A 57671-nucleotide genomic window follows, 5' to 3' on the forward strand; every position below is an offset into this window, starting at 1 on the left:
CAGGGTTGTGGCCGTGATGCATATCCTGGATGGAAGGGTTGGCAACCGCCAGTCTGGTGAAGGTTGCAACCCATTCTTCGCGATCCGAAAAAGGCGGAAAGCCGTCGGCTTCGATGACTGCACCATGCTTCACAAAGCACTCACGCATGGCGTTCGGCTGCTTTTGATCGCAGGCCCGCAGGTATCGAGCCTTCAACGTTGTTATCGAATGGATATCTTCAAGATGCCGCAAACGTTGCTGAAGTTGGGCCAGAATCGCATCGCTCATTGCCTGTCTCCGGATTTGTGTTTGAGCACGGAGTCTTGAATAGCGGCCAATGACTGAAAACCCCTGTTTGGACGATAGATAGCCCGCTCAGGCGTGAAAAAAGCGGCAACCAGGTGCCGCTCGTTCCAGGAATCCGGAGAAGAAAAATCAACGCAGACCGGTGCCGGTGCCCAGATCGTCCTTGCGTTGGATTAGCTCAATCTTGTAGCCATCGGGATCCGTCACAAAAGCTATCACCGTGCTGCCACCTTTGACAGGGCCTGCTTCACGGGTCACATTGCCGCCAGCAGCCTTGATCTTCTCGCAGGCTGCATAGGCATCGGGCACGCCCAAAGCAATATGACCGTAAGCCGTACCCATGTCGTAGCTCTCGGTGCCCCAGTTGTAGGTCAACTCAATCTCCGCCTGACCCGGGTTTCCGCCTTCGAAGCCGAGAAAGGCCAACGAGTACTTGTACTCGGTGTTCTCGGACGTGCGCAGCAGTTGCATGCCGATGACGTTGGTATAGAAATCAATAGAGCGCTGGAGATTGCCAACGCGCAGCATCGTGTGGAGGAATCGCATGGTCGCCATTTTGCCAGCAGGTTAGGAGCTGTATATGAATAGGGGCAGATGCAGCGCTCTGATCCTCGCGTGGTTAGACAGGAGCCTGCTTCCACCACGGGCGGATTACGGAGACTGCCGGGTATTCAACCAGGCCGCGCGCCTTCATGGCCTTGGTGATGAAGCTGCGGATCTCGCGCCCCAGGCGCATCGTGGGGTGCGATGTGTTCCAGACCGGCCGGCCGAAAGGCAGCACCGGCTGCAGCGCCATTGCCTCTGCATACTTTTGGGGCGTTGGTACCTGTTTGAAGCAATGTGTTTCGTGCGGCAAGCCGATTAAGATGTCACCCGTAGTAGCACCAAAGCAGCTTGGTTATGGGAATTACTAACTACCAAGCTACGGCACGTAAACGTACGAGAACCGATCAGGTGAGGTAACAATGGATTTGGGACCGAGGGACTTCGATGAATACAACGAAACCGATGTTAGGGAGGAAATTATTGCTCCGTTCTTGCGGCATTTGGGCTACCGTACAGGGGGAGAGCACAATATTCGACGTGAGCTGACACTCACCTACGACAGAATAAGTTTAGGGCGTCGAAAAACTAAGGACCCTCTCTTAACGGGTAAGGCTGATTACATCTGCACGGCTGGTAGGAGAGTCCAGTGGGTTATTGAGGCAAAACCTCCGAGAGAGAAGCTAACTACGCAGTCCGAGGAGCAGGCTTGGACTTATGCGAATCACCCCAACGTTAAGGCTGTTTACCATTGCCTTACGAATGGTCGAGAGTTCAAAGTTTTCCAAACAAGTAATGGACCTGAGCATCCGCCAATTTTTGCTTGCAGCTACGAAGAACTTAAAGAGCGAATTGTGGCCTTGGAGAGCCTTCTTCGTCCCGAAAGCGTATTGGCTGCTTTCCCGCTGCAAACAGCTGATCTGGGTGAACCGTTAGGGCCGGGACTGCGGTCCATCGTCCGAATAGCTGGAGGTTTGCAACGTACGACTAGGACTTTTCCCGCACTACCACTACTCAACGAACTTGTCACCACGATTAAGGATGGGCAGGTGGAGCGTGTTGATGACCGACTTAAGGCAGTCATTAATACTCAATCTGCAATTCAGGCCCTGCAAGAACTTAATGAGCAGCTTGGCCTAGATCAGCAAGTTCTTTTTTCTGACGCACAGACCATATCGGTAAATCCTGAACAGCCAACAGAATTTTCTAGTTCGTATGAGGTGGTTCTACCTGCTGGCACTAACCTTTTGGATATCCAGAATTGGAAGCGTGTCACTTTGCCTTCCAACATAACATCGTCCGTAACCGTATCTGCGTTTGTCTATTTGAGTGGCAAGACCAGCCTAGGGCGATTCGATGCATTTATCTCAATGAATTTTCAAGGTAAAGTCGCCCGGTTTCAGCAGTCTGGCGTAGTGGAACTCTATTTAAGCTAACTATTGTTCCGTGGATAGGAGATAGTCTTCCCAGGCACCTATTAACGGCCTGGCAATGGGAGCGCGTGTATTTGTGACCAGTCTCTTATGAGCAACTGGCGCTGTATCTTCTGATATCACCATAAAAGAATAGGGGGAGGGGATGGGCCATTACGATCCTGGGAAATGGCAACGTGAGAATCCGTTCACTGGCGCACGGAACGAAATGAGCTTTTTGTCAAAGCTCATTCTCACAATTGCGTTGCTCTTGGTGGGCGCACTCGCATATAGATATCAGGCCGAGATACTGCGTTTTTTTCAAAGGCCTCCTGCTGCGGCTTCTCAACGATCTGCAGTTCGGCAACCTGAGCCGACAGTTGTTGCACCGAGAGTCTTGGCGCCTGAGACGCCACGCTTGGAATCTACAGGTCAGATTTATCGCTGCGGGAATACCTACAGCAACTCGCCATGCGACGGTGGCAAGCAGCTAGCGCAGCAAAGCAGTCGGCCAGTGGACAGGTCGGAGACAAAGGAAATCTACCTCTGTAAAGACTTTCAAGATCGGCTCACATGGGAGAGCGTGCCGTGCTCAGCAAACGGTCGTTTTATGGATCGTATCGCACGTGTTCCCGCCCACGTATCTTGGGAAGAGCAGATGGCAATCGCCAGACAGCAGAGAGATAAAGCCTACGCCATAGCTGCTGAGCAAGTCGTTCCTGTGACTTCACGTTCGATTTCTTCGACTCCGAACGAATGCCAAATGCTTGAGCAGCACATTCGAGCGTTAGATGCTGAATGTCGCGTCAATGCATGCGGCATGAAGAGGCTCGATGACATTAGGGCAACTCGAAAAGAAGCCCGAGACCGCCAGTTTCGTATCGGTTGCTAGCCGATTTGGAAAATTGGAGCGTTTGCGGACGCGGTTTTATGCCTCGCAAGCTCCTTTTCCATGGTCAAGATTTTCTTGACAAGCCTAGCGTTTTTGCGTTTCAGAGATTCTGCTAGTGCGTAGTTGCCCGCTGCATGATTGAAGGCGAATGCGTCGCAAGCTTCGCATCGCTGTAGCGCAGATCATCAAGGATGTATTGCAGATGCGGCAGCAGGTGGGTGAAGTAATTTCTTGTACGGTTTTTACAGTCTGCCTGCAAGAGCAGCTAGCTAGTACAAAAAATTACTTGGAAATTTCGTCAAGTAAATTTTTGTACTAGCTAGCAATGCTCCGAAAATTTTCTTGATTTTTAGCTCGGTAGGCGTAGGAATGCATGTGCGGACACTTTGAGGAGGCCCACATGTACTCTCCTGGCGTTAGCGACTTGAAGCATTCCGCTGCCCTCAAGCCCAGCGCAGCACTTCGATCGGCCATACGCGCTCGCGGAAGGCGTACAGGCTCTATTACCTATTTCTATAGTCCAAAAAATAATCGAGATCTAATTTTTAGTACAGAACTGGAGTTTTGCTGTGGACTGCTTTTGGAGGCTGATGAGCAGGTTAAGAATTATGAAGTTGATTCGGAGTTAATTAATTATCATTTGAATAGTATAGCTTATTTGGGTGATAAACCAAACTTCATTATATATTTTCATGATGGAAGTACTATTTATAGAAAGACAGAATATCTTGTCGAGAGTAAAAATAATATCAAAGAAGAGAAAAATAAATTCTTCGCAGATGCTGCTGGAATATCCTGGGATTATTTTACAGAACATCAGGCACGTAGCAATCTACGCATAATACATGACTGGATTTTGATATCCGCTGTTCTTTCTCAAACCAGGTTGTCTGTAAAATCTAAGTGGAACAATTTGAGTAGAGAGGTTGTCTCAAATATCGGGGATGGCATTACACTTGGGGGTTTGTGAGAGATATGTAATGAGCCATGGGATGAGATTTTTAGCACTGCGTTTAGGCTAATACAGCTTGGGGTAGTTGAATCGGATTTGAATAATATTCCACTGAGCCCAAAAACTTTTCTAAAGCAGCGACGGTGATTTTATGTCCGTTAAACAACTACTGACGAGAAATTCCGACTACAAAACTTGGCCATCGGTCGATACTTCAGCCTTATCTGAAACTGATAAGTGTCGCTATATTAAATTGCATGATGCCATTGTAGATGTTTGCCAGGGTTCTCTGCCAAGAACTATCTGTAATAGATATGGCATTTCTAAAAGCTTAATGGCTTATTACCTTGATAGGTGCTTGAAAACTCATCCTGATGGGAAGATTTTTGGATTTAGGGCATTGATATCATACTCTCGTTCAGAAGATTATCGTCGGCACGCTGATATCGATCATAAATATAGTAGATATGGTTTCTCTGGAGCATTCTCAAAAATTATGATTGACAATCCTGGGATTGAAGAATGGCTGATATCTCAGTTGGAAGGAAAAAGAGTAGCTGGCATTGGGGTAAAAATTTCTTCTTTACATCAAGAATTTCTGAACGAGCTAAGAAATTCAGGATTTAAAACTAATCAGTATCCTTTTACAACTTCCAGGCATGCTTATGAAGCATTTAGCGTACATGTAAAAAAGCTGCTTAGTTCTGATAATTCGGCAATGCATTCGACGTTCTGGGGGGAAGGGGCATCTCAGGGGGGAGGTCGCAATGAAAAATCTGCCATATTAAAACCAGTTGTTTCGTTGGAGCGATGCGCTTATGACGAATATTCCTTGCCAAGCATTACAACGATACAGGTTTCTCTTGATTATGAAAGCGCTGAAATACCATTAAGTCGTTTGTATTTTTGTCCTGTAGTTGATTATTTTAGCGCTGCTATCCTCGGATTTTCATTATCAATAGGAAGAGGGTTTAATTCATCGGATATATCTAAAGCATTTGAGTTCTTTATTTCACCAATAGAGTATAAAGAAGACATAATTTTTAGTGGCTCCGAGAAACTTTCAGGCGAGGGGTTTCCTGCAGAGGCGATCCCATTTTTTAAAGGAAGGCGAATATCAAACCTTTGCCTTGATAATCACTTGAGCCATCTGGCAAATTCGGTTGTTGTAGAGCTTAGAAGTAGGACGGGGATCTCCGTGACATTTGGGCCAGTTAATAGCTGGATCAATAGATATGTTGTTGAAGGAATATTTTCAGAACTACAAGAGGATTTGCGAGTGTTGCCATCTTCAACAGGAAGTGGCCCAAGAGATCCGCTTGTTGCAGACCCCGTAAGCAAGGCATTAAAATATAAAATACATATTAATTATATTATTGCATTGGTTAATAAACTATGTAGAAGACATAATGCTCAAAGGAGGAGAGCACTGATGTCGTTAACTCCAAATGAAAGAATATCTATAGATTGGGACGATGAATCCCGTTTCAGTATAGTTCCAAAGTATTCTGGAGATTTTCTAATGGAACCAGAAATTTCCGTTGAGAAAATTTGGGTTACCGTTCGTGGCAATCAGTCGAAAAGTAGATCGCCATATATTCAGCTGGATGAGGTTCAATATACAAATGATATATTGCGGCAAAGTTGGTGCTTGATAGGGAAAAAGTTATGCGTACATATTAAGGGTGATTATCGTACTGTTAAGGCATTTAAGGAGGATGGTGGGTATTTTGGAGTATTGAGTGTTAGCGGGGTGTGGGCTTTAACACCGCACGGCAGAGAGGACCGGAAAGAGATTAATCGACTCTATCGGGAAGGAGTTTTTACAGATAGAACAACTGATCCAGTTCGAATGTTTCAGAATTTTCTGATAACTAATGTTCTTCATAAGACATCTATAAAATCATCAAAGAAAATAATACTTAATGATGCAAACAAGCTCGTAAGAACGTTAAGTGCTAATGAAGCTTCAAATATCCCCGGGGAATTTCACAGTTTGACAGAATCAAAAAATGACGAGAAGCTAGCGAAAAACTTAGGTAGGAGAGAGTTTTTTTCTAATGAACCGGAGTAGATTTTTATATGCCGATAAAATCTAAGTCTAAGTCTGCACAATCCTCTGAAGAGAGTCAAAATTTCACATCTACATCCATGAAGGAAGATGGTATTGAGGAAAAAGAGAATGTGAATAATAGAAGATCTAATAGGCGAAGAGCCGGAAAAGTAGAAAATAGCTCCCTGCGCGGGTTGGATGCAGCCACAGACGAACTAGATCATATTAAGAAAAGTAAATTTTCTGGTTCTGATTTGTGCTCTAAAAAGGTACGAATTCAACTAGCCTCAATGCATCCAATGCTGGAGGGTGAATACTTTATCGATACTAGTGATACAGAGGATTTTTATAATGTTGTATTTGATCATGTTTTTGCAAGAAAAAGTGGTTTATATATTACTGGAGAATTTCGCGTCGGTAAGACAAAGAATATATTAAATAGTATATTGAGACTAAAAATTGATCTGCCGATAATTTATGCTGACTTTTTCTCTGGAAAAAGAAATCATAATCAAAGCAAGTTATCATTTTGTCATGATATTTTAAACTCCTTTAAATACTACCCATCACCGCACCAGAACCCAATTGAGGCTTTGCCGCGTTATTTGATTACAAAATCCGTCATGACTGGAAGTAGGACGTGTGTACTTTTCGTTGATGAAGCTCAAATGCTTACGGTTATACAGCTTCGTTATTTATTGGAGATATGGAATGAATTGAGACGAGAAGGATTTTTGTTGGTAACAATTTTGGTTGGACAAAATAATCTAGATTTTTTGATGCAACTTACGGAACAGCAGGATCACGGCGCAGTTATTTCACGATTTTTTGTTAATAAGTTTAATCTTGGTGGAATTCATTCTGAAATGGGATTGAAAAGGTACCTTTCAGCATATGACAACAAGCTTTTTTATCCTATTGAATCTAAATGGTCTTACTCGATGTTCTTTAGAGCTAACGCCTTTGACGGTGGTTGGCGGTTGGAAAGTGAGTGCGGAAGGCTTTGGCAAGCATTGCTGGAGAGGTCGAGAACTAACATTGCTTCACTTCGTAAAAATGGTTTTCGTCTTGCATTTATAAATGATGCTATTCATTCATTTCTTATAGATTCAATGAAGGAAGACATTCTGAGTGAAAAGGAGTCTTTCGAGTTATGGCGCCAATCCGTTTCGTCCGCAGCCTCTAATGACTTGTTAATTGCTTATGTTCCAAATTGAGCTTTCTTCTCCCATGCTATGGTCCGTTTCAGGAGTAGCTAGGTATGAGAGTAGTTGGATGGCATTTCACCGATTCTTATGGATGAATGCCATTAACGGACCTGGCTTGTGGAGAAAAATGATAGGGAGCGATCGTTTAAAGCTACCGATGCCAAGTAGCAGATATTTTCCTGAACAATATATAGATATCATGAGTAAGTATCTTTTTATAAAAGATTTCTTCTCACACTTCGAAAATAGGAGCTTCGCTGCCTGCTTTGGAGCGAAGAATGCAGAATTAATTTGTAGCACACATTCACTGAGATATTGCCCGTTGTGTTTGAATAATTGCTTTCATTCTCCATATTTCCAATTTGCACTAATTGAAGAGTGCCCCTATCATCATGTTCCATTAATTATGGAATGCCTGCACTGTGGTAGAGCATTAGGAGTTCCGCAATTTTTTCCTGGTAATTTTTCTCACCCCATGTGTTGTCAAAGTTGCCAACGAAATTTGATTGATGGTCATTTTTCCTGGCAACTAGTTGCTGGTTCGAGCAAAGGGATTGAGGAATTTTCTCAAATAGAAAATAGTATGGAAAAATTGCGAAATATTCAGTTTGCAGAAGAATATAAAATTCCTGGAGATCCCTGGTCTCCAAAGGCATACAAAAAGATCTGTCAATCAATCGCGGGACTTGCAATTGATAGGAAATATCTAGTATCGGGTGGATTGCGTATATCGGAAGAATGGGATAATTCTAAGGTTGCATTTTCTTCTGATTATTTGATTGAAAGAGGTAAATCTACACTTTTTGATGAAGTTGAAGTATTAATACCAATCGCGAAATCGATTAATAGGCATATTACAAAAAGGATTCGTTCTATCTGTGGGCATAAAAAAACGAGTAAATTGCCTTGGACTACTCATGATCGCCCATTTTCACCTGCCGAGCCTGTGCTTTCTGCAAGATTAGATGACTGTCCATGTTGTGCGTTGCTTGACCAATGGCGAGCATATGCAGGAAAATTAATAGCACTTAGAAATATTATACGAGAAAGAAGACCAGTATATGATGATAGTAACGGATATATTAGAACACGGTACTGTCTATTGGCAAATATTTTAGCGGAGTCATTGATTTCATCATTTTCTTGGTTTGTTTGTAGCTTCTGTGATCATATGGATTGCTTACTTGAAGAATTCTCACCGTACTGGTTTTTTAATGACAGAATATATCTTGATATGCGTGTTCCAACTAATATTATACGTTTTGACACCTTTCGCTTTAATATGCAAATGTTTGGCTATATTATGCAAGACGCGAATGATAAAGAGATATTTGTAGCATTGAGTTTACGTGGGGCTTTTGAGCGTATTAAAAAATATCATGATGACGTTTACTCATTGAAGTTTAAATCAGATAGTTTGAAGGACTGTATTGATATGGATGATTGGTATACTGGTATGTCTGAAAATTTCATTTCGAAAGAATCGCGTAGTTGGAGGCATGTTCCACCCTAGGAGGCAGTCTTATATTCCGGTTGGTGCTGGCACCATTTGGCTGTGGATTGAATCGGTCAATACAACACAATGATCGCCACTGACGCAAGGAGTGTTGGCACGAAGCATAGGCCTCGGATTTACTACACCGAAGCTCAGAAAGCACTGATGTTGGAGCGCTTGAAAGCTGGTGATACCTTTGAGATAGGCAAGCTGTTTGACTGCGCACACACATCGATTCACACCATCCTGAGTGCGACAGAAGGTATCCGGCCACCAGCAAGGCATCGGCCGCGTTCGGCTATACCTCTGGCTGAGTTCGAGGAGATAGCGCGCAGCTTGGCCGCTGGTGAGTCCATCCGCTGAGTTGTCAGTCGCTTGAAGCGAACTAAATCCACCATTAGCCGGGAGCTCATGCGCGATGGCGGCAAGGTTGCTACAGAGCGTCGAAGTGTGACGAGATAGCTTGGCCGCGAGCGCAGCTCCCAAAGACTGCAAGTTGGCCTGTAATCCTGCGTTGGCGCAGATCGTGGCGCGTAAATTGCAGAGTCAATGACATCTCAGGCTACTCGCAGGATGAGCTGGAGGCGATTGCGAGAAAATTAACCGAGCGGCCCAGAAAAACTTTGAGATACAGAACCCCGGCTGAGATGTTTAACGAATGCGTTGCATCGATCGGTTGAATCCACAGTCTGAAGCAGTCGCCGGAGGGGACACTTTTAAGGGCTGCTTCTGGCCGTTCTGAGACGGTCGCCTACCGGTCGACGAGCTGGATTCGTAAGCCGCCGGATAATCATTCAGGACGCACGGATTCCTATTTACCACCAGCTTCACAGACACAAGCAATTGAGAAGCTCCTCATGCCTCTCGATGATCAGCAGCCCCCGACTTCCAGTATCCCTTCGCGCTAACTGCGTGCAGAGGTAGCTCTCGCTCTTGAGAGTAATGATGCTTCAGCCTGCGGATAGCCGCAGACTCTCCCGCAATCCAGATGTAGCCAGGCCCTATCGGCAAGGGACGGTGCAGCAACGACTGGCACAGGCTCAGGCCAGGCTCTGGCTGCGCCATGATCCATTGGACGCGCAGATTGGCCGGGCTGTCGATGGGCTGCAGGTCCTCTGGCGAAGGCACTTCGGCATACACCTTGGCATTGATGCCAGCCGGCAGGCGGTTGGCAATACTCTGAATGCCGGGCAGGGCGGTTGCATCGCCTGCCAGCATGACCCACTGTGCATTGCCGGGGAGCAGGAACCCGCCGTTGCGGGGGCCGGCGATTCCCACGTGTTCGCCAATCGAAGCCTGAGATGCCCAAGCAGAGGCAGGGCCGGAGTTGGGTCCTGTTCCGTGCAGAACAAAGTCCAGGTCCAGTGTTCCGGCCTTGAAGTCGATACTTTGGATGGTGTAGGCCCGTCCCTCGCCGGAGGGGAGAAAGACTTTGACCCAGGCAGCTGGCTCATCGATCCCCTCCACCTGAAGAAATTGAGCTATCTCGTCACCACCTACCGTGATTCGCCGCATGTGAGGCGTGATGAAACGAACGGCCTGCACGATTCCCATAGCTCTTGCTGTTCGGGGCTTCAAGTCAATTTCATGCATGACGAACTCCTTGGGATGAGGAGGCCAGCAGCCGCACGGCAACTAGCAGGGAGGCGGAGACCACCACGGCCCCCACGAGATAGACGCTCTCGACGCCCCATGTGCCAGCTACTGCGCCGAGCACCGGGCCTGTGATGCCTAGCGAGATATCGAGAAAGGCCACATAGGCCCCCATCGCCACGCCCCGGCTTTGCGCAGGGGCGCGCCGCACAGCCTCCACGCCAAAACCGGGAAATGCCAACGAATAGCCGAAGCCGGTCAGGGCTGCACCGACATAGGCGACGGCTGGAGCCTGAGCTCCCCAGATCAGCAACTGGCCCAGCGCTTCGATCAACACACAGACCAGAGCCACACGGGCACCACCCAGCTTGTCGGGGAGGTGACCGAAGAAAATACGGGCACCAATGAACGCCAGACCGAAAGCGGTGAATGCCAGGGACGCATTCCCCCAGTCGCGGGCGGCAAACAGCAAGGCAATGAAGGCGGTGATGACTCCGAAGCCTACGCTGCAAAGAGCCAGCCCAGTCCCTGCACCCCAGACAACGCCAAGCACCTTGTAAAACGGCGTACGCCGGGCGGCGGTGGGGGCGACCGATCTCACGTTCGCGACCATGCCCAGTGCAATCAGGGGCAGGAGCACAGCGGCCGCGGAGATGCCAGCAAACCCATGAACGGCATTGACGGCCACCCCGGCAGGAGCGCCGACTGCGTAAGCGCCATACATGGACGTGCCCACCCAGGCCATGACCTTGCCAGCGTTCTGCGGGCCAACGAGCCCGATACCCCAGCTCAAGGCGCCGGTCACGACCAAGCTTTCTCCGCAGCCCAGCAGCACGCGCCCTAGCAGCAGTACCCAGATCGAAGTGACGGGCGAGGCAGGAAATGCCAGAGAGACCAGGTAGGCCACGCCGGAGCACGAGGCGATCAAAAAGCCCGTGAGCACTGCGCGCTTGGCTCCTCGAGTATCGGCAAGGTTGCCGGCCCATGCGCGAGACAGTAACGCCGCCACAAACTGAGCCCCAATAGTTACGCCGACCACCAGCGTGCTCATCCCCAATCCGTCATGCACATGCAGTGGCAGGACCGGCAGCGGCAAGCCAATGGTCAGAAATCCAATAAACACCGCCAGTGTGACTGGTAGCAGCTTGATAAAGACGTTGACTGTGGGTGGCGGAGGGGCCGCCGCCGTCGCCGCCCCATGAGAACGAATGGACATCAATCACTCCAAATATGAGCATTTGCTCGATATATGGAAGAATATGAGCCATTGCTCGCATTGAAAACTCGCATTCGAAACGACTAATGCCGACCTTGCCTCAACCACGAAGAATCCCGCGCCAAAGCCGATCACGAGCTTTGGTTGATGCCATTCTGGAAGCGACGGCTCGCGTTTTGAGCGAACGTGGCTATGCCGGTACCAACACCAATCTGGTTGCCGAGCGCGCCGGGGTCAGCGTTGGCTCCGTGTATCAATACTTCCCCAACAAGGACTCTCTGATCACGGCGCTGCATGAACGGCATGCGGTGGAAATGCATGCCGCCATGGAAACCGTCCTCGCGGGTCCCCAGTCACCGGGCTTACTGGACCAACTGGCCGCTATCGTGCATGCATGGCTGGCCGCACATCTGGTGGCTCCCGAGCTGCACCAGGTGCTGGAGAAGGAGTTTCCGTTCTTTGATGCCCCGTCGGACCAGAGTGCCGCCGATCAAAGCATTCATTGTCGTATTCGGCAGTTGCTGGAAGAGCACCAGGATGAAATCGTCCAAGAAGACCTGGATCTGGCCACCTGGATTGTGCTGCGAACCATGGAATCATTGATCCATGCCGCTGTCATTCCCCCCGGAACGCCTCACCCGATTGAGAAGACCGAGCAAGCCATTGTGGAGATACTGACTTGCTATCTCTGTGGCAGCTCGTGACCAACCACATAAATAGGCTGCCGGGATGCAGCGCAGTCAGTTTTTTGAGCATGTATTGCCCATAGGTAAATAGAGCTGAACCGGGCCACAGTCCACGTGCTTGTGCAAATCTGCGCAATTATTTAAAATGAGATTTATTCTCATTTGATATTTGGTTTCGCGCTGATGTCTGCCCCGGATCTCCCCCTCACCGACGATGTCGCCGTTCTGTATGTCGAGCACAACCGTTGGCTTCAGGGATGGTTGCGCAAGCGGATTGGAGACACATTTACGGCAGCTGATGTTGCGCAGGACACATTTCTAAGCCTACTAGACCGCAAAACAGCAGCAGAGGAGATACGCGAGCCTCGCCCCTTCCTCGCTACTATCGCCAGTCGGCTGCTGACGCACCGGCATCGTCGACAGTTGCTCGAAACCGCTTATCTGGAGGCTCTGGCTTGCCTGCCCGAACAAGTGGCCCCATCCCCAGAGGTGCAACTCATCGCGGTTCAAAGCCTGCAGGAGATCGACCGCGTGCTTGATGGGCTTCCTCCCAAGGTGCGGGAAGCATTCTTGTTGGCGCACCTGGCCGAGCTGAGCTACGCCGATATTGCTGAGAGACTGGGTGTTTCAGCCAGCTCGGTCAAACAATATCTTTCCAGAGCCAACCGCGAATGCCTTTTCGCAATGACATTCTGACGCCATGGCCCCGAGCAGCAACACATTGACTCTGCCCAGTGGCAGGGTGATCAGCCGGGCCACTGCTGATGCGGCTGCCGACTGGCTCACCGTACTGATGTCCGGCGAAGCCGGCGAGGAGCTGCAAAGACAGTGGAGCCAATGGCGTCAGGCGAGTTCCGAGCATGAAGCCGCCTGGCAGCATGTCGAATCCGTCACGGGACGCATGAAATCGCTGGGGCCGAGTCCTGCATATACGGCGCTGTCATCCTATGGCGTGGCTTCATCTGGCCGTCGACGGGCCATACGCATGCTGTTGTGGGGTGGCCTGGTGACGGGCACCGGGCTTCTTGCTTCGCGTACCGACACCTGGCAAGCCAGCCTGGCCGACTACCAAAGCGCTACCGGCGAGCAACGCAACTTTGCCTTGGAGGATGGCACTCAGCTCCTGCTAAACACCGGCAGTGCAGTGAATCTCAGATTCGATGCCAGGGCGCGCCGCATCCTGCTGGTAGCGGGCGAAATCATGGTGGCGACCCGCCATGGACAGGGACTGCCATCAGATCCAAGGCCTTTGCAGGTGGAAACCGCCGAAGGAAGCATCCGCTCGCTGGGCACCCGCTTCACTGTACGGCAGCGCTCCGCAAGCACCGATGTGGCGGTGCAGGAAAGTGCTGTCGAAATAAAGTCCCTGAACGCGTCAGGCGGCACGCGCCTGTTGCGCGCCGGTGAGCAGACGCAATTCAGTCGCGAGGCGATTGAGCCACCCCGTTCTGCCGATGAGCAGGCGCTTGCGTGGACCCGGGGCCAGTTGCTGGCCGACGAGCAGCGCCTCGATGAGTTTCTGGCCGAGCTCGGTCGCTACAGGCAAGGTCTGCTACGGGTGGATCCGCAGGTCGCGGGTCTGCGCCTATCGGGCGTCTTTCCGCTCGCAGACACAGACCGCATCCTTGCCACACTTCCAAGCGTGCTGCCGGTACGCGTGCAATGGCGCACCCGCTATTGGGCAACCGTCGTAGCGGCGGATTGACGCCTCCTGAAATTTTTTTGCGTCTGGACTGCCCGTTTGGCACTGTCGCGGCACTTACCTCATGAGGGACCGGAATTTCCGGAAATCCAATCAAGAGGAACAATATGCCGAATTTGCAACGCCAGCGCCATGCCGAGGGCCTACATCCGTCTCCGATCGCACTAGCCATCCTGACACTGGCCCTGGGCCTTGGTGTCGGGGCGCCGTCTCCAGCGAAAGCACAGGCCGGCTCGCAGGCAGCCAGTGCGGCCAGCGCAGACTTCCAGATACCGGCGGGGCCTCTGGCCCCGGCGCTGCGCCAACTTGCAAGCACGGCCAACATCCTGCTGAGCTTTACCGCCGAGCAAAGCGAAGGCCGGCACACGGCCGGCGTGAACGGCCGCTACACCGTAGCTAGTGCCTTGGACCGGTTGCTGGCAGGGACCGGCCTCCAGGCCGTGCAGCTGAACAACGGCGCCTTTGTGCTTCGACCTGGCAGCACTGCCACCGCGCCCGCATCGGCTGCAGAATCGCCAACAGCCAACACCTTGCCCCAGGTCACGGTGACCGGCTCTGCGGTCGCCGACGCCACCACTGAGGGCTCTCACTCCTACACCACGGGCAGCATGAGCACGGCCACCCGGCTCAACCTGTCCATACGGGATACGCCACAGGCCGTCACCGTCATCACGCATGAGCGCATACAGGACCAAGGCCTGGCGACGGTCAATGATGTGGTGCAGACTGCGCCCGGCCTGACTTTCCGGCGCTTCGGGCCGGAACGAGCCTCCTTCTTTTCGCGCGGCATGTACGTGGACAACATCATGTACGATGGCCTGCCGGTGAGCCTGGACAGCTCCAACCTCTCGCAGGACCTGCTGGCTAGCGATATGGCCATCTACGACCGGGTGGAGATCGTGCGCGGATCCACGGGTCTGACGCAAGGTGCAGGCAATCCCTCAGCCGCCATCAACTTGGTTCGCAAGCGCCCGACCAAAGTGCCGCAAATCTCTGCTGGCTTGAGTGCTGGCAGCTGGAATCGCTACCGGGCGGAGCTCGACGCCTCCGGGCCGCTGTCCGAGGATGGCAGCTTGCGCGGACGCACGGTAATCGCCACGCAGGACCATGGAAGCTACAAGCGCGGCGAAAGCAGCAAAGGCCAGACGCTCTACGGAATCCTGGAGAAGGATCTGGGCGCCGCCACCACTCTGACACTCAGCGCGTTGCATCAGAGGAATCGACTGCAAGGCAATGGTTTCACCGGTCTTCCCGTGGCCCGTGATGGCAGTGACCTGGGGCTGCCGCGGTCCACGTCTTACGCCAATGACTGGGAGCACTGGAGCAAGACCACCAACTCCGCTTTTCTGGGACTGGACCGTCGTTTCGGCAATGACTGGCGCATGCATCTTTCGGCCTATTACGCTCAGGCCGATGTCGACATGCAGGGGCACTACATCAGCCAGAACCTTGCCACTGGCAATTACAGCCAACTGGGGGCCCGCAACGCACACCAGGAAAAGCAAAGCAGCGTCAACCTCTATGCCAACGGGCCCTTCACGCTACTGGGCCGAAAGCACGAGTTGGTACTGGGAGCCAGCTACCGCAACATTGACTTCGACGGAAACAGTCGCCAGGGCCTGGTACTCAACGGCAGCCTTGATCTCTACAACTTCAACCCTGGTGCAGTAGCCAACCCCAACATCGCCTTGCGAGATTGGATGGACGCAAAGATCACTCAGCAAAGCGTGTATGCAACCACCCGTCTGAATCTTGCCGACCGACTGAAGCTCATACTGGGCGGGCGTATGGACTGGTTTGACTACAGCGACACCGTCAACACCTATCCCGGCTTCAGCGCCAACACCGCTTCCGTCAGTGCCCATAACCACTACAGCGTCAGCCATCATTTGACCAAGTACGCTGGCGTGGTCTACGACCTGAGCGAACAGCACGCCCTTTACGCGAGCTATACCGACATCTTCAAGCCTCAGAACTACCGTGATGCAAGCAACAGGCTGCTGGATCCGGTGGTAGGCCGGAACTTCGAAATCGGCATCAAGGGTGAATACTTCGACGGAGCATTGAACGCGTCGGCTGCCGTGTTCCGCATGGACCAGAAAAACCGGGCATTCCGCAGCACCGATCAGACCCAGTGCGCGGACTACCCCACGGTGACCTGCTATTCGGCCGCAGGCGAGGTCCGCAGTCAGGGCGTGGAATTCGAAGTGCAAGGAGCGATCACGCCGAACTGGCAGTTGGGAGCCGGCTACACCGTGGCCATTGCGCGCTATCGCAAGGACGCCACGGCCAGCAATGTGGGCGCATTATTCGATACTGACACGCCACGACACTTGTTCAAGCTGTCCACCATGTACCGTCTGCCCGGCGACTTGCAGGGCTGGCGCATCGGTGGATCCGTCTACCGCCAGGGCCCTATCTACAACAAGGGCACGACCAGCGGCGTGCCCTTCAACATCAGCCAGAACGCCTACGCCGTTGCCGATCTGGTGATCGGCTGGCAGGCCACGCCAAAGCTGGACCTGCGACTGAATATTAATAACATCTTCGACAAGCGGTACTACAACGCGCTGTCCGGCACTGCGAGCTTCCCCAGCAACGTCTATGGCGAGCCGCGCAATGCAATGCTGGCGGCGCGGTACCAATTTTGAGGCGCGAGAGCATGCGTGGAGCGCTAGTCGTGATGCACCGATGGTGCGGCCTGTTTATCGCCGTTTTTCTGTTCATCGCAGGTCTGACTGGCGCAGTGATCGCCTGGGACCATGAACTTGACGAGTGGGCCAATCCCCAGCTGTTTCTGGCTGCGTCCGGGGTCACGGATTCCGCGCTTGAGCCGCTGGAGCTGGCTCGCCTAGCCGAGGCTGAGGATCAGCGTCTGCGTGTCAGTTTTGTGCCGCTGACGCTTGAGCCAGGTCATACCGCGGTGCTGGGGGTGGCGGCGCGCATCGACCCAGCCACCGGAACACCATACAGCCTGGGCTTCAACCAGTTGGCAATGGATCCGGCGACTGGCCGGGCCCAGGGACAACGCCAGTGGGGGCGCATATCGCTGTCGCGCGAGAACCTCTTGCCCTTTCTATACAAGCTGCACTACACCATGCACATTCCCAAAGGCTGGGGCATCGACTTCGGGGTATGGCTCATGGGAGTCGTGTCGGCAGTGTGGATCCTCGACTGTTTTCTGGCTTTGTGGATCTCATTTCCCACTGCGCGGACTTGGCGCAAGTCGCTTAGCTTCCGGTTGCGTCAGGGCGGCGCCAAGCTCAACTTCGATCTTCACCGTTCCGGCGGCGTTTGGGTTTGGGGGCTGCTCTTGATGCTGGCCGTGACATCGGTGTCGCTGAATCTCGGGACTCAGGTGATGCGGCCCCTGGTCTCGATGTTTTCGCCACTCACGCCCTCGCCATTCGAGTCCCGCCATGGCAGCCGTGAGCGGGAGGCTGCAGAGCCGCTGCTGAGCCGAGAGCAGGCCATCGCGCTTGCTGAGGCCGAAGGCCGCCGCCGTGGCTGGGACCTGCCTGCCGGATCCATCTTCTATGCCCAGCGCTTTGGAATTTATGGCGTTGCGTTCTTCACACCGCAGGATGACCGGGATGATGATGGCATGGGCAATGCGATTCTCTACCTGGATGGAAATACGGGTGCAGTCATAGGAGACAAAGTGCCGGGACAAGGTTCTGCGGGCGATGTTTTCATGCAGGCTCAGCTGCCACTGCACTCCGGACGAATTCTGGGAATGCCCGGGCGCGTGCTGATGTCGTTCATGGGCGTATTCGTCGCCGTGCTGAGCGTCACGGGACTGGTGATCTGGGCTCGCAAGCGTCGCGCCCGTGCCACGAGCAAACTGCGTTAGTGAGAATTGTCGATGAAAGAATAGGCATGACATTTGCAGCCCAGACCTACCATGCGCGGCCACGCGCCGGACGGCAGCTTTTGGCCGATACCAGCCAACGAAGAGGTCTAATCACTGTCCAAAGCAAACACCCGCAAGCGTCGCCTGACTGTACAAGTGCGAATGTGTTTGTATCGAGTGCCTGACGGTCTCAGTGAGCTGAACGGAGAATGCCGGTGGGAGTGTGTAAATGGTTGGTCTAGCCTGATATGAACCGTACCTTGAAACTCAGTGGGATGGCACTTGCTGCCCTGGCAGCGTTCCTCCTTGCGACGCGAGGCTGTGCGCGCTGTAGCAGCTACTGGTACGAAGGCTATCTGCCCGAAGCGATCGAGGTGGAAGGGTCAGTGTTTGTGGAGGACAGTGGTGGTGTGAGAGAAGCGTGTGGCGCCGCGATCTACAAGATCGATGCCTCATCACTGCAGCGAATTCGCACGGAAGGGCTCGATGCCATAAGGACGGCCAGACAGGCGAAGCGGCATCAAGCCCGTGAATACGGTGACTGGAAGGAAACACCGTACGTTGAGCCTCAGGCCGAAATCGTTCGCAACGGCTGGCTCACCGGCATGAACGAAGGGTGTTCGGATATCCCTTCCCACATTCAGCGCGACATTGCTGAGGCTATGAGAGAGCCAGGCTCTTTTTATGCAACGGGACATGAATCTGGCTTGCTCCTGATCCCTAAACGTGGGTGGATCATCTTCTCCCACTTTGGATAACGGTGGCCGGCAGCCGCGCTGGGCTGCATGGCAACCGAGTATTGTGCCGCTCATCCGCTACTCCCGACTTTCGTAAGAGGTTCGGCTTTTGGCGTGGATCGTTGAGCGCTGCAGCGCATTCGCCGCAGGTGTGCCTGCGGCGGGCCGAAGGCATCCTGGGCGCCGGCCATGGACGACCGGCACGAGCGTTCAACACGCCCGCGATGCGAAGCAAGAGCCCCTCTACCTGGTCGCCTGCACCTTCGCACCTCGTCGAAGATAGTGGCGCTTGGTCGTCTGCACGGACATGTGTCCCAACTGCTGGGACGCGGCTAGTTCACCACGCATGTCGGCCACATCGTCTGCGGTCTTGGCGCGCAGGTCGTTGAACGAGAAGGCGCGGCTCTGCGCGGCCAGCGCTGCATTGCTTGACCGGTCTGCCTCTTCTGCAGCTGCCGATCGCGCGGTATCAAAAGCCTTGCGCAGCATCTCTTTGGACATGACCCTGCCGTATTGGCTGACCAGCAGATTTGCGCACCAGGTTGTGTGCGACTTCTTGCGTGCCTCGATGCGGTCGAGCAGGGTCTTGAGCTCGCCTTCGAGGTTTAATCGAAGTGGTGCGGCGGTCTTGCTCTGCTTGATTACGAGGTACCCATCAATGATGTCGTGCTCGGTCAGGGAGCGAGTATCGCCAGGGCGCTGGCCAGTCAGATAGGCCAAGTCCATGGCATCCTTCAGGGCTACGTTGCCATGCTCGTAGACTAGGCGATAGACCTGATCGGAGATGTAGACCTCGCGTTTGCCGAGAGAGTGGCCTTCGATGCCGGTGCAAGGGTTCTCTTTTTCCGTCCAGCCCCATGCCCTGGCCATATTGAACATGTGTGAGAACACGCGCTTAAGCCGGTTGGCAGTGGTAGGGGTGTCTTTCGCCCATTGCAGCAGCAGATAGATGTGCTTGGGCTTGATGGCATTCAATGGCGCAGGTGTTGGGTTGCAGAAGAAGGTGCGCAGCTTCTTCAGATCACCCGATTGGGTGGCCTGCGTGGACTTGACTTTGAGTGGGATGACCTCTGCCTCATATTTGTCCGCCAGCTCTGCGAAATTTTCAGAAACGGGGCGGGCTGACATGGCCGAAAGCTCAAGCCATTTCTGCACGGCGCCCCTGTAATCGTTGCCAAGCGGGATCTCCTTGCGAGGCTTGGCGCCGGTGTCGAAGTAGTAGTAGGTTTTGCCGGACTTCTGTTTGCGAGCTCGAAAGTTGGGCATTGCTTTAACCAGGGCTAAACGCAGGCTCCCAAGTGGGGGCGCTGTCCTCTTGAATGGCTTGGCCTTCAATGGAATGACGGGTCACGATAGGCCGGCCCACAGCGTTGAGGTAAAACGGAATCTTCATGGCGCGCAGGGCTGCTGCCTGAAGCATTTCACGGGTCTTGCCCACCTTGCCGCGTGCAATTCCAGTTAGTTCCCTGACTTCATCTGGAGTTAAGAACGTGCTCATGAACATTAAGTCCATAAAAAAGCCCCGCACTAGGCGGGGCTTGGGGTGGTTGATAGGTTCGCGCCATCTGTCGAGGGCTCGCTTGCTCATCCCTGCTGCGCTCCTTCCATGGGGGCTGCCATCATGCACAGTAGGCGCTGACGTTGAACGTCCCAGACCCGATACCGTCACCGTCCCTCCGTCCATGAGGGGGTGTGTTATCGCAGTGGTGAAGCTGGTAAGCGTTCCTCGTTCTTGACCATTTGCCAATTCTGCTTCGCTGCATTTTTGGATGTAGCTCACTTGGGACAGGCTTGCAGGGGCCTATCTTACTGTTCGATTGGGAAGTTTAGAGTAACTTGACCCCATGAATGATCAAGAAAGCTCTAAGAAGCACACACCATTGCCTGGCAAGCCATCGCTCTTTCCTCGGAAGGGCATATTGATTGTGCTGGCCTTGCTGCTTTGTGTAGCTGTTTTCGCAATGTTCGCCCCTTGGTGAGCTGCTGCTCACTAGAGGAGCGGCTAAGCAGCGAGCCAGTCTACAGACTGGGGATCCTTCTATTCAGCAGGACGATCTGGGGTATAGCAATAGCTCCATCAGGTCTGCCTTGCCTGCCACAGTGATAAGTCCAGCTGCCGCGAGTGCGCGAACAAAGCCGAACCCGTGCTGACGAGCGTTTTCCAGCTGTATGGCCGATTCCGGTTTCTTGTCATAGGCTGCGCGAACCCTGTCAACGATGATTTTCCAATCAGCGTGAAGGTTGGTTGGCAGCCGCTCGCAGCGATATGTCTGCGCGGATTGTGAAGCGTTGCTCGCCATGTCTGCTCATTCATGAAGATGTCACAGCTTACGAACATCCATATCTGGCGCACTCTCCACCTAATGAGAAATCCCCGATGCTGGCGGTTTACCTCGTTACAGGATGTGAACGCCAGGAATGCTTGATAGGACTCAGCTTATGTCGCTCATGAGCACTAACTTAACCTATCAAATTCACTTATTGACACTTTTTAACTGTCGGGATGGGAACTATTTCGGTCTAAGCTGTTCTTTCGTCAACTTTTACAGGAGGACAGCAATGGGGTACCGAGCGGACTCCCTTTCCGCTGCTGAATGGGAAGGGATAACTGAAGAGCAGAGGCGCAGTCTCAAGATCGCGTATCTGATGGGGGCAAACGACGCGCTAAAGATCTGCGAAGGAAATATTGGCGAGGACATCCGGACTGCCGAGCTCACCGAGGACCTTATCGGCTCGATGGATCGGCGACTGGGATTCATGCTAAGTGAAGCTCCTGTCAAAAAGCTTAAGCTTGTCAGTAAGGCTAAGTGAACAAGCGCGCGAGACATCACCCACCAATCTCGCCTTGAATTGACCGTGCATACGCCACCTTGCAGGGTGGCGTTCTTGCAGCTCGATCGCGTCGGGTCTGACCGCTAGAGCCGACTCATCATTCGATGTCACAAGTGCGCAGCAGCTTTAGTTTGGTGTTGGCAGTGCAGGTATCGATATGCGAGTTCTACTGGCAGCCGATACTATTCGCTGGGTATAGACAACGCCCGCAACGTGCACCTTATCATGCCCGGCTTTCTTGGCTTGGTACAGAAGCCGATCTGCGGCTTGTTCAAGCTGAGATGGATTGTTAACTGGCGCAATCCCAAAGCTAATGGTCAATGTTGCTCCGTCAGGAAGCACGGTATTTTTCTTGGCAAGATCTCGCTGTATTCGCTGGGCAATTCGCTCCGCTGTCTCTAAAGAAATATCGGACAAGAGCATTAAAAACTCTTCGCCACCGAAACGGGCTACCAGATCGCCTCCACGAACATTGTTTTTCATCGTTGTGGCCGCCTCGTTCGTGCCCCCATGTATCGTTGACTCGTTTGAAATGGTCTATGTCCCCGACGATCACTGCCATTGGGTAGAGCCTCTTGTCGGCAAAAGCTTTTGCGCATAATCCTGAAAAGATCGCCCGCCGGGTATTGGGCAGAAGCGCAAACCCATATTAAAGCCTCGGCGATCCCCAGCATGCTGGAGGAGTGCGAGATACGTGCGGTTCACGAAATGAAGGATCTCGTTGCGATGGGCGCCGCTCAAATTGAGCTGACGCCTCTTCGCTAAGCTTTGAGACCCCCAACTATGTCCGCTTTGGAGCCGCGACCAGTCCTGGGTCATTGGCGGCTAACGGCCAGAAGCTGTCGACCGGTAGGAAACCCTGAACGGCAGGTCTAAGCTGTTAGCGGTCTGTCGCCGAACAGCCGACTTGATGGGCAGCGCCACAAACCTGAGGTATCCGTTAGCGGCCGTTCGCGTCAGCCAGCACTCGACCCGTTGTTGTCGTTCGCGCCTCTAGGCCCAATGTCTGCTGCCGACGTAAGCGGTCGTTCCCTGACACCAGATTCTGTGCGTCAACGCTAAAGGGCTGAGTTTCCCGCCAGCGGTAGTTCGCGTCGACGAGCAAACGCCCCATAGCTTCCAGTAATGGCCGTATTTGAGGCTTCGACCAGAACTAGGCCGCGATCCACGACGCGATGATCATGATTGCCCCAAGCCAGGCTCACGACCCGACACATACGGCGGTCGCGAGCTGGGTGGCCCAGGTACTGACCTGATGTGTAGGGCGAAAGGAAGCATTCGGGGTGTTTTATATCTAGGGTGATCAGGCAATCATCAAGGGAGGCCACTTGTGCGTCTCTGCCTGGCAAGAGCGGCACCATGCATAGAGCGCGTCGTACATCACGAGCCCATGCTTGAGCATCTCGTGGTCGTCGCCAAAGTTGTGCGACAAGCCCAGCGACAGCGCGTAGAGCCCTGCGGATTGCTGCGTCAGATCCAGCCTCGATGTATCGGCCCCGCGCACGATGGCGGCCAACTGGCGTAGCGCTGGGTCATCCAGACCGTACTTCGCCAGAAAGGCATCGAAGCTACACAGCTCGCCCACATGGCTCAGTTCGACATTTGGGATATCGTAGGGTATGGCGCCGATAGCATTGGCTGTGCTCAACACCTCACTGGCTGGCACATATAGGAACTCGGGTTCTTTGTCGATGAAGCGCGCAATCAGCCAGGGACAGGCGATGCGATCGATCTTCGGGCGTTCTCGGGTGATCCATTGCATGGTGCTACTCCTTTGCTTTTGGCGTAATGCTTGATAGGCTCTTAACCGTGTGCGACGAATGGATGCACAACTAGGCCAATGAGCGCTGCCGCAAACACAATCACAGGCTCAGGGAGCTTCTTGAAGCGCCACAAGATGGCTGCGGTTGCGATGGCCAGCGCAGCAGTGATCCAGTCGGAAATGGAGCGCTGTCCAATGACGACCACCGCACCTGCGATGGAGCCGATGGCTGCGGCCGTAACACCATCGACGAAGGCGATGACATCTGGGCGCTTGCCGTATTTTTTGAAGTACGGGGCAGGGATCACCGTGAACAGGTAGCAGGGGACAAAGGTCGCTGCGGCAGCCGCTACGGCCCCCCAGAAGCCCGTGACCAGGTAGCCGATGAAACCGGTAGTGATCACCACCGGACCCGGCGTGATCATGGCCACCGCCACTGCATCCACGAACTGCTGATCGCTCAGCCAGCCGTATTCCTTGACGACGCCACCGTAGAGGAAGGGAACAATGGCCAAGCCACTTCCGAAAACGAAGCTACCAGCATAGGCAAAGTACAGGCCGATCTGCTTAAGCTTGGTCCAGTCGATAGTGCTGGTTGCGAACATCCCGAGCAAAGGTGCGGCAACGCTGTTGAGGCCGCTTCTACGCGTCAGCCATGCAGGTGGTGCACGCAAGAACCAGACTAATACACCCGCACCGAGGAACAGCCAGACCTCTTCGGACTTGGTGATCACGGTGACAGCTGCACTCACCAGAAAGATAGGCCACAGCAGCTTGTCCTTACCGATGCTCTTGCTCGTGAGCTTGTAGGCGCTCATGGCGATGATGCCGATCACCGCAGCGCCCACGCCGTAGAACACCGATTGCATCCAGCCGATGCCGCCGTAAGCCACATAGGCAGCGCCAAGCGCCACGACCATGAAGAAGGACGGCAGCACAAAGGCAATCCCCACTAGAGAGGCCCCAAGGAAGCGGTAGTGGACATAGCCCAGATAGATCGCCAACTGTGCGGCCAGCGGTCCTGGCATCAACTGAGCGAGGGCCAAGCCTTCCTTGTAATCGGCATCGGTAATCCAATGCCGCTTTTCCACCAGGTCGCGGTACATATAGCCAGCCAGGGCCACGGGGCCTCCAAAGCCCCAGGTGCCCAGGGCCAGCATGTAGCGCACGAGCTGCCAGAGTGTGTAGCCAGGGGTACCTGCAGGGCTGGAGTCGCTCACTGCCGGTGTATTCAGGTCGTTCATATTCGTCTCTGAAATGCTGAAGGATTACGGCTTGCGTGGACTGGAGAAATGCGCGTGCAGCGAGTCCAGCACACCGCCAATGTCTGCAAAGAGTGAGTCGTCGTCGGGCCAGCGCCTACGGGCACCGGCCAGCACGGCCTCGAAGCCCGCTGCCTCAGCCGTTGATGTACCTCCCACATCGAGCGCGTGCACCATTGAGCCAAGCTGCGCCAGGCCCCGGTCGCCGTCCAGACCAAAGCTCGCCAACAGGACCTCGAAGGTCACCCGGTCGCCAACGTGGGAAAAGGTCGCGCCGTCGAAGTCGAAGCCCAGGGCGTCGGGTGGGCAGTTGGCGGGGGTATCCAGCCATTGGAAGCGCGCATGCGGATCGATGAAGCGTTGGATCAGCCAGGCGCTGGCGACGCGGTCTACCCAGAGATGACGGCGCGTGGCCCAGAGACGTCCCTGGTACTGCATGCGGTCGCGCCGGGGAATGCGGCCGGTCGTCGCCTGCGGCTCGCCAGGTGAGCGTATGGCATAGATAGCATTGCTGAAGTCCCGCCATTGGGCTTCAGCGCGTATCGAGGTCTCACCGGGAAAGAAATCGATCTTGCGAATGGCGTCATAGGCGCGTGCTTGCCGACGCTGCACACGGTTGAGTTCAGCCGATCCGAGGCTGGACAGCGTCTTGCGCACTTCGGCCAGGTCTTGCAACCATTGGCTGTAGTCTTCTGTGCGGTCAAACAGCCCCTGGTAGATGGCTTTCTCGGCCATATCTTGGGCTCGAACATGGAGCAGCCAGGCCTGTCCCCCTTCCTGCAAGGCCTCGTCTGCCAAGGCTTGCAGTTGCGAGGCTTGCTCCGCCTTTGAGGGCAACAGGTAGGCGCCATCGCGCAGGGCTGCACAGCCCAACGCTTTGACGGCACGCCAGATCCGCATGCGTGGCGTCGCGCTAGAGGCTGGGAGGCTGACGATCAAAGCCAGCCAGGAGTCCGAAGTGAGAGTCATGGCGGAAGCATAGGATCCTGTCATGACTACTGCAATGCTGTAGTGATCTCTACAGATAAGATGCTACAGGCTTCAAGAAATGAACCGCTGTACAAGCAAACTTTGACAGCGGCGAGGTCCTCCGTGCAATCTTAGAGATGCTGATATGCACTTACTTGGAGCCCGATGCAAACGAGTCCAGCGGCAGGTCTGTGGTGTGGAGCGAAAATGAAGTTTGAACTGCCCCAGGATTCAGGAAAACCTCAAGGGTGAGTTCAAACCCCGGGGCGACTCAGTCCTTGGTCAGCAGGGCGTGAGCGCCACTTTTATGCCGCCTGCTGTGTGGCAGTCCAACGGCTCCCTATGCGGTAGGTGATCACGGCGGCCGTAGCGACGATACCAAGCGAGACAAAAGCAGTGCTGTAGCCGAAATACTGAGCGATAACACCAGCGAAGGCGGGACTTAGGGCGGCACCAACCCCTTGGATTGTCATCACCGCGCCAAGGCCTGCATTAATGTGTCCCGTACCTCGCAAGATACTTGAGACCAGGCCGGGCAAGGCGACACCGAGTAGGCCTGCTCCAATGCCATCGAGAAACTGCACAGGGATCACTGCCCACGGAGATTCCCAGAAACCGGCCACAATTCCTCGTACAGGGAGCACCACCAGCGCCGCCATAATCAGGGGGCGATATCCATGGTGGTTTGCAAATTTTCCTGCCCATAGAGCCATGGGGATCATGACCAGTTGTGCAACGATTACGGTCGAGGCTGTAAATGCGCTGGGCTCTACTGCTGCGCGTGTGACCATAGACTGCGCAAACAACGGCAGCATGGCTGCATTGCCTAGGTGAAACAGCAGCATGGTTGCAGCAAGCAGGCCGAGTTCACGAGAATGTGCCAAGGCCTGAAGCGTGGAAGTCGGGGCGCATTGGGTTCCACCTAAAGCAGATTTCGGATCAAGGCCTCGTGCTCGCTCGTTATCAATATCTTGAGGACGAATGTTGCGCAGGCATAGCAGGGATGCACAGGCCATCAGCGTCATCAGAACCAGCACCGCCGAAATGCCCCAGCGATAGCCGGCAATGCCGGCCAGGGTCGCTGCCACCATATTGCCGGCGTGGTTCCAGGCTTCGTTGCTACCCAGCTGTTTAGACAAATGCCTTGGATCTACGAGGCCCAAGGTGATGCCCATGACACAGGCTCCCAGCAAGGCTCCGACCACCCCGGTCACCAACTGGGAAACAAGCACGACGCTAAATGACGGCGAGTTCCATAGCGCCAAGCTGGCCAGAGTGAGCGCCAGTATGCCCAGGGTGAGCAACAGGCGCTTGTGGCGCGAGGCATCCACCCATGCTCCCATGGGTGCGGTCGCCAACATGCCAGCGATGCCGCCGGCCGTCATGACATAGCCGATGTCGTCGGCACGCCATCCTTGCCCAAGCAGAAGTACACCCAGAAACGGGCCCAGGCCATCGCGCACATCAGCGAGGAAAAAGTTAAGACCGGACAGCGGGCGGCGCGAGGCAGCAGGGACTGGTGTTAGGTGAGGCTTTTCCATCTGCCTTCTCTTAGTGCAAAGGGCCTTTGAAGACGAAGAAAGCACCCAGGCAGATGAAGCCGAAACCCAGCAGGTGGTTGAGCGTCAGCTTCTCCCCCAGATAGACGACGGAGAAAACTGCGAAGACCACCAGGGTGATGACCTCCTGCATCGTCTTGAGTTCGGCAGCGCTGTACAGGGTGTGGCCAATGCGGTTTGCTGGCACGGCAAAGCAATATTCAGCCAAGGCGATCATCCAGCTCACGAGAATCACCAGATACAAAGGGCGATCTCCAAATTTGAGATGGCCGTACCAAGCCACGGTCATGAACGCGTTGGAAATAAAGAGCAGGATGACGGGCAGTATTTTTGGAGACATGGGAGTGTTCCGTGGGAGCAAACAGTGCAGTCAAGGCTGGTGCAACAGGGTGTCGCACCAGCCCGCCAGATTTCGCAGCCGCTGTTTACTGGGCGCGGTCGTAAAGCGGTTGCAGGGCTGCCAATGTGGTGCCCATGCTTATGGCTTCCAGCGAGGTTCCGAACTCATTGCGAGTACCCATCCCCGACGCAGCGAAAGCGGCCCCAGGTTGAACGGAAATACGCAGGCTCTCGGGAGGGAAGCGAACAATGCTGCCGTCGCTGAGGATGACGCCATTTGCCTCACCGCGCGGACCCGTGAGCACGGCGTCTACGCGACCCTCGACCTGTTGAGTCTGCAGACGTTGAGCGCGCAGATGTGGGGGTAAGGCCCGTCCTTCGCCTACAGCAGGGGGCTGCTCATAGACTGTCCGTCCACTGGCTGTCTGTATGATGGCTTCGGCTTGCGCCGTGCCTCGGGTTTGCGCCTTACCAATGACGCGCACAGCATCCCCGACCTTGACGGCAGCCAGCAGCGCCTCGGCCATGTGCGGCGGGAACTTGACGATGCTGCCGTCCTTCAGGCGCAGCCCGTCGACTTCGCCATAGGGATTGATGAGCATCCTCTGCACCTGGCCTTCCACGACGTACTGCCCTGCAGGAGCCGGGCGGGTAGGCATGGGAGGGTGTTGCGGAGCAGGGTCATGGGGCTGGGCTTGCACGCTGAGGTTGCACAGGCCGAAAGCCAGCACGGCAGACAGGGCGGTAAAGGACTTGGACATCAATAGTCTCCTGGGTTGAGTGAAAAACACTTCCAAGAAGACGCAATGACCGTGCCTGCGAAGATCCCCAATCGAATCAAGGGCTTGTGATTTGCGACAGACCCGAGTTGTCCGCTGCGGTGACGCGTGGTGTCACAAAAACGGACACTGCTTGCCTTGTCGTGGACTAGTCCAGACCGTGTTCGGTCAACTTGCGATACAGCTGCTGGCGCGACAGTCCCAGTCGTCTGGCGGCTTCTGCACGGTTGCCCGTAGTCGCAGCGAGGGATCGGCTGATCATTTCTCGTTCGACGCGCGCCACCGCCTGGTCCAGAGGGCCGTTCCAGTCTATGTCCAGCCCAGGAGTGACGGGCGCGGCGGGTATTTGCAAGCCGATATGCTCGACCTCAATCACGGGGCCATGGCTAAGCAGCCCCGCTCTCTCCATGGCGTTGCGCAATTCGCGCACATTGCCCGGCCATGGATGGGCCAGCAACAATCTTGCCGCTGCAGCGCTCAGGCGCTTGGGCGAGTCGCCGCCCTGCAGTCGTAAGAAGTGCTCGGCAAGCAGCACCACGTCGCCGAGCCGCTCGCGCAGCGGAGGAAGCCACAGAGGTACCACCTGCAGGCGATACCAGAGGTCTTCACGAAACCGCCCTTGCTTGACGGCCGTGGGCAGATCCTGGTGGGTGGCCGCAACTACACGCACGTTCACGGAGTGCACCCGGTTGCTGCCGACCGGCGTCACCTCGCGCTCTTGCAGTACCCGCAGGATCTTGGCCTGGGTGGACAGCGGCATGTCACCGATCTCGTCGAGAAACAAGGTGCCGCCATCCGCTTCGCGAAAGCGTCCCATGCGTTCATTGACGGCGCCCGTGAATGCGCCTTTGACATGGCCAAACAGCTCGCTTTCCATCAGCTCAGCCGGAATTGCCGCGCAGTTCACGGCCACAAAAGGTCTACTGGCTCTGGCACTATTGCGATGCAGGGCTCGAGCCACCAGCTCCTTGCCGGTTCCTGTTTCGCCAAGAATCAGGACAGTGGCATCGCTGTCGGCGGCAAGCCCTATGCGTTTGAAGACCTGACGCATTGCCTCACTGCTGCTGATAAGCTCACTGCCGTCGGCGTGCACATCGGCATCGGCGGATTCTGCCGTCCCCTGGGCCTGTGGGGAGACGGGCGCCCTGTCTCGCAAGGCACGCTCCAGCGTTTCAACCAGGCTGGCACGTCCAACAGGCTTGGTCAGGTGATCGAATGCGCCCAGACGCATGGCCTCTATGGTGTTGCCACCACTGGCATAGGCGGTGAGCATGATGCAGGGCACGCGCGAGATACCGGCTGCTCTGCGCAGAAACGACAGGCCGTCCTCACCGGGCATGCGTAGGTCAACGATCACTGCATCTGCCGCTTCTGTGCGCAGCCTATGCAGACCGCCATCGGTGGTTTCGGCCTCCAGCACGCAATGGCCCAGATCCTCGAGCATTTCAGCAAGACTGCCACGAAACGCGACATCATCATCAACAATCAGGATGCGGGCCATGGCAGCTCCATCTCTATACGAGTTCCTTTGAGTGCGGCCGCCAATGCGACCTGCCCACCGTGTCCCTGCACGATCTCGCGCACCAGCGCCAGTCCAAGGCCCGTGCCGCCGGCGCGAGTCGTGGCAAACGGTTCAAACAGCGTGTCGCGCAGGGAGGGCGGGATGCCGCTGCCGTCGTCGGCCACCCAGAGCAGCAAATCGCCTGCAGGCGTGCGGCTCGCTCCAAGCTCGATCGAGCCATGAGGCCCGGTATGTGCCAGCGCGTTGAGCAGCAAGTTGTCATAGACCCGTGACATCTGTGAGGGATCAAAAAAAGCAAGTCCCTGTGCACTGGCAAGCAGCTCGGGCGACAGCGCCACGACAAGCTGTTTGCCTTGCTGTAAGGCGGCATCGGCGTGGGCATTGCATCGCTGCTGAAGCCATTCACGCAGATCAACCTCCTGGCGCTCCACGCGAAGTGGCTGGGTCAAGGCCAGCAGGCTGGAGACCAAGGCTTCGAGGCGTTCCGTTTGTGATAGCACGACTTGCAGTGCACTCTCGGCGCGCATACTGCGCAGTTCTGTGGGAGCAGCCAATGCGTTCTCCGCCTTCATGCGCATGGTGCCCAGAGGATTGCGGATCTCATGGGCCAGTCCTGCCGAAACCCGGCCCAGAGTGGCCAGACGTTCGGACTGAGCCAGTTGCTTTCTAAGGTCTGCAGACTGGCGCTGCCATCGCGAAATCATCCAGCCCAACCAAGCCCCCGATACCACGACCAGTGCCAGCAGCAGGCTGACCGCAAGAATCAGCGTATTGACGGTCTCTGCAGCCATGATCGGCACGCGCATCAACGTCCACGCGACCAGGCGCTTGTCGTCCAGAGCTACTGGGCAGGCGGCGAATGCGACGGCTTCGCGCAGGCCGGGGCGTACATCGGTCACCAGGCCGCCAGCGTCCTGGGCACGCTGTGCCGTGGATGCAATACGCTCGAGCTCGGCACTGGGCGGATCGCGCTTGATTCCTGTGCCGTCATAGGTTGGAAAGGCGTATGCGACGACTCCGGCATCGGCTCGCCAGAATCCCCCCTCCATACCTGGCTGATCCCGCAGTGCGAGATCGAGTACCGCCTGGGCGATTGCCGGAGCAAGGGTGTGCGAGTGCTCGGCAGGCAGGCGCTGCGTGCCTGTCTGTAGAGCCCTGCAACTCGTCGAGGTCAGGCGCTGTGCATGCGCGATCTGAGGGCCTGCACTTTGTCTGCTTAATATGAGCAGTAGCCAACCGAGCAAGAGGGCGACTACTGCAATGCACAGCCAGAGGATCAGCAAGTCACGTCGGACGGGGGCGGGGAGCGACAGGGCGGACTCCATGGGTGTGAGGCTTGAGAAGGGCATGAAGTATGGGCTTGAAGCCGCCTTCAGCATGTCTCCGAATCATATCTGGGCGCATCCAGCTGATCTTGAGACGCTTGTGTGTGAGGTTGCAGTCACCAAGAAAACGCTCACCCAAACAAAGACAGAACGGGCATGTGACTGTCTAAGGAGAGTCCAAGACAGATGGGCTTTTTCCACCTACTTAAGGGGCATTCCAACTGCAACGGTCGACGAGCAGTCTTCTGTCTTCGGCTGTGGTCGGCCTGCAGTAATCCTTCTGTTTTTTCCGCAGCTGACAGCTACACCTAGCGTTTTACCGGAAGGGAAAGCACCGACCCCAATGCTGATTTTTCTCTTGAATTGCTTATAAAAAATAAACAAAATTCACCGGCAATTGATTATAAAAAATATCCAACTAGAGGCCAAAGGGCTGAGCCTTAAGCAGGCTTGTCCTGATAGCGAGGTTCTTGCAGCTGCGCAGTGGGATACCTATGGCTGGTTCTAGTCCAACTGTTCATGTGTATCCGACGCGCTAACGAAGGGGAGGGCGGCAGCAAAAACTGAAAAAACAGAGACTTTTGGAAATTCAAATATTCAAACAAGGGAGACAAAGTTGATTAAAAAAATAGCTAGTGCCATTGTGTTGATGAGCCTGGGAGGGCTCGCGCACGCTCAATCATCTGTCCAGATATACGGGATCATGGACACAGCCGTCGAAACCATGAACAACGTGGGAGCGAATAGGTCCAACCTCACACGCATGCCTAATCTCACCGGAAGCGTTCCCTCCCGCCTGGGCTTTCGCGGCCGCGAGGATCTGGGGGGCGGCTTGAGCGCATCCTTCACGCTGGAGATGGGTGTCGGTACTGACAGCGGCGCACTCAATCAGGGCGGACGCGGCTTTGGGCGCCAATCGTTCGTCAGCCTTAACGGGCCCTGGGGCTCGCTGGGATTGGGCCGCCAGTACACCATGCTGTTCTGGTCCGTGCTTGATGCCGATGTAATCGGGCCTAGCCTTCACAGTATGGGAAACCTGGATAGCTATTTTCCCAATGCGCGTGCTGACAATGCGATCTCCTACAAAGGCACGTTTTCCGGCCTGACCGTTGGCGCGACCTATAGCTTTGGGCGCGATGCCGTCAATGCAGGCCCCAGCCCGGGCGGCACCAACTGCGCAGGTGAAAGCAGCACAGACTCCAAGACCTGCCGCGAGTGGTCAGCCATGCTCAAGTACGACACAGCGGCATGGGGGGCAGCATTCGCCCATGACGAACTGCGCGGCGGCCCCGGTGCTTTCGCTGGGTTGACGAGCAGCGACAAGGTTGACAAACGCACCATGCTCAATGGCTACGTGAAACTTGGCGGCGCCAAGATCGGTGCAGGCTATATGCGTCGCAAAAACGACGGATATGTCGCCTCGCCACGCAATGACTTGTGGTTTGTCGGAGTGACCTACCCCATGGGTCCATGGACGGTAGACGCTCAGTACAACCAGCTCAAGTACAAGGACAACGCGGACAAGGGACAACTGATGGTGCTGCGTGGCACTTACAACCTGTCTAAGCGCACTGCAGTTTATGCCTCGCTGGGCTATATGAAGAACAGCGGCAACGCAGCTTTTGGGGCCAGTGGCGCTCAGGCTGGAGGAACACCTATGCCTGGCGTCAACCAGACGGGCTTTGGAGCAGGCGTGCGACATACATTCTGAAATCAGCGCACCAATAGAGCGGGTGAGGGCTGCGTGCGGGCTCCACTCGCTTTTCTACGATTGAGAGCTAGGTCGTAATGCTGCTGAGAACGACAGCAACTGCTCGGACGGCGACAGTCACAATTCACACCTGAGAGGGTAGTGCATGCCCAACCTAAGATAGATGAGCCATCGGATTCGTTTTTTGGGAGACTTCACAACATGAAGGTTGTGCAACTCATTGTGTTAGTGATTGTCGTGGGCGCGCTTTTTCTTGCAGTGAACGGATTATTTTCTGCCTGGACTTTGCTTGAGCTGGCCTGGTCGACGATTCTCAGCTTTGTAAATCTCTTTTGATGTCGGCATGCGTGACTGACTCAGATCGGCTCTGACTCTACGTTGATCACTCAGTACCCAATGAGCAGATCCGCCGCGCATTCACCACCACAATTAAAGCGCTGTGACTGCACAGAACTGTGGCGACAGCTGCAACCCCTAAGCCCAGCCTTCACGCCTTCCGTCAAAGGTGGCGCACGCAAGCTCACCGTGAGCGATGAAGCAGCGCTCAATGGCATTCTGTTTGTGCTGCAAACAGGCATCCCATGGGAAGATTTGCCTCAGTCCTTGGGTTACGGCCAGCGGTATGACCTGCTGGCGGCGCCTGCGTGACTGGAATGCCAATGGCCTCTGGCAGCGTTTGCACCAAGCCATGCTGGTGCGTCTGCGCGAGCATGACCAGATTGATTGGAGCCGAGCCAGCATAGATGGCTCCTCGGTGCCAAGCCCCCGGGGGCCAGGAAACGGGCCCCAACCCGACGGACAGGGGCAAGCTTGGCAGCTAACGCCATCCCGTCACGGATGGCCAAGGCATCCCGATGATGTTCTGCGTCACCGGGGACAATCGTCACGACTCGGTGGTGTTCGACGAGTTGGTTGATGCCCTATCTAGGCTGACTTTCGGAGCGCATCACGTTGCTCGCTTGACTTGGCAAATGCGCGTCGCACCACTGCCGCGCCCGCACCGCTGCCGCTGTCGGGGGCCGTCGCTTGCGCGGTGTACACTGGCTTCGAGGGTGCGCATTGCAGCGCATCAAAGGTTGCTTGGAGCTCCTTTTTCAACGTCCTGAGCTGCGCCATGTGTGCGTCGATCTGCGCCATCTTTGCTTCGAGTTGCTGCTCGATCTCTCCGCGACCAAACGCGCCCTGCGCCATCTGCGGCAAGATGACTTTTATTTCTGCCAATGAGAATCCCAGCGCTTGCGCGCCCCGTACAAACCGCACCAGACCAACGTGGGGTTCGCCGTAAGAACGATAGCCGTTGGGCTGGCGTGGCGGCGCACTGATGAGCCCTTGTTTCTCGTAGTAGCGAACGGTGTCGGTGGAAACACCGGCCGCCTTGGCGACTTGGCTGACATTCATGGTGGTGTGTGCGGAAGGCATGACGACAAAGCCTTGACATTGGAGCATAGACCAAACTATACGCTTGGCTCCTTTTCGCTCAGGACACGAAAATGTTTCGCCACTGTACATGCCTCTGCACACTCCTTCTGTCGGCTTTGGTGACCCACGCGTCGCTTGCCCAAACAACGGACCCGAAGCCTGACGCGGCTCCCGATGTGGGCTTTGCGATCGTCAAGACGTCGCAGGTCGCGGTTCCACAGGCGCTGCTGGTGCCGGGCGGCAGCATCACCAAGCAGGTGAAATCCAATTTCTCGGCTTTCCTTGTCAAACACCACAACGACTACCTGCTGTTTGACACCGGCATGGGGAGCCAGATCGACAGTCAATACCAGCAAGGCATGCCGATCTGGTGGCGGCTGTTCTTCAAGTACGACAAGCCGGTTGTCACAGCGCGAACGCAACTGGACAACGCGGGTATCCCTCCTTTGCAACGGGTGATCCTGAGCCATAGCCACTGGGACCACGCGGGCGGTGCACAAGACTTCCCCGAGGCGCGGGTTGGCGTTGCCGCTGCGGAGCTTGAGCTGGTGCGCTCCCCCAGTACGGGCCCCGGAGGAACATGGCAGTCGCAAACCAGTGCGGCAACCATTCAATGGGAGCCTTTGGTGTTTCAGCCGATACCGTTCAAGGGCTATCCTGAAAGTCTCGATGTCTTCAAGGATGGGAAGGTGGTACTGGTGCCGATGCCTAGCCACACCCCCGGGTCTGTGGGACTCTTTGTCACGGTAGATTCAGGCAAGCAGTATTTCTTCATTGGAGATGTGGCCTGGACAGTGGCGGCGTTGCAGCAAGGTAAGCCCAAGTTCTGGGTCGCGGGCAAACTGGTGGACAGCAACCCGCAGCAAACGCAGAGCAGTATTGAAAAGGTGCGTGCGCTGATGCAATCTGAACCCGACTTGGTCGTGGTTCCGGCACACGACAGCACGGTGCAAGACTCATTGGGCTACTTCCCGGCGTGGGTGCGATGAGCTGATCCTTTTTGTACTGGATGGCTTAGAGCGGCTAACACCACCGATCCACGAAGCGTGCACAGATAATCGCCGCGGCCAGTTTCAGCAACGCTTCGTGGATGTCCAGTCGCCTTTCAAAGCGAATGCGCAGCTTGCCAAAGCCAGCAAACCATCCGTGTGTTCTTTCCACGACCCAGCGATGTTTGCCCAGCTTTTCGCTGCTCTCGACTCCTCGCCTGGCAATCCTGCTGGCGATACCGCGCTGCCTCAAGTAAGCACGGCAGCGTTTGTAGTCGAAGCCTTTGTCCGCATGCAGCTTCGCCGGTCGTTTGCGTGCCCGCACCAGCAGGCCAGCAACGGGTGGAATCGCATCCATGCACTTCTCAAACATCATGGAGTCGTGCCTGTTGGCGCCGCTGACCAGGATCACAAGCGGGATGCCTCTGCATCTACAACGAGGTGCCGTTTGGAGCCGAGCTTGCCTCTATCGGTGGGGTTGGGGCCCGTTTTCTGCCCCCCCGGGGGCTTGGTACCGAGGAGCCATCTATGCTGGCTCGGCTCCAATCAATCTGGTCATGTTCGCGCAGTCGCACCAGCATCGCCAGATGCAATTTCTGCCAGACGCCGTTGGCATTCCAATCACGTAAGCGCCGTAGCCCAGGGCCTTGGGGGATATCTTCCCATGGGATGCCTGTTTGCAGCACAAACTGAATGCCGTTGAGAGCTGCTTCATCGCTCACGGTGAGCTTACGTGCGCCACCTTTGACGGAAGGTGTGAAGGCGGGGATCAGGGGCTGCAGCTGTCGCCACGGCAACGGGTTGTCTTGCCATGAGGGCATGAAGCATAAATGCTTCATGCCGGTCTCAAAGGGAAGTAGTGTTAGCGGCTCTAAGAAGGCACCCGTGGGAGAACATCGTTTCCGCCGCAGCTCTTGAAAGTGGAACCACTTCCATTTGACGAATCTTGGCCAGCTCGGCGGCAACCTCTATCTCAGCGGCCCCCAAGCCCCAATAGACCGTGGCCGAGACTCGTTGGAGTCTCTTAATCCTGCTCTGGTTAGGTGGCCCCGTCCTAGGGCATGCAATATGAGTTGTCAACGTTGCTCTCTTTAGCACTCTACGCAATTACGCCCAGCAGCCTTTGCTCGATAGAGAGCACTGTCCGCCGCCTTGATGAGCTCCACTGTCTTATACGGTCTTTGCGCGCCATGCAGGCTAGCCACGCCGATGCTACACGTGACGCAGCCGAAGGGGCTGGCCTGATGGTCAATGCCCAGCCCTTGGATTCGTTGCACCAGCAATTGAGCCATGTGCATGGCTCCTGTCAAAGAGGTGTTAGGCAAGATGATGCCCATTTCCTCTCCGCCGTAGCGCGCAGCCAGGTCTCCAGGGCGTTTGGTGATGAGCTTCAATTCTCGGGACACCTGCTTCAGGCAATCGTCACCTGCGACATGTCCATAGCTGTCGTTGAAACCCTTGAAATGGTCCAAATCCAAGAGCAAAAGTGATAGCGGTGTTCCCTCCCGGGCAGAACGCCTAGCTTCTAACTCCAGCGTATCGTCAAAGTGCCGCCGGTTCGCCAGCCCTGTTAGAGAGTCCTGGGCAGCGAGCAGTCCCAACTGTCTATTGGCTTCCAGCAGCTTTTCACGCGCAGCTACCAGGGCTGCTTCAGTGTGCACGCGAACTCGGATGGTCTGGATCAGTCTCCAGCCGATCAATGCTATCGCTGCCAGCAAGCCGAGTACCACCCCTGCTGTCAGCTGTGCTTGGCGATGCCATGCGTTGAGTGCCTCCTGCTTTCCCTGGGCCACTGTGGTAAAGAGGGGGTAGCGTTCGCTGCTCCTAAATGCATAGAGCCTTTCGGTGCCATCTATTCCTGAGCGGAAAGAGGCTGTGCCGGACTTCAGGCCGGAGAAGTATCGCAAAAAGTTGGGCGAACGCGAAAAATCCTGGCCCAGGTTTTTTTCATCAAACGGATAACGCACTAGCAACTGTCCATTTGCAGTGGCTAGCGAGATGACCCCTTGCTTGCCAATGTCAATCGTGCCGAACACCCCCAGAAAGTTCTCTATGCTCAAGGTCACCACGATGACCCCTCCAAATTGTCCTTGTTTGTTCTCGAAGCGTCGGCTGACGGTTAACACCCATTCACCAGTGGAGCGGCTACGAATGGGAGGGCCGATAGCAACGTCGTGCGAAGGACTGTCGCGATGGAATTGGAAAAAACTGCGGTCAGCACTGCTGGTCTCTGCAGCAAAAGTCCCCTTGCTAGACATTAGCCAATGTCCACGTGCATCAACCACACGTAGTTCGTTAAGCTGATTAAGCAATTGCTCTTGCCGATTACCAAGCTTTTGCATCCGTTGCAAAAGCGCAGGAGTAACTCCTTCTTCCTCAAGGCGCTCAGCCATACCAAGCAGAAGCATGGAACTCTGAATAAGCACGCCTTCTGCATACGTATTCAATGTCTGCGCCAGATTGCGGTTGTGAATGTCGATTTCGTCCAGAGTGCGCAGGCGAGCTGACCAGATCTGCCAACCTGTAGCAACTAGAACCGAGACAAAAACCACCACCAGTAGACACGTGGCGAGATGAGCGTCGCGCATCGTCGGTGCATAGCTCTTCATTCCAGAGCCCTGCATACTCCCTCCGTTCTGGCTCAACCCTAAAGACATGCCCAAACCCCTTATCTCAGCCAGTCGTCAACGGCACTCTTGCCGTGCCAGTTGGTGCCCCCGACTGCTCTGTATTGGAGAGGGCCGGGAAGAATTTTCCTCCATCTCCGGAAAGACCAACATGCAGTACATCAAGCCCAACTCCTTCGGACAGGATTCTTGGGGCCTTCCCGTGTGGGATTTTGGCGAACAGTGTGTCAAGCCAGCATTGGCTTGGGTTGTGCGAAAGACTGCACGGCCTCAGCAGCACTTTTCATCACTTGCAAATCCAACTGTTTGAGTGCTGCAAGACATAGCAATAAGTCCAGAGACCGGTCTGGGCCATGTCTAACATCATTAAGATACATGCTTTTGCGCGTATCGAAACGATGTTAGAGACTCATTGCAGACGTCTGCAAACGCTCATCTGTGGCCTGACCTAAACCGAGCTTTTTGCTCCGTACGACAGTCTTTACCTTCATATTGTGTTTAGGGTGTTGTACCTCATCAGCAGGCGCCATCCCTGGCTAGGAAATAGGAGTTGACGAACATGGAGGTGCGCTGCAATGACTGACGAATATCCGGTTTGGCTATTCCATGCCTGTTGGCAAATTGCTCGACTGCCGCCGTATCAAAGCGAGTGGTCTGGATAAAGTCCAAGGCTTCCGCGCTTGTACTCAAGAACCGTGCGACGGGCGGAATACTCAGCATCAGCTTCAGCCATCGCAGGGAAATGTGATGCCTGGGAGGCTTCAGGCCCATGGGGTGTGCCACCTGTCCCAGGAGCTCCCGCAGGTTGGGACTTTGGTCATCAAGCGCCAGCAGTTCCTTGCCCGCCATCGCAGGATCGAAAGCACAAGCTGCCACCAACTCAACCAGGTAATCCACGGTGACCAGTGGCAGCCAATGCTCGGCAGTACCGGGCACTGCAGCCAGCTCTCCCTGCGCAAGATTGCGTATCAGCGCCACCAGCGGCTGACCGTCAAGGATATGCCCCGTGCGGCTGTGGCCACAAACCGTCGCGGGGTGGACAATGGTAACTTCCCCGCCCTTGGCGGACATGACCTGCAAAGTCGCAAAGTGCGCCTCGTAAGCACCGACGTGCCGGTAGACGGCAGGCCAATCGGTCAGCTCCGGGTGACGAGGATCAATTCCGATGCGCAGCAGATGTTCATGATTTTTCAGCATGTAGCCGCCGATCATCACCAAGCGGCTCTTTTGCCCAGCCGCCAGCAGCGCCACGCGCTTTGCCCCTTCTACATTGACCGCACGAGAATGCTCCAATGAAAGCCCCCAGGCGAAATGGGCACCCAGGTGGAATACGACTCTGGATTGCTTTAGCACTGCTTGGTCGGAAGGACTCAGCCCGAGGTTGTCGCGCTCCAGGTCGCCAGCAACGGCAAATACCCGGGTGGCAATCCCTCCCAGATTGTCGACTTGCTCTCGCAGTGCAGCCAGCCGCTCCGGGCGGCGCATCAACACCCGGACGGTGTGCCCCTTGGCGCTGAGGTTCGCCAGCAAATGTTGACCGATGAAGCCGGTCCCTCCCGTGACAAAGCACTCCACGCTCATTCTCCTGCTCCTTGGTTGGGTGAGAAATCAAATGTAGAGTATCGACCTAACTCTATAGTCAAGCGGTATTTTCATGAGAATCGGCGAACTTGAGACCCGCAGCGGCGCCAGCCGCCATACTTTGCGTTACTACGAGCATATTGGCCTGATTTCGCCGACGCGACGAACCAACAACTATCGCGTCTACACTGCGCAAACTCTGCAGGATCTGACCTTTATCCAGCGCGCGCAAAGCATGGGTTTTTCGCTGGGGGAAATAGGGCAGATTCTGGATGCGCAGCGGAACAAGACGATCGATTGTGCTGACGGCGCCAGGCTCATTGAAAAGAAGATGGCGGAGATCAAGCAGAAAATCGCCGACCTCAAAAGCATTTATCGCTATCTGGATGAAGAGCGTGCAAACCTCGAAGCCAGTGCTGCCAGGCAACTTGAGCTGCAGCAACTGGCCAAGGCTTCGAGCTGAAATGTCGGTATCCAGGAATGGAAGCGGCCGCAGGCTTGCGGTTTCAAGCCCTCACTTGAGTATTTTCTAGAACGTTGCAGCCAGGCCCGTCTGGTTCAATGCAGGGTTATGCATCCTCTCTATCTGAAACTTCTGCACAGCAGACATTGCCGGTGGCAGCTCGAACGACTGAAGTGGGTCGCAAGCTCCTGTTCGCGCGACGCGACAGCAGACATCGAGCCACATATCTGCCCGCCACTTGATGGTCCCAGTCCGCAGCACACCTGAAACCCGTCATCGAACAGTCCCCCACATCGATGCTCGGATGACCGGTATGGGACGGTGACCGTTAGAAGCGTTGCGATTACAAGCAACGGCATTCGCTGCAAAGCTGAATCACGACAGCTACGGCAGAGGCGAGTGGACGGCTAGTGGGTATTTCTACGAAGCCGCTATACAGAGTGGCTCAAATGCGCCGAAAAGAGACAGAGGGAAGAAGCCTGTCGGGGCGGTGCCGCTAGGCGATTTCTTGTCAGTCAGGATCAAGCTTTGCAGTGTGTTGGCGTTGTAGCCTCTCATTCAAGAGGCAACAACAATAGGAGATATTTTGAATCTCAATAACATCAAAATCAGATCACGTTTGGCGCTTGCATTTGGCTTAGTGCTCCTCATCACCGTTGTGATTGCTGGCTTAGGTGTTTGGCGCTTGCAAGAGCTGGAGAAGGTGACACAGCAGCTCACTACGGTCGACAACGAACGCCTTCGAGCCACCATGGAATGGCGGCAAGCCATAGAGAGCAACTGGATCCGGACACGAGCTGCTGCCCTGGACAGCAGTACTGATCGCCTCACAGCCTGGCAGGCTGAAATAGAAAAAACCTCCGCAACTGCCACTACTGCGCGCAAGACCGTCGAAGACCTAATCCGAACCGATGCGGGTCGGCAACTGGTCATAAACATTGACAAAGCGCGAGAGGCCTACCGAGGTCCGCGCACCGAGCTTCTCAAACGAAAGGCAGCGGGAGAAGATGTAGCAAGCCTTCTCGAGAATGAGATCGCCCCCCTGGCGAATGCCTATAACAAGACTCTGCTGGAGTTTGAGCGACGCCAGCAGATGCTTTATGAACAGACCCGTGATCACGCGTCTGTCAAGGCACAGCAAGGTCGGATCATTGTTATCGCATGCACTGTGGTCGCATTGCTCATTGGTGCTGCTGCTGCCTTCCTATTGGGTCGGTCGGTTATCGCGCCAGTGCAACAGGCGGTGCATAGTGCGGAGCAGATTTCCAAGGGCAATCTGACCCAATCCATCATGGTCAATGGCCGTGACGAAATGGCGCTGCTGCTCAAAGCTTTGAGCAGCATGCAGGAGAACTTGGTGCGTGTGGTGGCCGGGGTTCGCGACAATGCAGAGAGTGTCGCCACGGCCAGTGCAGAAATCGCGCAGGGCAATAGCGATCTCTCCGCTCGGACCGAGAGCCAGGCCAGTGCGTTGGAGCAGACGGCAGCTTCCATGGAACAACTCAGCTCTACCGTGCGCCAAAATGCCGACAGCGCTAGCCAAGCCAATCAGCTGGCTCATAGAGCCTCTTCAGTCGCGACCCAAGGTGGAGAGGTCGTTGCCCAAGTCGTGGAAACCATGCGCGGCATCAATGACAGCTCGCGCAAGATTGCCGACATCATCAGCGTGATCGATAGCATTGCTTTTCAAACCAACATCCTGGCCTTGAATGCCGCGGTGGAAGCAGCCCGTGCAGGCGAGCAAGGCAGAGGCTTTGCTGTGGTTGCCAGTGAAGTTCGATCACTGGCAGGACGCTCCGCTGAAGCGGCGAAGGAGATCAAGACCCTCATCACCGCCAGCGTGGAACGCGTCGAACAGGGCACGCAGTTGGTAGACAAAGCAGGAGAGACCATGGAGGAAGTGGTCTCTGCCATCCGCCGTGTGACGGATATTGTGGGCGAGATCAGTGCCGCGAGTAACGAGCAAGCAAGTGGGGTTGCTCAGGTTGGTGAGGCGGTGACCCAGATGGACCAGGCGACGCAGCAGAATGCAGCTTTGGTCGAACAAAGCGCTGCGGCGGCTGCAAGCCTGAAAACACAAGCTACTCAACTTGTGGATGCCGTTGCTGTATTTCAGTTGGCACATGGCTCCGCGCTGCGCCCCGTGCAACCCCCACCGCGTAACAAGCCCGCTCAAGCTCATGATGTGCTGAAGGCACCAGCGATGGCGGGCACCACGGCAGCCATCAAACACAGAACCGAAAAAAGCGACGATTGGGAAAGCTTTTAGCGATCGTGTGTAGTGCTCCGGATATTTCCCGTATCCGGACATAGCTTTGTTCCGCCACCTTCACAGAGTTTAGATGCTCACATCCATGCTGTTATCGGTAGGCAAGACACCGAGGGCCCGATCATCGACTCGGACAGAGATAAAGCGAGCCAATCTGATTGCAGGCTTGGCGCTCGTCTTAGGGCTTGCCATTGGAGCCGCCATCATTACTTCGCTGGACTGGGTTCGCTCATCCGAACAACGACAAAAGCTCACCGAGACAGCAGCCGCACATAGCGCCCTAGTGCAGCAACTGGTGAATAGAACGTTGTCGATCAACTATGCCATGGCCGTCGTGCTTCGACAGAACCCAACTGACTTTGCTGGTCTTGAGCGGTTGGCGAACGAACTGCTTCCCCTTTATTCCGGAGTAGACAACGTGCAACTCGCTCCAGATGGAGTGGTTCGCAATGTATTTCCAGCCATCGCCCATCAGGGGCCAGTCGGCCATGATCTGCTCACTGACCCGCATAGTCGAGACGAAGCTGAGCTAACCATCGCAGCTCAAAGTTTGCATATTGCTGTGCCAACAGAGTTGCGGCAAGGTCGGCCAGGATTCGTTGGACGCTATCCAGTGTTCTTGTCGAGCTCTCAACGTCATCAAAGCTTCTGGGGATTTGTCAGCGCGGTGGTACTCCTGGATACAGTGAGAAATTTCGGCCAATTCGACCTTCTGGAGCAGCAAAAGCTTGCTTATCGTCTTTGGCGCGCTCATCCGATTACAGGTGAGCCTCAAACGCTGCTTAGTAGTTCAGCACCTGCAACAAAGGTCATGGCTAGCGCCTCCATTGTTGTACCTCAAGGACGCTGGCAACTGACCGTTTCACCTATTGAGTCCAACTCTCTTGTCAACTCCACGCGCTTAGCCTGGTGGCTGATCGTGGTGTTGATCGCGGCAAGCGCTGCTGCCTTAACGCGATCGATATTGATGCGCCCGGTTGAACTCGCGCAGATGGTTCGACGACGTACAAGAGCTCTCAAAGCGGCCAACCGAAGCCTTGAGAGGCAAGCCACTCATGACAGCCTCACAGGCCTGGGTAACCGGGTATTGCTCGAGCACGACCTGAATAAGGCTATTGAACATGTGCGACGTACTAGCGGTCAGTTTGCTGTGCTGCTAATGGACCTGGACGACTTCAAGAGTATCAACGACAGCCTTGGTCATCGGGCGGGTGACGGTATGCTGCAAGAGGTTGCACAGCGTCTGAAGCGCTGCATTCGGGCTACGGATGCGATCTATAGGCTTGGGGGTGATGAATTCGTCATCGTTTTGAATCAACTCGGCGACGTTCAAGTCGCCGGTGCCATCGCAAGAGAAATACTGGTCGAAGTAGCCCAACCCCACCTCATTCAGGGTCAGGAAGTCCAACTCACGACAAGCCTTGGTATCGTCATATATCCGCAAGATGCCGAAGATGCGAAAAGCCTTCTAAGCTTGGCAGACGTTTCGATGTATCGTGCAAAAAAGAGTGGACGCAACCAGATCGCATTCTTCTCTCCCTCACTGGATCATGCAGCTCAGACACGACTGCAACTGATGGACGAATTGCGAGAGGCCATCAAAACAGAAGCTTTCGAACTTCACTACCAGGTCCAAGTCGATATCGCCAGCGGTCAGGCAGTGGGAGCGGAAGCCTTGCTTCGCTGGAGACATCCGACTCGAGGCCTGGTTCCTCCCGCAGAGTTCATCCCGTTGGCAGAGGAAACCGGACTCATCGTACCTATTGGCGAATGGGCATTGCGAGCGGCTTGTATGGAAGCTATGTCATGGAGTCGAAGCCTTGGCATTCAACTAACCATCGGAGTTAATCTTTCCCCCAAGCAGTTTCAGGATGCCAAATTGCTAGAGAAGGTCGGCATGGCCTTGGCTAATTCAGGTTTGCCTGCTAATCAGCTAGAGATTGAAATCACCGAAGGCATGGTGATGCGCAAGCCCGATGAGGCCGCAGCCACCATGCGAGCCTTGCGCCAGTTAGGTGTGTACCTGAGCGTCGATGATTTCGGTACCGGCTACTCAAGCCTGGGTTATCTGTCACGCTTTCCAATTCAAGGCCTCAAGATTGATCGCAGTTTTGTGCGGAACGTACCGGACTCTGAGACGGATGCAACCATTGCACGCGCGATTGTTTCCTTGGGCAAGAGCCTGGGGCTAACGGTTGTAGCAGAAGGCGTGGAAACCCAGGCCCAACTTGATTTCATGCGACAGCAGGGCTGCCACATTGCCCAGGGATACTTGCTGGGGCGCCCACTGGCGGCAATTCAATTCATTGAGCAATTGACCCAGCAGGAAGCTGGGTTCAGAGACGCTTGCAATCAGGCGAATGGGAGAATCTGACCAGTTGAGTGCAGCCCGCCGTTAGCTCCGAAACGCTCTCGCGACGAGAAGTGAAAAGAGCGCTGCCATAGGGGGCCGGTCGGCGTTAGGATGGAGTCCACAGTCGAGCAGAAGGTGACCATGGAGTGTGAACTAACCGACGCTGTGCCGTTGGTGCGTGCGGCGGACAAGGTGATCCACGCCGGCCGATAGGTAGCCACAACCGCGGGGCGCATCATTGGCCCAGATGGGATGTTGTATGCCCACGCGACCACAACCCGCTTGATCTTCAATCAGCCAATAATTAGCGATCCAGATGCTGTCAAGATAACTTTTGCCGAGTCCTCAGCAGGCTGACTCCCAATGCTATGAAGGTGCCCCCTATGATTCGGTTGAAAAGCTTTGTGCGTGATACCAGGTGGCTCTTGATCAGTGAAATGAAGATCACATAGCAAGCATGTGAGACTAGTGCGCAGACTGCAAATGTCGTAGTCAGCAGCAGGTATTGCGTGAAAAGGGAAGTGCCAGGGACTATGAATTGTGGAAACAGAGCGGAAAAGAACAGAATCGATTTAGGATTAGTTATCGACACTCCCAATCCTTGGGCCAACAACTGCGAGTTTCTGCGCTGACGAATTTTTGCGGGGACGGTGGCATCGCTAAGTATTCCGTCATTGCTACGCCAGCGCTTGATTCCAAGCCAGATCAGGTACATCGCGCCAGCCACCTTCATCAGCAGAAATGCATTCGATGACACGCTGAGAATGGTCCCCATACCGATCATCGCTAGACCCGAGACTATGAAAATTCCAACGGAGCTGCCCAGCGAGCTCCAGGCAGTGCGCCGCATCCCCACTTCCATAGAGTTCGAGATAGCTAGCAAAACGGCTGGACCTGGAGTAAAGCATATCAAGAGTGAAATGCCGCAGAAGAGAAGCCAGTGGGTCAATGCCATGGTGTTGTAACAGGATTTGCTTTTGAGGGGGCAATTATCAACGGCTGACAGCTAGCTTCATGCCATGATCGCCTGCTGAATGGCAATCTGTTGAAGTTATCGGTGCGATCAAACAGCGTTTGGAAAGTGGCTTGCTCAGCTATTTCCCGGCACAGCCAAGCGCGGCCGGCCTAATGCAAGACCTCGTCCCCCCATATTGCAGTTGCTAGGCCTTGTCTGCCTCAGATGGACGCGGGAGTCGCCGTCCTCCGTGCCAGCCTCAACCAAACCCGAGAGCAAAGCTATGAGTCGTTGGAGACCTTGCTTAAACGAGCCGACGCGGCATTCTATGCAGCCAAGGCGCCGGGGCACGGCTCCTCCAACCTCATTAGGCTGATTCATGAGACACGTCAGCACACCTCGGAGGTGCACTTTAAAGGTGCTGGCTTCGCATAGTCAAATGTCAACAATGTTCAAAAAAATCCATGAAGTAATCGCAAATGACAGCATTTGCAAAAAGGTGGCGAGAAATTCTATATTACAAAACGTAACGAGGCACTAAAATTTCGCTAGGTATCGGTCGCGTACCCCAGTTCGGCTCGCAAGCCGCCGGGGACTGCGCATCGGAAGACTGCATCCCGTTATCCACCATCGCGGTCGTGAAAACATCAGCAGTCAAGCATCTCAGGCCAACGAATCCATCGCGTTGCTGAAGCAGGCCAGCGAGGATAAGCGAATCTGGCCCAGCAGTCATACGCCCAAGCCTAGGAACTGCTGCACATCTCGTTGTATTGATAGCTGCGAAGGAAGCCGGACGCCTGCCAGAGCCTGTCGAAGGCCGGACGGAACAGCTCCGGTAAGTCAGCCGCAGCAGGCTAATCGTACACAAGGACGTCCGGGAGTTGCAGTGCAGTCGATGGGGGCAGCGGAGTGTCGTCCTCGTAATATCGACGAAGCTGCCGGCTGTTAGCCACTACGACCGCGCCTTCAGCGCCCAGCAGGGCAATACGCATTACCAGCGGGACAAATAAGTCCTTCGGCCGGTCTGCCCACGTACAGCTGACTTGACCTCTGTCGCGACCACTGCATCAATGCCATCGACCTTCGCGATGCCAGAGTCCCTGGAGCCAACCGAACTCAAGCATTGAACGCCAGCCTTGGGGCGTTTCGTTCAATGATGTGAAAGACCGCAACTCACTGCGTTTCACACATTGGCCACTGACACACGAACGACTGCAACGGGTCGATCGCGGGCCCTCGCCAACGACCGCTAACCGGCATGCAAACTTGCTGCCACACTTCGTCCAGATTGCCCAGTGTCGAGTGACCGCTCCCGTTGAGAGCAGACGCTGGCTAGTGATCTTGCTAGCTACCGCAATGGGTCGATAGCACCACTTCAGTACGCGCAAAAGCAGTCACTTGGTGCTCATCAGACTTCGGCAACAGCATCAAGGTGCAGGGCAGAATTTCTCTACAGCTTTGGCGCAAGGGCTGCATTGAGCAACAGCAGCCATGCGTGAACGACGGCAACTTGCCTGACGCCAGCACCGGTCGTTGAAGGTCGCCTGTCCTGAATGGCTGCCTCACAAGAGTCTTGTGGGCAGCAGCAAGTTTGACTTGCTACCACTCAATCCTGGCGGTCCGCCTCTTGTCGTCAGTGCATGTCTATGAGTGACGTGACTTATAACGCAGCTGCCAAGAGATCAATTGAAAGGTCTTAGGGAAATTTCCTCCCTCGCGAAGAAATTCTCATTACCTGAATCAAGGTACATTGACTTCCCACAAATTATTACGCTTTGTGGAATGTTTTCATGTTAAATAGCCTGCGTGCACGCCTGATCGGTATCTGTGTAGCCATCACCACACTCTCACTGCTTGCCTTGGCGCTCTCCACCTTTTTCTCGGTGCGTAGCAGTACCGAGCACTCGCTCGACGAGCGCATAAGCCAGCTCACGAAGCTGCATGCCAATGATCTGGCCGAGTGGGTGCGAGACAAGCAGCGCATCACCAGCTCGCTGCAGCAGGCAGTGGGTAAGCAGGAGCCCGTGCCCTTTCTATTGGCGGCCAAGCAGGCTGGCGATTTCGACGATACCTATTTCGTCTACGCCAGCGGTGCCCATGTGTTCTCCCACCCCATGCCAGCGAACTATGTCGGTACGGAGCGCCCCTGGTACAAGCAGGCCGTGCAGGCAGGCAAGCCCAGTGTGACACCTCCCTACATTGATGCCAGCACCGGCAAGCTGACGATCAGCTTCGTCGAGCCCGTGGGGCCGGCCGGACAGTACGCAGCCGTAGTTGGCACGGACATGCATCTGGATACCGTGACGCGCAAGGTGAACTCCATCCACGCCACGGGCAAGAGCTTTGCCTTCCTGCTGGACGGGCAGTCCAACATCCTGGCCTATGCCAAGGCGGAACTGGTCATGAAGCCCTCCACCGGCATCGCGCCGCAGCTTGATGGCGGGCTGCTGCAGAAACTTGCCCAGGACGGCGGCAGTGCCGAAGTGGACGTGAACGGCGCAACGCAGCTGGTCTACGCGTCCCGGGTGGAGGGCACGCCCTGGTTGCTGGGGGTGGCCGTGGACAAGACCGAGGCTACGGCCGCCGCACGCCAGTTGCTGCAGATGGAGATGCTGATCGCGGCGCTTTGTGTGGTGGTGGCCGTGGCGCTGCTGTCGGCCAGCGTGAACCGTCTACTGCGCCGTCTCTTAGTCGTGCGCGATGCATTGGAGGATATTGCCTCGGGTGAAGGCGATCTAACGCGGCGCCTGGATACCGCGGGCAAGGACGAACTGACCCAGATCGCCACGGCATTCAACCATTTCACTGACAAGATCGCTGCCGTGTTGCTGCGCATCCGCCAATCCTCGGAGTCAGTGCGGATTGCCACCAGCGAGATCGCCAGCGGCAACCAAGACCTGTCCTCGCGCACCGAGCAGCAGGCCAGCTCGCTCGAAGAGACCGCTGCGGCTATGGAGCAGCTCACTGCCACTGTTCAGCAGAACGCGGCCAGCGCGCGCCAAGCCAGCGAGCTGGCGAGCAATGCCTCCGAAGTGGCCACACAAGGCGGCGCCGTGGTAGGCCAGGTGGTGCAGACTATGGGCGGCATCGAGGCCTCGGCGCGCCGTATCGTGGACATCATCCAGGTCATCGACTCCATCGCCTTCCAGACCAACATCCTGGCGCTGAATGCGGCTGTGGAGGCCGCGCGCGCCGGCGAGCAGGGCCGCGGCTTTGCCGTGGTGGCGTCCGAGGTGCGCCAACTGGCGCAGCGTTCGGCCGAGGCCGCTAAGGAAATCAAGGCGTTGATCGATGATTCCGTGAGCCAAGTCAGCACGGGCAGTCGCCTAGTGAATGCGGCGGGCACCACCATGCGGCACGTGGTGGACAGTGTCAACCGCGTCACGGCTATCGTGGCCGAGATCAGCAATGCCAGCCAAGAGCAAAGCCGGGGCATTGCCGAGGTCGGCAGCGCCGTTACCCAGATGGACCAGAGCACGCAGCAGAACGCTGCGCTGGTGGAACAGGCCACAGCAGCGGCGCAGTCGTTGCAGCAGCAGGCGCACCAGTTAGCCGAAGTGGTGGCCGCCTTCAAGCTACAGGCCCACGATGCGAGCGAAGGCAGTGGTCTGTTGGCCGGATCTGCGGTTGGCTCGCATCGCTTGATGTCCCCCGGAACCCAACAGGCACAGACTAAAAACACGGTCGCTTCCCAAGGCCTCGAGAAGGATGAGGAGATCCTCTCTCAAATTTGAGTGCTGATACGGCCGTCATCCGGCCCACTCGTGCATTTCATGGAGTTTAGGCAGCGTCCTGGAGAATGCTTGATCGGCTGGAGCCGTGAGTCGTCGGTACGGCACAATCAGCAGCCTCGACCTTAAAGCTATCCCTGCCAAGATTAGCAACAAGGAAGCGATGCTCCCCAGGGGGCATCGTTTTTTTATGGCCTAGCCTATGACAGGGGTGACCTCGTCACGCTCATTAGCTTGACTGCTCCTTGTCCCGGCGACTTTGTCGCCGATGACTGCGCCGGTATTCCCTTCCAGGTAGAGAAACGCATTGGCGATGCCATCGTCATACCGGTCGTCTTGCGGTGTGAAACACGCAACATCATAGATGTCGAAGCGCTGGACATAGAAGATGGATCCGGCAGGAAGTTCCCAGCGGCCTTCGGCCTCTCCAAGCGCGTTGGCCTGCTAGAGGCTCAGCAGCGTGTCTGAAGCCTCTCACTCACGGCTGCCATGGCGGAACTCGAATGGCGATGGCGTGAGTTGCAAAAACACCGATACCAGGGGCCGCATCACCTGAGTCCCGAGGTTAAGCGACACCGATGTCGCGGCCAACATCAAGAGCGGTCCCCACAGACACCACGATGGAGGTGCGAAACGGGTTGGCCGCCTCCTGTAAGTGGCCCCTCCTTGTTCGACCATGTAAAAAGCCCCTGCGCCGCGAACGCAGGGGCTTTCTGCCGAGCGGACTCCGGCAAGAGCGCCCTCAAGGCGTGATCGTGGTGGTGGCCGCGGCAGGAGCCGTCGTGGTCTTGTTGCAGGCCTCGTCGCGGCTCTTTTCGTCGGGGAGGCCTATGGTGCCGGAGATCTCCACCGAGTTGTTGCTGCCATCCTTGGCCAGGAGGTTGTTGAAGGTGATCGTGCCCGTGGTCAGATTGACCTTGGCCCGGCTTAGATTGGAGCCGTCCTTCACGAAATCGTAGGTCGTGTCCTTGATCTTGATATGGTCGCCATTGAGCGGCGGCGTGCTGCTGCCGTTGGAGTAGGCATAGCGGATATCGCCGCTCATGGCCAGGGTACGGTCCCCGGTCAGCTTGGTGAAATTGTCGAAATTGAAGGCGCACTCATCGGGGCCGATCTTGCCGTCCCCCGTGTCCTCCACACCGCTCAGACCCACATTTCCGCTGCCGTACCAGCCGTTGAGGTTGGTGTCGCTAGCGTTCGAGATGCTCAGAATGCCCACATCCCCGCTGGGCTCGGTGTCATCGTCGTTGCCGCCGCCGCAGGCGGTCATCACCAATGCGGAGCTGATGGCCACCGCATAGAAGAACTTTTTTTTCAGTCCGAGAATGTTGTTCATATCTTCTCCAGGGTAAGAATGTTCAGGATGGATGGGCTGTCCGGCGACACTTCATCGATAGAGCTGTAGCCTCGCCCACGCCCGCTGCCGACAGAGGTCTGGTCGATGTCACCTCCGATATCCGCCAGCGCCGCCAAGCTGCGGCACCATGCAATCCATTCATGGGGCCGACCGGGTCGCACAGCGCTCCGGGCACGCGCACCACGCATCCATCCGATTGGAATGTCATCCGCGTGCGTCATGGCAAGGGCCTTTTTCTGGTGGGTATATGCATGTCCACGGCAATCCACGTGCCTGCGACGCGCACCTTGCCATCCACGCAGGCGCGCCTCCTGTGGAAATACTTTCGGCATCAATTGCCGGTGGACAGCACCGGCCTCAGCGCGGCAGACGGTGGACGGTCGTACTGCGGGGGCTGTGGGCGAAGGGGTTGCCGGTTTTGCAGGACATTCATCTGGGGGCCCGGAAGTTGGGCATTGCGTCAACCATGGCCATATGCAGGCACCCAGGTCGGAGCGCTATCCTCCGGGACGGCATGGCGTTCGATGGAGTGCTGGATCCCAATAGGCGGACCGGCAGCGTCGAGGCAGAACGGAAGTCGATAGGGGGGATGACTATTCGCAGCGCCGTGAGACGGGGAGGCTGATGTAGAACCCTGTTCAGATCGCATCGTCCCCGGCCAAGCCCGGCACTGCGTGCGGCTGAGCGCGGATGGGTTGAGGTTGCCGGACGCTTCGATGAAGGCCACTTTGAATGGCCTTCGTCATCTGATTTCAGCGCCCCTGGGTGGCCTTGCAGCAGCGCAGGAAGAGGGCGTCAACTGTTCAGATGGCGTTGTCGTCCGATGGAGCTCGCCGGTCTTCTGCATGGAGTTCGCTTATACCGTGAGCTCGCTCAATCGCCCGCGCGCAAGCGTAGGGAAACGAGCCTTCTTGAACCTCACCACCCAGAACTGCGCTCATCTGCGCGAGCGTGAGCGGGGTGTGACTGTGCGTTGGTGCGCTTTCAAGCACCTTGATGGCAGGTCCGAGCAGTCCTTCTGCAATGCTTTTGGCAGCAGCGGCATTCGGTACTGCGCCAGAGACCAGGTTTCTATAGAGGTGGCGTAGGTTGCACGGCATGATTCGCATCAGTCACGGTTTCTCCTTTCAGAAGCCGCTGATTCTTTCACGGCGGCATGAAATCGGCATGTGTTGTCATTCATACAGGCGCCAAGCATGAAAAAACCGCTCCATGGAGCGGGCTGGCGGGTGGATGGTTGAATGAAGCTTTCAACCAAAGGAAAGAACAATGCGTTTTTCGAGATCTTCGCTAATTCGTACTGCTGCTCTAACTGCGGTTACGGCAGGAGTTGCTGCTTTGTACGGCTGCGCCGTGTCGGTGCCTAAAGGCATCAAGCCGGTGCCCGGCTTCGATGCCAAGCGCTACATGGGCACGTGGTACGAGCTGGCCCGCATCGAGCACAATTTTGAAAAGGGTCTCAGCCAGGTCACTGCGCAATACAGCCTCAACGACGACGGCACAGTGACTGTTGTCAACCGTGGTTATGACGCCGCCAAGAGCGAATGGCGTCAGGCCACCGGCAAGGCTCGATTTTTGAGTGATTCCAAGGTGGCAGCCCTGAAGGTATCTTTCTTCGGTCCGTTTTACGGCGGCTACAACGTGGTGAGCCTCGATGACCAGTACCAGACTTCCTTGGTGATCGGTGACAGCCTTGACTATTTCTGGCTGCTTTCCCGCAGCAACAGCATCCCTGAGCAGCAGTTTAGGCAGTTGCTGGAGAAGGCTCAATCATTCGGCGTGGATCTGAGCAAGGTTCAGGTTGTTAGCCAGTAGGGGTACTTGCAGCTCCAGAGGCCGATTTACAGATTATCGGGCTTCTTACAAGCGGGCCCGGCTTGAGCTGAACCGGTTCTGACTTGTTTAGGCGGCAAACACGATACGCGCGCATACCCAGCATAGGCAGCGTCCATGACGAAATAGGGCGGCGTTGCAAACCGTGAGTTTTGCAACACTCCGCAGACAGTTGTGGCGACTTCGCGGCCTTTGCCGCCGCTCCATTAACTTCGCCTATCAATAAGGATGCATGACATTTTTTAACACTTGTGGATGGGAACTATTTCGGATTAAGCTATTCGTTCATCAACTCTTTTCGGAGGAAGTGCGATGGGATACCGGGCAGATTCCCTTTCCGCAGCTGAATGGGAAGGGATAACTGATGAGCAAAAGCGCAAACTCAAGCTCGCATATTTGATGGGCGCAAATGATGCGCTGAAGATCTGCGAAGGGACTATTGGCGCTGATCTCCACGTCGCTGGGCTTGGTGCGGACCTCATTGGTGCGATGGATCAGCGACTTGGATTTCTGCCGGACAAGGCATCCGAAAAGAGTTAGCAACTGTCGCGCCTTTGTCAGTAGCGGCTTGGATGGCAACACGAACTGGCATAGCTGAATGGACAGGTCTTAGGCCACCCTTGCGGTGGCTTCTATTTTTGTAATCAGGATGAAGCCGGCTGCGCTCCAGTGGATGATTTCTATCAAGTAGAGCGAACGCCTGTTTGATTCTCGATGCCGCTTGATGCGGTTTTCTGCGCCAGATCATTCTGTTTGACTCGTCAGTGGGCCGGGTCTGACAGAGGAGTCTTGGTATCTTGCTGTCGTTAGCCTCCCTGCATTTGACGTCCCGCCACGGTTTTTTGGGGAATCCTGCCTCCGGGGCATTACCTGAAGTTCTGCAGAGCAGCCCTGTCCCTACATGCCAAACCCGAGCGCAAGCGGGGCGAGAACATTTGAGTGCTCCATGCGTTTGCCGGCAAGCAAGTGCATGGCTTCAGGCTGAAGATGCGGCTCACACACGATATGGTCAAGGAGCGACGAGATAGCCCTTTAAGGGGGGGCATAGCGCAGGCTCGGCCAGGGGGATGAAGATGTCCGGGGCAATCATGCGGCAGGCGGTTGAGCGAAACCCGCATCCGCGTCCTGGGTGCCTATCCAGGCAAGTCTCCGGGGCCCGTATGCCAATTTTCCGAGCACGATGCCGCGCGACGGCGTCCAGCCTAGCGGGCACAAATCCTACGTGCCTGCGGCATTGCTGAAGCGAACCTCAAGGCTATGCAGGATTTTTCCCCTAATGCCGCAACGGCCTTCTCGCACTTCATGGTTGCCCCGCCTCTATTCGCAAGCGCTCTTGCGGCGCAACTTCTATCGATAGGGTTCGGTCCGATCAAACCGGGATGCTTCAGGTTCGAGGGGCTGGGTCGCACCATTCCTACAGGCTCTTGAGGGCGTTCTTTAGCCCAGGAGTAACGAATTCGATTGCCCCGCAACCATGTCCATTTCTCGACCCATTCCTCCATTGCCCAGCCCCGATGCAGCAGTTTTTCTCGATTTTGACGGGACCTTGGTAGACCTCGCGCGCACCCCTGACAGTGTAGTGCTGCCACCCGAGTTGGTACCGGTGCTTAGGTCGCTCCACATCCTGCTCGATGGTGCGCTAGCCATTGTCACCGGTCGAGAGGTGGCCGTAGTCGACCGGTATATCGAGCCGCTTCGACTGCCGTGTGCCGGCACGCATGGTGCACAGCGCCGCGACGGGAGGGGCGTCTATATCTCCTCGCCCGCGACGGATCCCACAAAATTCGTAGATGCAATAGTGCAGTTGGCACAGGACAACCCAAGCATTTTTATGGAGTCCAAGAAGTGCAGCATCGCGTTGCACTATCGTGCCGACCCGACATTGGAAACCTTGTGCCTGCAGGCGATGCAGGAACTGCTCCTCGATCATCCGGATTGGACGCTTGTGCGCGGGAAGTATGTGGTAGAGGTGCTTCCCAAGGGGGCGAGCAAGGGCGCGGCCATCAAAGCCTTTATGCAGGAGCCGCCATTCAAGGGGCGCAGACCTTTTTTTGCCGGCGACGACCTAAGTGATGAAAGTGGCTTTGGTGTCGTCCGTGAGTTGCAGGGAGTCGGGATCAAAGTGGGGGCGGGCATGAGTATTGCCCGCCACCGTATCGATTCAGTACAAGATTTCCATCGTTGGCTGCATAAGGCTTGCGCCCAACTGCAAGCCATGCGAAAGAAAGAGGTTATGAGATGAGCCGCCTGGTCGTTGTTTCAAACAGAGTTGCAGACCCCCAGGACGCGGCGCCGGGAGGGTTGGCCGTCGCATTGCAAGAAGCGATGCAGCGACGCAGTGGCATGTGGTTTGGTTGGAGCGGGGCCGTGGTCGATAACACCGAGCCTCAAGTGTCCAGCCAGCAATCTCAAGGAGTGACGCTAGTGACCACAGAGCTTGTGAACCGGGATCATGAAAGCTATTACCAAGGCTTTTGCAACAAAATTCTCTGGCCCGTGTTCCATAGCCGCCTCGATCTGGCCGAGTTCAAGGCCGGATTCTGGGAAGGTTACAGACGCGTCAATGAACAGTTTGCGCGACAGTTGCTACCTCTTCTAGAAGAGGATGACCTGATCTGGGTGCACGACTACCATCTGATTGGGCTGGCGGGGCAGCTTCGCGCACTGGGGTGCAAGCAGAAGATTGGATTCTTTCTACATATTCCTTTTCCGCCACCCGTCATCTTCCAAGCGCTGCCGCAGCACAAGACGCTGGTGCGGGATTTGCTTACCTACGACCTGATCGGCTTGCAAAGCAAGCAGGACTTGAGGCATTTCAGAAGTTATGTCGTCGATCAGGCTTGCGGAGACACGAAGCCTGGAAGCCGTTACCAAGCTTATGGCCGACAGGCTCGTTGTGAGGTGTTTCCTATTGGAATTGATGCTCAAGCCTTTGCCGCGCTAACGCAGGAGCCCGAGTCTGTGCAGGTGCATGAGACCATGCGAAGAGAATACAGCCAGCGCCGCCTGGTGCTGGGAATTGACCGGCTCGATTATTCCAAGGGTCTGCCCGAACGCATACACGCATTTCGGGATCTTCTTTCTAGATACTCCCATCATGTGCGCAGTGCGACACTGGTGCAGATCGGCTCGCCCACGCGTGAGAATCTGCAGGTATATGCAGAAATTCGAGCCAGATTCGAATTTCTGTGCGGCTCGATCAACGGCGATTATGGTGAGCTCGACTGGATGCCTGTGCGCTACATCCACCAGGTGCTCACGCGCTCCCATTTGGCAGGACTTTGCCGCTGTGCCGCGGTAGGGCTTATAACGCCTTTGCGCGACGGTATGAACCTAGTGGCAAAGGAGTTCGTAGCGGCACAGGACCCAGGTGATCCAGGTGTACTGGTTCTCTCCCAATTTGCCGGCGCAGCAGAACAGTTGAGCGAGGCGTTACTGGTAAACCCGCACGATATACAAGCGACCGCCGACACCATCGACCGAGCTCTGCAGATGCCTCGGCAGGAGCGAATTGACAGGCATGGACGCTTGCTGGAGCGCATCAAGACACAAGACGTCTATTGGTGGTGCAGGAGCTTTCTTTCGGTACTTGCAGAGTGCCCGACTACAGTAGGACCAGAGTCCGCCTATGGTCCTGCCTTCAGTGGTCCAATTTGCGTCGATGCAGGCGGTGAAGCTGCCGTCCAGTCCTTCTCTGCATCTGCCTACCGCGATCAAACCTCCCGAAAGGGTATGGGATGAAAAGCTATGAGGAGATTCAATGCTTTTTGGAGCGTCTCCAGAGTGAAGATCTGGCCATCCTGTTAGGCGAATTGGTTCGACACGGCTATGACCGACTTCCTCTGCCTGGCCAGGGCCAGACACTTGCACGCTGGCGCGCATTGGCCAGCGTCGCCGCTCATAACCTGAGTCTCGCCAAACTGTTTGAAGGCCACACGGACGCATTGGCCATCCTGGCGGAGATTGGCTCTGCCGAGCAGGCCGCTGAAGGGATCTGGGCTGTGTGGGGCGCAGAGCCGCCGGGTCCAAGGATTCAAGTGAGGCCGATCAGTCACCAGGAGCGTTTTGCCCCGGGCGACACCGTTTTGCTATCGGGTACAAAGTTCTGGTGCTCCGGAGCTCATCTGGTCGATCAGGCGCTGATCACCGCGTGGCTTCCCGATGGCCAACGCTGCCTCGTGGCGGTAGCGATGGGCCAACCGGGCATCGAGGTGACGCAAGATGGCTGGGCGGCCGTGGGCATGGGCGCCAGTGCCAGTGTTGATGTGCGTCTGGACAAGGCTAGCGGGACTCTTGTCGGCTGTCCTGGCGACTACCTTCGTCGCCCAGGGTTTAGCCATGGAGGTGCAGGCGTGGCCGCATGCTGGTATGGCGCGAGTGCCAGTATCTCTAGTCGTCTATTGAATGACTCCCGAGTCGTAGAAGACCCTCATGCCTTGGCCCATTTGGGGGCCGTAGATGTATCGCTCTACAGTGCCGCCACATTATTGCGCAATACGGCTGCCCAGATCGATGCCTACCCGCTCAGGAAATGGAGCATGGAGATCAATCGGGTGCGACTGATGGCCGAAGCGACAGCGCAGCAAGTATTGCAGCGCGTACCCCGCGCCCTCGGTCCTGGCCCCCTGTGCAAGGACAGGGCGCTTGCCTTGTTGCTCGCCGATCTTCCCGTGTTCATCCGTCAGAGTCATGCGGAACGCGATCTTGCCGTACTCGGGCAGCTGAGAGTGCAGCACAAGGACTGTTCGTCATGGAGCCTCTGACGTCCAGAATGATTGTTGGCCGAGGTACGCCCGAGTCGCAATGGCGGCACTGGCTGATCCGCAATCCGCTTGAGGCAGTAGGCGCCCAGGAACTGCTGCAAGGCGTCCAGCGGGTGGTCATTGTCTCCCCGCATCCTGACGACGAAGTGCTGGGTATGGCGGGAGTATTGATGCATTGCGAAGAGAGCGCGCTGCGATGCATGCTCCTCTCCGTCACCTCTGGCGAAGCCAGTCACCCAGATTCCCTACTGTGGCCTCCAGAACTGTTGGCTCGCACGAGAGAGCGCGAGAGTGCCAAAGCCTTGACGCTGCTCTGTCCTGGCTGCACCACGGTCCATTTGAGAATCCCCGATGGTCAGGTACAAGCTCACCAAGTCCTGCTGGAGGCGCAGTTGGAGAACTTGCTGCAGCCAGTGGACGCCGTGTTTTGCCCTTGGCGCTATGACGGTCACCCAGACCATGAAGCGACCGCAGAGGCGTGCGCAAGAGTGACGACCCGGCTCGGTTGCCGCCTTTTCGAAGTTCCGATCTGGGCGTGGCATTGGGCAAGACCCGGCGATGACAGTGTGCCGTGGAGGCAGGCCATATGCATCCCGTTGGGTGCACAGCAGCTGAAGCTGAAACGGCAGGCGCTGGATTGCTT

45 protein-coding genes and 5 pseudogenes (2 of these 50 cut by a window edge) are annotated in these 57671 nt (G+C 55.7%); 27 read left to right on the forward strand and 23 right to left on the reverse strand.

Annotated features, from left to right (window positions below):
* The 3 genes from DJFAAGMI_RS05585 to DJFAAGMI_RS05595 all read right to left on the reverse strand — a co-directional run.
* A protein-coding gene (locus tag DJFAAGMI_RS05585; protein ID WP_211456255.1) for a nuclear transport factor 2 family protein crosses the window boundary here: on the reverse strand, positions 1 to 268 show its 5' portion. The gene continues 260 nt to the left of window position 1, outside the view; the window shows 268 of its 528 coding nt (coding positions 1–268); the start codon lies at positions 266 to 268; the stop codon falls past the left edge of the window.
* Positions 269 to 415: 147 nt separating this feature from the next.
* Positions 416 to 832 carry a lactoylglutathione lyase gene (gene gloA / locus DJFAAGMI_RS05590; protein WP_003070839.1) on the reverse strand — a complete coding sequence of 139 codons (417 nt, stop codon included), beginning with the start codon at positions 830 to 832 and terminating at the stop codon, positions 416 to 418.
* A gap of 73 nt (positions 833 to 905) precedes the next feature.
* Complete coding sequence (locus DJFAAGMI_RS05595; protein WP_211456256.1) at positions 906 to 1082, reverse strand: hypothetical protein; 177 nt, start codon at positions 1080 to 1082, stop codon at positions 906 to 908.
* 169 nt (positions 1083 to 1251) lie between these two features.
* On the opposite strand from DJFAAGMI_RS05595, the gene DJFAAGMI_RS05600 reads away from it, so the two are divergent.
* The 7 genes and pseudogenes from DJFAAGMI_RS05600 to DJFAAGMI_RS24990 all read left to right on the forward strand — a co-directional run.
* Positions 1252 to 2265 carry a type I restriction enzyme HsdR N-terminal domain-containing protein gene (locus tag DJFAAGMI_RS05600; protein WP_211456257.1) on the forward strand — a complete coding sequence of 338 codons (1014 nt, stop codon included), beginning with the start codon at positions 1252 to 1254 and terminating at the stop codon, positions 2263 to 2265.
* Between the two features lie 1268 nt (positions 2266 to 3533).
* Complete coding sequence (locus DJFAAGMI_RS05605; protein WP_211456258.1) at positions 3534 to 4103, forward strand: hypothetical protein; 570 nt, start codon at positions 3534 to 3536, stop codon at positions 4101 to 4103.
* A 133-nt stretch (positions 4104 to 4236) separates the two neighbouring features.
* Entirely contained in the window at positions 4237 to 6159 is a 1923-nt protein-coding gene (locus tag DJFAAGMI_RS05610; RefSeq protein ID WP_211456259.1) for a hypothetical protein, read from the forward strand.
* A gap of 8 nt (positions 6160 to 6167) precedes the next feature.
* Positions 6168 to 7355, forward strand: coding sequence for an ATP-binding protein (locus tag DJFAAGMI_RS05615; protein ID WP_211456260.1), 1188 nt, complete (start codon positions 6168 to 6170; stop codon positions 7353 to 7355).
* 58 nt (positions 7356 to 7413) lie between these two features.
* Complete coding sequence (locus DJFAAGMI_RS05620; RefSeq protein ID WP_211456261.1) at positions 7414 to 8859, forward strand: TniQ family protein; 1446 nt, start codon at positions 7414 to 7416, stop codon at positions 8857 to 8859.
* A gap of 69 nt (positions 8860 to 8928) precedes the next feature.
* Positions 8929 to 9391, forward strand: a pseudogene (locus tag DJFAAGMI_RS25280) (helix-turn-helix domain-containing protein); the annotation flags it as partial.
* Between the two features lies 1 nt (position 9392).
* Positions 9393 to 9521: pseudogene (locus tag DJFAAGMI_RS24990) on the forward strand (IS30 family transposase); the annotation flags it as partial.
* 175 nt (positions 9522 to 9696) lie between these two features.
* On the opposite strand, the gene DJFAAGMI_RS05625 reads toward DJFAAGMI_RS24990, so the two are convergent.
* Both DJFAAGMI_RS05625 and DJFAAGMI_RS05630 read right to left on the reverse strand, forming a co-directional pair.
* A complete protein-coding gene (locus DJFAAGMI_RS05625) occupies positions 9697 to 10434 on the reverse strand; it encodes a siderophore-interacting protein (protein ID WP_211456262.1) in 738 nt (245 codons plus the stop codon).
* Positions 10427 to 11650, reverse strand: coding sequence for an arabinose transporter (locus tag DJFAAGMI_RS05630; RefSeq protein WP_211456263.1), 1224 nt, complete (start codon positions 11648 to 11650; stop codon positions 10427 to 10429). The genes DJFAAGMI_RS05625 and DJFAAGMI_RS05630 overlap by 8 nt, the downstream gene beginning before the upstream one ends.
* A gap of 86 nt (positions 11651 to 11736) precedes the next feature.
* Here DJFAAGMI_RS05630 and DJFAAGMI_RS05635 point away from each other — a divergent pair, with 86 nt between their 5' ends.
* The 6 genes from DJFAAGMI_RS05635 to DJFAAGMI_RS05660 all read left to right on the forward strand — a co-directional run bounded on the left by DJFAAGMI_RS05635 (position 11737) and on the right by DJFAAGMI_RS05660 (position 18649).
* Positions 11737 to 12354 carry a TetR/AcrR family transcriptional regulator gene (locus DJFAAGMI_RS05635; RefSeq protein WP_283245725.1) on the forward strand — a complete coding sequence of 206 codons (618 nt, stop codon included), beginning with the start codon at positions 11737 to 11739 and terminating at the stop codon, positions 12352 to 12354.
* A gap of 165 nt (positions 12355 to 12519) precedes the next feature.
* Positions 12520 to 13032: a sigma-70 family RNA polymerase sigma factor gene (locus tag DJFAAGMI_RS05640; RefSeq protein WP_211456264.1), complete on the forward strand. Its 513-nt coding sequence runs from the start codon at positions 12520 to 12522 to the stop codon at positions 13030 to 13032.
* Between the two features lie 4 nt (positions 13033 to 13036).
* A complete protein-coding gene (locus DJFAAGMI_RS05645; protein ID WP_211456265.1) occupies positions 13037 to 14041 on the forward strand; it encodes a FecR domain-containing protein in 1005 nt (334 codons plus the stop codon).
* A gap of 104 nt (positions 14042 to 14145) precedes the next feature.
* The gene (locus DJFAAGMI_RS05650; RefSeq protein WP_211456266.1) at positions 14146 to 16689 is read left to right on the forward strand and encodes a TonB-dependent siderophore receptor; all 2544 of its coding nucleotides are present in this window, start codon (positions 14146 to 14148) and stop codon (positions 16687 to 16689) included.
* 11 nt (positions 16690 to 16700) lie between these two features.
* Entirely contained in the window at positions 16701 to 17891 is a 1191-nt protein-coding gene (locus DJFAAGMI_RS05655) for a PepSY-associated TM helix domain-containing protein (RefSeq protein WP_211456267.1), read from the forward strand.
* 248 nt (positions 17892 to 18139) lie between these two features.
* Positions 18140 to 18649, forward strand: coding sequence for a hypothetical protein (locus DJFAAGMI_RS05660; RefSeq protein WP_249333830.1), 510 nt, complete (start codon positions 18140 to 18142; stop codon positions 18647 to 18649).
* Positions 18650 to 18871: 222 nt separating this feature from the next.
* Here DJFAAGMI_RS05660 and DJFAAGMI_RS05665 read toward each other — a convergent pair whose 3' ends face one another.
* The 12 genes and pseudogenes from DJFAAGMI_RS05665 to DJFAAGMI_RS05720 form a co-directional block, all read right to left on the reverse strand.
* Positions 18872 to 19963: a tyrosine-type recombinase/integrase gene (locus tag DJFAAGMI_RS05665; RefSeq protein WP_249333832.1), complete on the reverse strand. Its 1092-nt coding sequence runs from the start codon at positions 19961 to 19963 to the stop codon at positions 18872 to 18874.
* Complete coding sequence (locus DJFAAGMI_RS05670) at positions 19899 to 20216, reverse strand: DUF4224 domain-containing protein (protein WP_249333834.1); 318 nt, start codon at positions 20214 to 20216, stop codon at positions 19899 to 19901. Before DJFAAGMI_RS05670 ends, DJFAAGMI_RS05665 begins: the two co-directional genes overlap by 65 nt.
* Before the next feature lie 454 nt (positions 20217 to 20670).
* Positions 20671 to 20928 (reverse strand): hypothetical protein, encoded by a 258-nt coding sequence (locus DJFAAGMI_RS05675; RefSeq protein WP_211456268.1) that lies wholly within the window; start codon positions 20926 to 20928, stop codon positions 20671 to 20673.
* Between the two features lie 658 nt (positions 20929 to 21586).
* A pseudogene (locus tag DJFAAGMI_RS24995) lies at positions 21587 to 22022 on the reverse strand (GGDEF domain-containing protein).
* A gap of 741 nt (positions 22023 to 22763) precedes the next feature.
* Positions 22764 to 23222, reverse strand: a complete 459-nt coding sequence (locus tag DJFAAGMI_RS05685) for a chromate resistance protein ChrB domain-containing protein (protein ID WP_211456269.1) — start codon at positions 23220 to 23222, stop codon at positions 22764 to 22766.
* Between the two features lie 41 nt (positions 23223 to 23263).
* A complete protein-coding gene (locus DJFAAGMI_RS05690; RefSeq protein WP_211456270.1) occupies positions 23264 to 24466 on the reverse strand; it encodes a chromate transporter in 1203 nt (400 codons plus the stop codon).
* A gap of 24 nt (positions 24467 to 24490) precedes the next feature.
* The gene (locus DJFAAGMI_RS05695; RefSeq protein ID WP_211456749.1) at positions 24491 to 25453 is read right to left on the reverse strand and encodes a chromate resistance protein ChrB domain-containing protein; all 963 of its coding nucleotides are present in this window, start codon (positions 25451 to 25453) and stop codon (positions 24491 to 24493) included.
* A 305-nt stretch (positions 25454 to 25758) separates the two neighbouring features.
* Positions 25759 to 26994: an MFS transporter gene (locus DJFAAGMI_RS05700; protein ID WP_211456271.1), complete on the reverse strand. Its 1236-nt coding sequence runs from the start codon at positions 26992 to 26994 to the stop codon at positions 25759 to 25761.
* Between the two features lie 10 nt (positions 26995 to 27004).
* A complete protein-coding gene (locus DJFAAGMI_RS05705) occupies positions 27005 to 27352 on the reverse strand; it encodes a DMT family protein (RefSeq protein ID WP_211456272.1) in 348 nt (115 codons plus the stop codon).
* 85 nt (positions 27353 to 27437) lie between these two features.
* Positions 27438 to 28112, reverse strand: a complete 675-nt coding sequence (locus DJFAAGMI_RS05710) for a hypothetical protein (RefSeq protein ID WP_211456273.1) — start codon at positions 28110 to 28112, stop codon at positions 27438 to 27440.
* 166 nt (positions 28113 to 28278) lie between these two features.
* Positions 28279 to 29631 (reverse strand): sigma-54-dependent transcriptional regulator, encoded by a 1353-nt coding sequence (locus DJFAAGMI_RS05715; protein WP_211456274.1) that lies wholly within the window; start codon positions 29629 to 29631, stop codon positions 28279 to 28281.
* Positions 29616 to 30701, reverse strand: coding sequence for a sensor histidine kinase (locus DJFAAGMI_RS05720; RefSeq protein ID WP_249333835.1), 1086 nt, complete (start codon positions 30699 to 30701; stop codon positions 29616 to 29618). The genes DJFAAGMI_RS05715 and DJFAAGMI_RS05720 overlap by 16 nt, the downstream gene beginning before the upstream one ends.
* A gap of 892 nt (positions 30702 to 31593) precedes the next feature.
* Here DJFAAGMI_RS05720 and DJFAAGMI_RS05725 point away from each other — a divergent pair.
* The 3 genes and pseudogenes from DJFAAGMI_RS05725 to DJFAAGMI_RS05730 form a co-directional block, all read left to right on the forward strand.
* Positions 31594 to 32688 carry a porin gene (locus DJFAAGMI_RS05725; protein ID WP_211456276.1) on the forward strand — a complete coding sequence of 365 codons (1095 nt, stop codon included), beginning with the start codon at positions 31594 to 31596 and terminating at the stop codon, positions 32686 to 32688.
* Between the two features lie 201 nt (positions 32689 to 32889).
* Positions 32890 to 33024 carry a hypothetical protein gene (locus DJFAAGMI_RS25130; RefSeq protein WP_283245726.1) on the forward strand — a complete coding sequence of 45 codons (135 nt, stop codon included), beginning with the start codon at positions 32890 to 32892 and terminating at the stop codon, positions 33022 to 33024.
* A gap of 60 nt (positions 33025 to 33084) precedes the next feature.
* A pseudogene (locus DJFAAGMI_RS05730) lies at positions 33085 to 33611 on the forward strand (IS5 family transposase); the annotation flags it as partial.
* Between the two features lies 1 nt (position 33612).
* On the opposite strand, the gene DJFAAGMI_RS05735 reads toward DJFAAGMI_RS05730, so the two are convergent.
* Positions 33613 to 34107, reverse strand: coding sequence for a heavy metal-responsive transcriptional regulator (locus DJFAAGMI_RS05735; RefSeq protein ID WP_211456277.1), 495 nt, complete (start codon positions 34105 to 34107; stop codon positions 33613 to 33615).
* A gap of 71 nt (positions 34108 to 34178) precedes the next feature.
* On the opposite strand from DJFAAGMI_RS05735, the gene DJFAAGMI_RS05740 reads away from it, so the two are divergent.
* Entirely contained in the window at positions 34179 to 35096 is a 918-nt protein-coding gene (locus DJFAAGMI_RS05740; protein WP_211456278.1) for an MBL fold metallo-hydrolase, read from the forward strand.
* A gap of 34 nt (positions 35097 to 35130) precedes the next feature.
* On the opposite strand, the pseudogene DJFAAGMI_RS05745 reads toward DJFAAGMI_RS05740, so the two are convergent.
* The 3 genes and pseudogenes from DJFAAGMI_RS05745 to DJFAAGMI_RS05755 all read right to left on the reverse strand — a co-directional run bounded on the left by DJFAAGMI_RS05745 (position 35131) and on the right by DJFAAGMI_RS05755 (position 39304).
* Positions 35131 to 35924 (reverse strand): annotated as a pseudogene (locus DJFAAGMI_RS05745) (IS5 family transposase).
* Positions 35925 to 36187: 263 nt separating this feature from the next.
* Positions 36188 to 37705 carry a sensor domain-containing diguanylate cyclase gene (locus tag DJFAAGMI_RS05750; RefSeq protein ID WP_249333837.1) on the reverse strand — a complete coding sequence of 506 codons (1518 nt, stop codon included), beginning with the start codon at positions 37703 to 37705 and terminating at the stop codon, positions 36188 to 36190.
* A 534-nt stretch (positions 37706 to 38239) separates the two neighbouring features.
* Positions 38240 to 39304 carry an SDR family oxidoreductase gene (locus DJFAAGMI_RS05755; protein WP_211456280.1) on the reverse strand — a complete coding sequence of 355 codons (1065 nt, stop codon included), beginning with the start codon at positions 39302 to 39304 and terminating at the stop codon, positions 38240 to 38242.
* Positions 39305 to 39377: 73 nt separating this feature from the next.
* Here DJFAAGMI_RS05755 and DJFAAGMI_RS05760 point away from each other — a divergent pair, with 73 nt between their 5' ends.
* The 3 genes from DJFAAGMI_RS05760 to DJFAAGMI_RS05770 all read left to right on the forward strand — a co-directional run bounded on the left by DJFAAGMI_RS05760 (position 39378) and on the right by DJFAAGMI_RS05770 (position 44410).
* The gene (locus DJFAAGMI_RS05760; protein ID WP_211456281.1) at positions 39378 to 39767 is read left to right on the forward strand and encodes a MerR family transcriptional regulator; all 390 of its coding nucleotides are present in this window, start codon (positions 39378 to 39380) and stop codon (positions 39765 to 39767) included.
* Between the two features lie 586 nt (positions 39768 to 40353).
* Positions 40354 to 42036: a methyl-accepting chemotaxis protein gene (locus DJFAAGMI_RS05765; RefSeq protein WP_211456282.1), complete on the forward strand. Its 1683-nt coding sequence runs from the start codon at positions 40354 to 40356 to the stop codon at positions 42034 to 42036.
* Between the two features lie 73 nt (positions 42037 to 42109).
* Complete coding sequence (locus DJFAAGMI_RS05770) at positions 42110 to 44410, forward strand: putative bifunctional diguanylate cyclase/phosphodiesterase (protein ID WP_211456283.1); 2301 nt, start codon at positions 42110 to 42112, stop codon at positions 44408 to 44410.
* Positions 44411 to 44711: 301 nt separating this feature from the next.
* Here the strand turns inward: DJFAAGMI_RS05770 and DJFAAGMI_RS05775 are convergent, their stop codons facing one another.
* On the reverse strand, positions 44712 to 45344 hold the full coding sequence (locus DJFAAGMI_RS05775) for a LysE family translocator (RefSeq protein ID WP_211456284.1): 633 nt from the start codon (positions 45342 to 45344) through the stop codon (positions 44712 to 44714).
* A 1790-nt stretch (positions 45345 to 47134) separates the two neighbouring features.
* Here DJFAAGMI_RS05775 and DJFAAGMI_RS05780 point away from each other — a divergent pair.
* Positions 47135 to 49078 (forward strand): methyl-accepting chemotaxis protein, encoded by a 1944-nt coding sequence (locus tag DJFAAGMI_RS05780; RefSeq protein WP_211456285.1) that lies wholly within the window; start codon positions 47135 to 47137, stop codon positions 49076 to 49078.
* A 739-nt stretch (positions 49079 to 49817) separates the two neighbouring features.
* Here DJFAAGMI_RS05780 and DJFAAGMI_RS05785 read toward each other — a convergent pair.
* Positions 49818 to 50411 (reverse strand): hypothetical protein, encoded by a 594-nt coding sequence (locus tag DJFAAGMI_RS05785; RefSeq protein ID WP_211456286.1) that lies wholly within the window; start codon positions 50409 to 50411, stop codon positions 49818 to 49820.
* 1290 nt (positions 50412 to 51701) lie between these two features.
* Between DJFAAGMI_RS05785 and DJFAAGMI_RS05790 the strand changes: the two genes are divergently transcribed.
* The 6 genes from DJFAAGMI_RS05790 to DJFAAGMI_RS05815 form a co-directional block, all read left to right on the forward strand.
* The gene (locus DJFAAGMI_RS05790) at positions 51702 to 52247 is read left to right on the forward strand and encodes a lipocalin family protein (RefSeq protein WP_211456287.1); all 546 of its coding nucleotides are present in this window, start codon (positions 51702 to 51704) and stop codon (positions 52245 to 52247) included.
* Positions 52248 to 52577: 330 nt separating this feature from the next.
* A complete protein-coding gene (locus DJFAAGMI_RS05795; RefSeq protein WP_211456288.1) occupies positions 52578 to 52805 on the forward strand; it encodes a hypothetical protein in 228 nt (75 codons plus the stop codon).
* A 934-nt stretch (positions 52806 to 53739) separates the two neighbouring features.
* Entirely contained in the window at positions 53740 to 54507 is a 768-nt protein-coding gene (gene otsB / locus DJFAAGMI_RS05800; RefSeq protein ID WP_211456289.1) for a trehalose-phosphatase, read from the forward strand.
* The gene (locus DJFAAGMI_RS05805; RefSeq protein WP_211456290.1) at positions 54504 to 56006 is read left to right on the forward strand and encodes an alpha,alpha-trehalose-phosphate synthase (UDP-forming); all 1503 of its coding nucleotides are present in this window, start codon (positions 54504 to 54506) and stop codon (positions 56004 to 56006) included. The genes otsB and DJFAAGMI_RS05805 overlap by 4 nt, the downstream gene beginning before the upstream one ends.
* Positions 56003 to 57028 (forward strand): acyl-CoA dehydrogenase family protein, encoded by a 1026-nt coding sequence (locus DJFAAGMI_RS05810; RefSeq protein ID WP_211456291.1) that lies wholly within the window; start codon positions 56003 to 56005, stop codon positions 57026 to 57028. The genes DJFAAGMI_RS05805 and DJFAAGMI_RS05810 overlap by 4 nt, the downstream gene beginning before the upstream one ends.
* On the forward strand, positions 57016 to 57671 hold the 5' portion of the coding sequence (locus tag DJFAAGMI_RS05815; protein WP_211456292.1) for a PIG-L deacetylase family protein. Its footprint extends 103 nt past the window's final position; 656 of the gene's 759 nt are visible here — the first part of the coding sequence; the start codon lies at positions 57016 to 57018; the stop codon falls past the right edge of the window. Before DJFAAGMI_RS05810 ends, DJFAAGMI_RS05815 begins: the two co-directional genes overlap by 13 nt.

It is taken from the genome of Comamonas brasiliensis (assembly GCF_018292285.1).
In the GTDB taxonomy this organism is placed as follows: Bacteria; Pseudomonadota; Gammaproteobacteria; order Burkholderiales; family Burkholderiaceae_C; genus Comamonas; species Comamonas brasiliensis.

What these genes read in the sequence shown, in the direction of transcription:
- gloA (WP_003070839.1), bottom strand. Translation starts at nt 832, where the DNA reads ATGCGATTCCTCCACACGATGCTGCGCGTTGGCAATCTCCAGCGCTCT.
- DJFAAGMI_RS05595 (WP_211456256.1), bottom strand. Translation starts at nt 1,082, where the DNA reads ATGGCGCTGCAGCCGGTGCTGCCTTTCGGCCGGCCGGTCTGGAACACA.
- DJFAAGMI_RS05600 (WP_211456257.1), top strand. Translation starts at nt 1,252, where the DNA reads ATGGATTTGGGACCGAGGGACTTCGATGAATACAACGAAACCGATGTT.
- DJFAAGMI_RS05605 (WP_211456258.1), top strand. Translation starts at nt 3,534, where the DNA reads ATGTACTCTCCTGGCGTTAGCGACTTGAAGCATTCCGCTGCCCTCAAG.
- DJFAAGMI_RS05610 (WP_211456259.1), top strand. Translation starts at nt 4,237, where the DNA reads ATGTCCGTTAAACAACTACTGACGAGAAATTCCGACTACAAAACTTGG.
- DJFAAGMI_RS05615 (WP_211456260.1), top strand. Translation starts at nt 6,168, where the DNA reads ATGCCGATAAAATCTAAGTCTAAGTCTGCACAATCCTCTGAAGAGAGT.
- DJFAAGMI_RS05620 (WP_211456261.1), top strand. Translation starts at nt 7,414, where the DNA reads ATGGCATTTCACCGATTCTTATGGATGAATGCCATTAACGGACCTGGC.
- DJFAAGMI_RS05625 (WP_211456262.1), bottom strand. Translation starts at nt 10,434, where the DNA reads ATGCATGAAATTGACTTGAAGCCCCGAACAGCAAGAGCTATGGGAATC.
- DJFAAGMI_RS05630 (WP_211456263.1), bottom strand. Translation starts at nt 11,650, where the DNA reads ATGTCCATTCGTTCTCATGGGGCGGCGACGGCGGCGGCCCCTCCGCCA.
- DJFAAGMI_RS05635 (WP_283245725.1), top strand. Translation starts at nt 11,737, where the DNA reads ATGCCGACCTTGCCTCAACCACGAAGAATCCCGCGCCAAAGCCGATCA.
- DJFAAGMI_RS05640 (WP_211456264.1), top strand. Translation starts at nt 12,520, where the DNA reads ATGTCTGCCCCGGATCTCCCCCTCACCGACGATGTCGCCGTTCTGTAT.
- DJFAAGMI_RS05645 (WP_211456265.1), top strand. Translation starts at nt 13,037, where the DNA reads ATGGCCCCGAGCAGCAACACATTGACTCTGCCCAGTGGCAGGGTGATC.
- DJFAAGMI_RS05650 (WP_211456266.1), top strand. Translation starts at nt 14,146, where the DNA reads ATGCCGAATTTGCAACGCCAGCGCCATGCCGAGGGCCTACATCCGTCT.
- DJFAAGMI_RS05655 (WP_211456267.1), top strand. Translation starts at nt 16,701, where the DNA reads ATGCGTGGAGCGCTAGTCGTGATGCACCGATGGTGCGGCCTGTTTATC.
- DJFAAGMI_RS05660 (WP_249333830.1), top strand. Translation starts at nt 18,140, where the DNA reads ATGAACCGTACCTTGAAACTCAGTGGGATGGCACTTGCTGCCCTGGCA.
- DJFAAGMI_RS05670 (WP_249333834.1), bottom strand. Translation starts at nt 20,216, where the DNA reads ATGAGCAAGCGAGCCCTCGACAGATGGCGCGAACCTATCAACCACCCC.
- DJFAAGMI_RS05675 (WP_211456268.1), bottom strand. Translation starts at nt 20,928, where the DNA reads ATGGCGAGCAACGCTTCACAATCCGCGCAGACATATCGCTGCGAGCGG.
- DJFAAGMI_RS05685 (WP_211456269.1), bottom strand. Translation starts at nt 23,222, where the DNA reads ATGCAATGGATCACCCGAGAACGCCCGAAGATCGATCGCATCGCCTGT.
- DJFAAGMI_RS05690 (WP_211456270.1), bottom strand. Translation starts at nt 24,466, where the DNA reads ATGAACGACCTGAATACACCGGCAGTGAGCGACTCCAGCCCTGCAGGT.
- DJFAAGMI_RS05695 (WP_211456749.1), bottom strand. Translation starts at nt 25,453, where the DNA reads ATGACTCTCACTTCGGACTCCTGGCTGGCTTTGATCGTCAGCCTCCCA.
- DJFAAGMI_RS05700 (WP_211456271.1), bottom strand. Translation starts at nt 26,994, where the DNA reads ATGGAAAAGCCTCACCTAACACCAGTCCCTGCTGCCTCGCGCCGCCCG.
- DJFAAGMI_RS05705 (WP_211456272.1), bottom strand. Translation starts at nt 27,352, where the DNA reads ATGTCTCCAAAAATACTGCCCGTCATCCTGCTCTTTATTTCCAACGCG.
- DJFAAGMI_RS05710 (WP_211456273.1), bottom strand. Translation starts at nt 28,112, where the DNA reads ATGTCCAAGTCCTTTACCGCCCTGTCTGCCGTGCTGGCTTTCGGCCTG.
- DJFAAGMI_RS05715 (WP_211456274.1), bottom strand. Translation starts at nt 29,631, where the DNA reads ATGGCCCGCATCCTGATTGTTGATGATGATGTCGCGTTTCGTGGCAGT.
- DJFAAGMI_RS05720 (WP_249333835.1), bottom strand. Translation starts at nt 30,701, where the DNA reads ATGGAGGGGGGATTCTGGCGAGCCGATGCCGGAGTCGTCGCATACGCC.
- DJFAAGMI_RS25130 (WP_283245726.1), top strand. Translation starts at nt 32,890, where the DNA reads ATGAAGGTTGTGCAACTCATTGTGTTAGTGATTGTCGTGGGCGCGCTT.
- DJFAAGMI_RS05735 (WP_211456277.1), bottom strand. Translation starts at nt 34,107, where the DNA reads ATGCCTTCCGCACACACCACCATGAATGTCAGCCAAGTCGCCAAGGCG.
- DJFAAGMI_RS05740 (WP_211456278.1), top strand. Translation starts at nt 34,179, where the DNA reads ATGTTTCGCCACTGTACATGCCTCTGCACACTCCTTCTGTCGGCTTTG.
- DJFAAGMI_RS05750 (WP_249333837.1), bottom strand. Translation starts at nt 37,705, where the DNA reads ATGAAGAGCTATGCACCGACGATGCGCGACGCTCATCTCGCCACGTGT.
- DJFAAGMI_RS05755 (WP_211456280.1), bottom strand. Translation starts at nt 39,304, where the DNA reads ATGAGCGTGGAGTGCTTTGTCACGGGAGGGACCGGCTTCATCGGTCAA.
- DJFAAGMI_RS05760 (WP_211456281.1), top strand. Translation starts at nt 39,378, where the DNA reads ATGAGAATCGGCGAACTTGAGACCCGCAGCGGCGCCAGCCGCCATACT.
- DJFAAGMI_RS05770 (WP_211456283.1), top strand. Translation starts at nt 42,110, where the DNA reads ATGCTCACATCCATGCTGTTATCGGTAGGCAAGACACCGAGGGCCCGA.
- DJFAAGMI_RS05775 (WP_211456284.1), bottom strand. Translation starts at nt 45,344, where the DNA reads ATGGCATTGACCCACTGGCTTCTCTTCTGCGGCATTTCACTCTTGATA.
- DJFAAGMI_RS05780 (WP_211456285.1), top strand. Translation starts at nt 47,135, where the DNA reads ATGTTAAATAGCCTGCGTGCACGCCTGATCGGTATCTGTGTAGCCATC.
- DJFAAGMI_RS05785 (WP_211456286.1), bottom strand. Translation starts at nt 50,411, where the DNA reads ATGAACAACATTCTCGGACTGAAAAAAAAGTTCTTCTATGCGGTGGCC.
- DJFAAGMI_RS05790 (WP_211456287.1), top strand. Translation starts at nt 51,702, where the DNA reads ATGCGTTTTTCGAGATCTTCGCTAATTCGTACTGCTGCTCTAACTGCG.
- DJFAAGMI_RS05795 (WP_211456288.1), top strand. Translation starts at nt 52,578, where the DNA reads ATGGGATACCGGGCAGATTCCCTTTCCGCAGCTGAATGGGAAGGGATA.
- otsB (WP_211456289.1), top strand. Translation starts at nt 53,740, where the DNA reads ATGTCCATTTCTCGACCCATTCCTCCATTGCCCAGCCCCGATGCAGCA.
- DJFAAGMI_RS05805 (WP_211456290.1), top strand. Translation starts at nt 54,504, where the DNA reads ATGAGCCGCCTGGTCGTTGTTTCAAACAGAGTTGCAGACCCCCAGGAC.
- DJFAAGMI_RS05810 (WP_211456291.1), top strand. Translation starts at nt 56,003, where the DNA reads ATGAAAAGCTATGAGGAGATTCAATGCTTTTTGGAGCGTCTCCAGAGT.